General features: G+C 70.4%; 45 protein-coding genes and 3 pseudogenes. 20 read left to right on the top strand and 28 right to left on the bottom strand.

The window, feature by feature from the left end:
• Positions 1 to 145: helix-turn-helix domain-containing protein (locus tag ABT006_RS31630; RefSeq protein WP_350712184.1), on the bottom strand; the 145-nt coding region annotated here is incomplete at its 3' end.
• A gap of 101 nt (positions 146 to 246) precedes the next feature.
• Between ABT006_RS31630 and ABT006_RS31635 the strand changes: the two genes are divergently transcribed.
• The 4 genes from ABT006_RS31635 (at position 247) to ABT006_RS31650 (ending at position 3,936) form a co-directional block, all read left to right on the top strand.
• Positions 247 to 1,704 carry an argininosuccinate lyase gene (locus ABT006_RS31635; RefSeq protein ID WP_350712141.1) on the top strand — a complete coding sequence of 486 codons (1,458 nt, stop codon included), beginning with the start codon at positions 247 to 249 and terminating at the stop codon, positions 1,702 to 1,704.
• Positions 1,705 to 1,741: 37 nt separating this feature from the next.
• Positions 1,742 to 2,671 (top strand): ROK family protein, encoded by a 930-nt coding sequence (locus tag ABT006_RS31640; RefSeq protein WP_350712142.1) that lies wholly within the window; start codon positions 1,742 to 1,744, stop codon positions 2,669 to 2,671.
• Positions 2,672 to 2,755: 84 nt separating this feature from the next.
• Positions 2,756 to 3,421 carry an SMI1/KNR4 family protein gene (locus ABT006_RS31645; RefSeq protein WP_350712143.1) on the top strand — a complete coding sequence of 222 codons (666 nt, stop codon included), beginning with the start codon at positions 2,756 to 2,758 and terminating at the stop codon, positions 3,419 to 3,421.
• Positions 3,422 to 3,516: 95 nt separating this feature from the next.
• Positions 3,517 to 3,936: an MmcQ/YjbR family DNA-binding protein gene (locus ABT006_RS31650; protein ID WP_350712144.1), complete on the top strand. Its 420-nt coding sequence runs from the start codon at positions 3,517 to 3,519 to the stop codon at positions 3,934 to 3,936.
• A gap of 113 nt (positions 3,937 to 4,049) precedes the next feature.
• Here ABT006_RS31650 and ABT006_RS31655 read toward each other — a convergent pair whose 3' ends face one another.
• Positions 4,050 to 4,373 carry a hypothetical protein gene (locus ABT006_RS31655; RefSeq protein ID WP_350712145.1) on the bottom strand — a complete coding sequence of 108 codons (324 nt, stop codon included), beginning with the start codon at positions 4,371 to 4,373 and terminating at the stop codon, positions 4,050 to 4,052.
• 324 nt (positions 4,374 to 4,697) lie between these two features.
• Positions 4,698 to 5,342, bottom strand: a complete 645-nt coding sequence (locus ABT006_RS31660) for a TetR/AcrR family transcriptional regulator (RefSeq protein ID WP_350712146.1) — start codon at positions 5,340 to 5,342, stop codon at positions 4,698 to 4,700.
• A gap of 127 nt (positions 5,343 to 5,469) precedes the next feature.
• Here ABT006_RS31660 and ABT006_RS31665 point away from each other — a divergent pair, with 127 nt between their 5' ends.
• Entirely contained in the window at positions 5,470 to 6,414 is a 945-nt protein-coding gene (locus tag ABT006_RS31665; protein WP_350712147.1) for an alpha/beta hydrolase, read from the top strand.
• A 90-nt stretch (positions 6,415 to 6,504) separates the two neighbouring features.
• Here the strand turns inward: ABT006_RS31665 and ABT006_RS31670 are convergent, their stop codons facing one another.
• Complete coding sequence (locus tag ABT006_RS31670; RefSeq protein ID WP_350712148.1) at positions 6,505 to 8,004, bottom strand: aminotransferase class I/II-fold pyridoxal phosphate-dependent enzyme; 1,500 nt, start codon at positions 8,002 to 8,004, stop codon at positions 6,505 to 6,507.
• Between the two features lie 311 nt (positions 8,005 to 8,315).
• Here ABT006_RS31670 and ABT006_RS31675 point away from each other — a divergent pair, with 311 nt between their 5' ends.
• The 6 genes from ABT006_RS31675 to ABT006_RS31700 are packed head-to-tail and all read left to right on the top strand — an operon-like array spanning position 8,316 to position 16,747.
• Complete coding sequence (locus tag ABT006_RS31675; RefSeq protein ID WP_350712149.1) at positions 8,316 to 9,992, top strand: ABC transporter family substrate-binding protein; 1,677 nt, start codon at positions 8,316 to 8,318, stop codon at positions 9,990 to 9,992.
• Positions 9,993 to 10,020: 28 nt separating this feature from the next.
• Entirely contained in the window at positions 10,021 to 11,505 is a 1,485-nt protein-coding gene (locus ABT006_RS31680) for an ABC transporter substrate-binding protein (protein ID WP_350712150.1), read from the top strand.
• A 50-nt stretch (positions 11,506 to 11,555) separates the two neighbouring features.
• Positions 11,556 to 12,542, top strand: coding sequence for an ABC transporter permease (locus ABT006_RS31685; RefSeq protein WP_350712151.1), 987 nt, complete (start codon positions 11,556 to 11,558; stop codon positions 12,540 to 12,542).
• Entirely contained in the window at positions 12,529 to 14,313 is a 1,785-nt protein-coding gene (locus ABT006_RS31690) for a dipeptide/oligopeptide/nickel ABC transporter permease/ATP-binding protein (RefSeq protein ID WP_350712152.1), read from the top strand. The genes ABT006_RS31685 and ABT006_RS31690 overlap by 14 nt, the downstream gene beginning before the upstream one ends.
• A complete protein-coding gene (locus ABT006_RS31695; protein WP_350712153.1) occupies positions 14,310 to 15,209 on the top strand; it encodes an ATP-binding cassette domain-containing protein in 900 nt (299 codons plus the stop codon). The genes ABT006_RS31690 and ABT006_RS31695 overlap by 4 nt, the downstream gene beginning before the upstream one ends.
• Before the next feature lie 56 nt (positions 15,210 to 15,265).
• Positions 15,266 to 16,747 carry an ABC transporter substrate-binding protein gene (locus ABT006_RS31700; protein WP_350712154.1) on the top strand — a complete coding sequence of 494 codons (1,482 nt, stop codon included), beginning with the start codon at positions 15,266 to 15,268 and terminating at the stop codon, positions 16,745 to 16,747.
• Positions 16,748 to 16,904: 157 nt separating this feature from the next.
• Here ABT006_RS31700 and ABT006_RS31705 read toward each other — a convergent pair whose 3' ends face one another.
• Positions 16,905 to 18,695, bottom strand: a complete 1,791-nt coding sequence (locus ABT006_RS31705) for a vWA domain-containing protein (protein ID WP_350712155.1) — start codon at positions 18,693 to 18,695, stop codon at positions 16,905 to 16,907.
• Positions 18,696 to 18,778: 83 nt separating this feature from the next.
• A complete protein-coding gene (locus ABT006_RS31710; protein WP_350712156.1) occupies positions 18,779 to 20,032 on the bottom strand; it encodes a serine/threonine-protein kinase in 1,254 nt (417 codons plus the stop codon).
• Between the two features lie 536 nt (positions 20,033 to 20,568).
• Here ABT006_RS31710 and ABT006_RS31715 point away from each other — a divergent pair.
• A complete protein-coding gene (locus tag ABT006_RS31715) occupies positions 20,569 to 20,763 on the top strand; it encodes an HflX-like GTP-binding protein (protein ID WP_350712157.1) in 195 nt (64 codons plus the stop codon).
• Positions 20,764 to 20,850: 87 nt separating this feature from the next.
• Here the strand turns inward: ABT006_RS31715 and ABT006_RS31720 are convergent, their stop codons facing one another.
• The 11 genes from ABT006_RS31720 to ABT006_RS31770 all read right to left on the bottom strand — a co-directional run bounded on the left by ABT006_RS31720 (position 20,851) and on the right by ABT006_RS31770 (position 32,266).
• Entirely contained in the window at positions 20,851 to 22,065 is a 1,215-nt protein-coding gene (locus tag ABT006_RS31720) for a cyanophycinase (RefSeq protein ID WP_350712158.1), read from the bottom strand.
• A gap of 156 nt (positions 22,066 to 22,221) precedes the next feature.
• Positions 22,222 to 23,571 carry a serine hydrolase domain-containing protein gene (locus ABT006_RS31725; RefSeq protein ID WP_350712159.1) on the bottom strand — a complete coding sequence of 450 codons (1,350 nt, stop codon included), beginning with the start codon at positions 23,569 to 23,571 and terminating at the stop codon, positions 22,222 to 22,224.
• 225 nt (positions 23,572 to 23,796) lie between these two features.
• Entirely contained in the window at positions 23,797 to 24,759 is a 963-nt protein-coding gene (locus ABT006_RS31730; protein ID WP_350712160.1) for a zinc metalloprotease, read from the bottom strand.
• Positions 24,760 to 25,219: 460 nt separating this feature from the next.
• Entirely contained in the window at positions 25,220 to 25,732 is a 513-nt protein-coding gene (gene yidD, locus ABT006_RS31735) for a membrane protein insertion efficiency factor YidD (RefSeq protein WP_350712161.1), read from the bottom strand.
• Positions 25,733 to 25,857: 125 nt separating this feature from the next.
• Positions 25,858 to 27,069 carry a D-alanyl-D-alanine carboxypeptidase family protein gene (locus tag ABT006_RS31740; RefSeq protein WP_502891044.1) on the bottom strand — a complete coding sequence of 404 codons (1,212 nt, stop codon included), beginning with the start codon at positions 27,067 to 27,069 and terminating at the stop codon, positions 25,858 to 25,860.
• Positions 27,070 to 27,330: 261 nt separating this feature from the next.
• On the bottom strand, positions 27,331 to 27,753 hold the full coding sequence (locus ABT006_RS31745) for a DUF6223 family protein (protein WP_350712162.1): 423 nt from the start codon (positions 27,751 to 27,753) through the stop codon (positions 27,331 to 27,333).
• Between the two features lie 227 nt (positions 27,754 to 27,980).
• Entirely contained in the window at positions 27,981 to 28,643 is a 663-nt protein-coding gene (locus tag ABT006_RS31750) for a response regulator (RefSeq protein ID WP_350712163.1), read from the bottom strand.
• The gene (locus ABT006_RS31755; RefSeq protein WP_350712164.1) at positions 28,640 to 29,812 is read right to left on the bottom strand and encodes a sensor histidine kinase; all 1,173 of its coding nucleotides are present in this window, start codon (positions 29,810 to 29,812) and stop codon (positions 28,640 to 28,642) included. Before ABT006_RS31755 ends, ABT006_RS31750 begins: the two co-directional genes overlap by 4 nt.
• A 398-nt stretch (positions 29,813 to 30,210) precedes the next feature.
• On the bottom strand, positions 30,211 to 30,627 hold the full coding sequence (locus tag ABT006_RS31760) for an ASCH domain-containing protein (RefSeq protein WP_350712165.1): 417 nt from the start codon (positions 30,625 to 30,627) through the stop codon (positions 30,211 to 30,213).
• 96 nt (positions 30,628 to 30,723) lie between these two features.
• Positions 30,724 to 31,443 (bottom strand): SDR family oxidoreductase, encoded by a 720-nt coding sequence (locus ABT006_RS31765; RefSeq protein ID WP_350712166.1) that lies wholly within the window; start codon positions 31,441 to 31,443, stop codon positions 30,724 to 30,726.
• 10 nt (positions 31,444 to 31,453) lie between these two features.
• A complete protein-coding gene (locus tag ABT006_RS31770; RefSeq protein ID WP_350712167.1) occupies positions 31,454 to 32,266 on the bottom strand; it encodes an AraC family transcriptional regulator in 813 nt (270 codons plus the stop codon).
• A gap of 283 nt (positions 32,267 to 32,549) precedes the next feature.
• Between ABT006_RS31770 and ABT006_RS31775 the strand changes: the two genes are divergently transcribed.
• A complete protein-coding gene (locus tag ABT006_RS31775) occupies positions 32,550 to 33,104 on the top strand; it encodes a hypothetical protein (protein WP_350712168.1) in 555 nt (184 codons plus the stop codon).
• A gap of 94 nt (positions 33,105 to 33,198) precedes the next feature.
• Here ABT006_RS31775 and ABT006_RS31780 read toward each other — a convergent pair whose 3' ends face one another.
• The gene (locus ABT006_RS31780) at positions 33,199 to 33,741 is read right to left on the bottom strand and encodes an RNA ligase 1 family protein (RefSeq protein WP_350712169.1); all 543 of its coding nucleotides are present in this window, start codon (positions 33,739 to 33,741) and stop codon (positions 33,199 to 33,201) included.
• 274 nt (positions 33,742 to 34,015) lie between these two features.
• Between ABT006_RS31780 and ABT006_RS31785 the strand changes: the two genes are divergently transcribed.
• Together ABT006_RS31785 and ABT006_RS31790 are read left to right on the top strand one after the other, a co-directional pair.
• Entirely contained in the window at positions 34,016 to 34,417 is a 402-nt protein-coding gene (locus ABT006_RS31785; RefSeq protein ID WP_350712170.1) for a hypothetical protein, read from the top strand.
• A 468-nt stretch (positions 34,418 to 34,885) separates the two neighbouring features.
• A complete protein-coding gene (locus ABT006_RS31790; protein ID WP_350712171.1) occupies positions 34,886 to 37,318 on the top strand; it encodes a M14 family metallopeptidase in 2,433 nt (810 codons plus the stop codon).
• 120 nt (positions 37,319 to 37,438) lie between these two features.
• Here the strand turns inward: ABT006_RS31790 and ABT006_RS31795 are convergent, their stop codons facing one another.
• The 3 genes from ABT006_RS31795 to ABT006_RS31805 form a co-directional block, all read right to left on the bottom strand.
• Positions 37,439 to 39,490: a sialate O-acetylesterase gene (locus ABT006_RS31795; RefSeq protein WP_350712172.1), complete on the bottom strand. Its 2,052-nt coding sequence runs from the start codon at positions 39,488 to 39,490 to the stop codon at positions 37,439 to 37,441.
• Between the two features lie 350 nt (positions 39,491 to 39,840).
• Positions 39,841 to 41,028 (bottom strand): DNA polymerase IV, encoded by a 1,188-nt coding sequence (gene dinB / locus ABT006_RS31800; protein WP_350712173.1) that lies wholly within the window; start codon positions 41,026 to 41,028, stop codon positions 39,841 to 39,843.
• On the bottom strand, positions 40,932 to 42,011 hold the full coding sequence (locus ABT006_RS31805; protein WP_350712174.1) for an EamA family transporter: 1,080 nt from the start codon (positions 42,009 to 42,011) through the stop codon (positions 40,932 to 40,934). The genes dinB and ABT006_RS31805 overlap by 97 nt, the downstream gene beginning before the upstream one ends.
• Positions 42,012 to 42,080: 69 nt before the next feature.
• Here ABT006_RS31805 and ABT006_RS31810 point away from each other — a divergent pair, with 69 nt between their 5' ends.
• Positions 42,081 to 42,962, top strand: coding sequence for a LysR family transcriptional regulator (locus tag ABT006_RS31810; protein WP_350712175.1), 882 nt, complete (start codon positions 42,081 to 42,083; stop codon positions 42,960 to 42,962).
• A gap of 117 nt (positions 42,963 to 43,079) precedes the next feature.
• Here ABT006_RS31810 and ABT006_RS31815 read toward each other — a convergent pair whose 3' ends face one another.
• From ABT006_RS31815 to ABT006_RS31825, 3 genes are all read right to left on the bottom strand, one after another.
• Positions 43,080 to 43,403 (bottom strand): hypothetical protein, encoded by a 324-nt coding sequence (locus tag ABT006_RS31815; RefSeq protein ID WP_350712176.1) that lies wholly within the window; start codon positions 43,401 to 43,403, stop codon positions 43,080 to 43,082.
• 68 nt (positions 43,404 to 43,471) lie between these two features.
• A complete protein-coding gene (locus ABT006_RS31820) occupies positions 43,472 to 43,996 on the bottom strand; it encodes a GNAT family N-acetyltransferase (protein ID WP_350712177.1) in 525 nt (174 codons plus the stop codon).
• A gap of 57 nt (positions 43,997 to 44,053) precedes the next feature.
• Positions 44,054 to 44,452 (bottom strand): ribosomal maturation YjgA family protein, encoded by a 399-nt coding sequence (locus ABT006_RS31825; RefSeq protein WP_350712178.1) that lies wholly within the window; start codon positions 44,450 to 44,452, stop codon positions 44,054 to 44,056.
• Between the two features lie 381 nt (positions 44,453 to 44,833).
• On the opposite strand from ABT006_RS31825, the gene ABT006_RS31830 reads away from it, so the two are divergent.
• Positions 44,834 to 45,229 (top strand): hypothetical protein, encoded by a 396-nt coding sequence (locus tag ABT006_RS31830; protein ID WP_350712179.1) that lies wholly within the window; start codon positions 44,834 to 44,836, stop codon positions 45,227 to 45,229.
• Between the two features lie 578 nt (positions 45,230 to 45,807).
• Here ABT006_RS31830 and ABT006_RS31835 read toward each other — a convergent pair.
• Together ABT006_RS31835 and ABT006_RS31840 are read right to left on the bottom strand one after the other, a co-directional pair.
• On the bottom strand, positions 45,808 to 47,127 hold the full coding sequence (locus tag ABT006_RS31835; protein WP_350712180.1) for a M14 family metallopeptidase: 1,320 nt from the start codon (positions 47,125 to 47,127) through the stop codon (positions 45,808 to 45,810).
• Between the two features lie 286 nt (positions 47,128 to 47,413).
• Entirely contained in the window at positions 47,414 to 49,294 is a 1,881-nt protein-coding gene (locus ABT006_RS31840) for a S8 family peptidase (RefSeq protein ID WP_350712181.1), read from the bottom strand.
• A 676-nt stretch (positions 49,295 to 49,970) separates the two neighbouring features.
• Here ABT006_RS31840 and ABT006_RS31845 point away from each other — a divergent pair.
• Positions 49,971 to 51,467, top strand: a complete 1,497-nt coding sequence (locus ABT006_RS31845; protein WP_350712182.1) for a M4 family metallopeptidase — start codon at positions 49,971 to 49,973, stop codon at positions 51,465 to 51,467.
• A 275-nt stretch (positions 51,468 to 51,742) separates the two neighbouring features.
• Positions 51,743 to 52,942 (top strand): annotated as a pseudogene (locus ABT006_RS31850) (S8 family peptidase); the annotation flags it as partial.
• A gap of 368 nt (positions 52,943 to 53,310) precedes the next feature.
• Here the strand turns inward: ABT006_RS31850 and ABT006_RS31855 are convergent.
• The gene (locus ABT006_RS31855) at positions 53,311 to 53,853 is read right to left on the bottom strand and encodes a dihydrofolate reductase family protein (RefSeq protein WP_350712183.1); all 543 of its coding nucleotides are present in this window, start codon (positions 53,851 to 53,853) and stop codon (positions 53,311 to 53,313) included.
• A gap of 66 nt (positions 53,854 to 53,919) precedes the next feature.
• On the opposite strand from ABT006_RS31855, the pseudogene ABT006_RS35195 reads away from it, so the two are divergent.
• A pseudogene (locus ABT006_RS35195) lies at positions 53,920 to 54,052 on the top strand (IS630 family transposase); the annotation flags it as partial.
• 617 nt (positions 54,053 to 54,669) lie between these two features.
• On the opposite strand, the pseudogene ABT006_RS31860 reads toward ABT006_RS35195, so the two are convergent.
• A pseudogene (locus tag ABT006_RS31860) lies at positions 54,670 to 55,263 on the bottom strand (NF041680 family putative transposase); the annotation flags it as partial.

Raw genomic sequence — 55,263 nt, forward strand, 5'->3', positions numbered from 1 at the left:
GTTGGGTGGCGTATGCGCGGGTCCGCATCTCGAGGGCTTTGTTGTAGACCAAGCGTACGCACCCGAAGGTGCGGTTGAGTTGTTCGGCCTGCTCATCGGTGGGATAGAAGCGGTACTTGTACGCCCGCTTCACCACCCCGCCCACATTTCACAGGCTATCAGTCCATTGTGTTACACGATTGTTGAGGGGAGGCAGCGGCGTTTCCTCCCGGCCCTGAACGGCCGGGTTTCCACGCCGCAACTCTGATGAACACACCCGCGCTGACCACCTACCAGCGGCACCACCTCCGGCCGACCTACGACCACCACGTCGGGTACCTGTTCCCGGCCATGGTGCGGGCCAGCCAGGCGCACGTGGTGATGCTGACCGAGCAGGGGCTCATCCCCGCCGAGCGGGGCGCCCGGCTGCTGCGCGGGCTGGCCGAACTGCGCGCCGACACCGCCGGTGCGCCGGAGTTCGACGGCACGTTCGAGGACACCTACTACCTGATGGAGAAGCGGCTGGCGCAGGCGTGCGGCATCTCCACGTCCGAGCTGGACGTGCAGATGGCCCGCAGCCGCAACGACCTCGACGCCGGGGTGTTCCGGATGCTGCTGCGCGACCAGTTGCTCGGGGTCCTCGACCGGGTCCTGGCCGCCGGCGCGACCGCCCTGGACTCGGCGCACCGGTACGCCGACGTGGTCATCACCGGCTACACCCACCGCCGGCCGGCCCAGCCCACCACCATCGGGCACGCCCTCGCCGGCTACGCCGAGGCCCTCGCCGGCGAGGCCGTCGCGTACGCCGACGTGATCGAGACCCTCAACACCTCGCCGCTGGGCTCCTGCGCGTTCGCCGGCACCGACCTGGACATCGCCCCGGCCCGCGTGGCCGAGCTGCTCGGCTTCGGCGGCCTGGTCACCAACTCCTACGAGGCGGTGGCCGGCGCGGACCACCTCGTCCGGGTCGGCACCCTCAACGCCCAGGCCCTCGCGACCGGCGCCCGGCTGGCCCGCACCCTGATGGACTGGCTGAGCTGGCGCTGGGTGACCACCCCCGGCGACTTCACCCAGGGCAGCAGCATCATGCCGCAGAAGCGCAACCCGGTGGTGCTGGAACACCTCGTCTCGATGGCCGGCGCCACCGCCGCCGACGCCGCCTCCGTGCTCAACAACGTCGGCGCAGCCTGGTGGGAGGACTCCAACAACGCCACCACCGACGTGCAGGTCCGGCTCTGGGAGAGCAACGACCGCACCGACCGGTTCTTCGCCCTGCTCGGCGGCTTCCTCGCCGAGATCGAGCCGCTCGAGCCGCCGTCGCGGGAGGAGATCGTCGCCTCCGGCGCCACCACCACCGCCGCGGCGGACGCGCTGACCCGACACGGGGTGCCGTTCCGGGCCGCCCATTCCGTGGTCGGCCGGCTGGTGCGCGGCGGCGCTCCGGACACCTGGACCGCGCAGACCGTCCGCGCGGCGGCCGAGGGGATCGCCGACGGGCTGGCCGACGCCGCCGTCGCCGACCTGATCGCTGCCGCCGTACGCCCCGAGCTGGTGCTCGACCGCGCCCAGGTCGACGGCCCCGGCGCGGACGCCGTCCGGGCCCAGGTGGCGGTGCTGCGTGGCACCTTCGACGCCGTCGTCGGCCGGCTGGCCGCCGTCCGGGACCGCCTGGCCGCCGCCGACAAGGCGCTGGACGCGGTCGCCGCCGAGCGGGCGGGCCGATGAGCGCCGGCGCGGGGGTCGTGACCACGGGGACGGGACGGTGAGCGTGCGGTTGGCCGGTCGGGCCGCCGAGGCCGCCGAGGCGGCCGGCGACGCCGGCGTGCTGCTCGGCATCGACTTCGGCGGCACCAAGATGGCGGTCGGGGTGGCCGACGGGCAGGGGCGGCTGCTGGCCCGCGAGCGGGTCCCGACGTACGCCGAACGGGGCGCCCCGCAGGCCCTCGACCGGGCGCTGGAGCTGGCCGCGAAGCTGGTGGGGGAGGTCGGCTCGCCGGTCGTCGCGGCCGGCATCGCCTCGCCCGGCGTGGTGCGGCCGGACGGGATCGACCTGGCCCCGAACGTGCCCGGCTGGGACCGGCTGCGGCTCGCCGACGCGGTCCGGGACCGGCTGGCGGTGCCGGCGGTGGCGGTCGACAACGACCTGAACGCCGCCGCCCTGGCCGAGCTGCGGATCGGCGCGCTGCGCGACGCCGACCCCGGCCTGGTGGTCGGCCTCGGCACGGGCGTCGCGGCGGCGGCCACGGTCCGCGGGGCGGTGCTGGCCGGTCACCACGGGGCGGCCGGTGAGATCGGCTACGCCGTGGCCGGCGGCCCGTGGCCGGGCACCATGCTGGAGCTGGACTTCTCCGGCCGGGCGCTGGACGGGCTCGCGGACTCGCTCGGGCTGCCGGGCGGCGCGCCCGCGCTGGCCGCCGCCGCCGAGCGTCCCGGCCCGGCCCGGGACGCGCTGACCGCCCGGGTGGACGAGCTGGCCCGACACCTGGTCACCTGCTGCCTGCTGCTCGACCCGCAGCGGGTGGTGCTGGTCGGCGGGGTGGCCGGCAACGAACTGATCCGGGGTCTGCTGGGGGAGCGGCTCGCCGCCGTCCTGCCGTACCCGCCGGAGGTGGTGCTGTCCCGGTTCGCCGACGACGCCGCGCTGCTCGGCGCGGTGATCCTCGCCCGCGAGGCGGTCCCGACGCCCCGGTGACACCCGGCGCTGACCGGCGGCCGGCTCCCGCACCGGGGGCCGGCCGCCCCGTCGTTGTCGGTGCCCGCCGATAGGGTCCCGGCCGTGACGCACACCGACTGGTCAGACGTATGCGGGCGGCTCGCCCGGCTGGCCGCCCACCCCGGCGGTGACAAGGTCTTCGGTGCCCACGCGCACCGGTGGACGCTGGAGCCGCCGCTGCGCGCCGAGGAGATGGCCGAGCTGGTCGGGCAGCTGCGGGTCGAGCTGCCCGAGGAGTACCGCTCGTTCCTGCTCGCCGCCGGCCGGGGCGGCGCCGGTCCGACCTACGGGCTGTTCCCGCTGCGCAGGGTGGACGGCCGCTGGGCGTGGGAGGGCGACGGAGCCGACCTCACCGATCGGGACACGCTGCACCAGCCGTTCCCGCACACCGAGCCCTTCAACCCGGCCGACGGGCTGCCCGAGCCTCCCGACGAGGAGGACTACGACACCGTCGAGGCATTCAACGAGGCCGAGGACGCCTACTGGGAACGGCACGACACGTTGGTCTACGCCCCCGAGCACTCGATCGGGCTGCTCTACCTGTGCCATCTCGGCTGCGCGATGCGCGAGGCGCTGGTGGTCAGCGGCCCGGCACGCGGCCAGATGTGGGCCGACGACACCGCTGACGGCTCCGGCTTCCGGCCGCTGCGCGACGCCGACGGCACGCCGCTGGGCTTCGCCCGCTGGTACCGGCGCTGGCTCGACGAGGCCGACGCCGCCGTCGCCTGACCGGCCGCGCGGCCGCCGTCCGCTGCTGGCAGCGCAGCGAACCGACGGCCGGCGAGGGCGGCAGAAGTGTCGGTGGGCGCGGTTACGGTGCGGGCATGACCGCCCCCGGAGACGTGCCGTCGGAGTTCCTCGACCGGCTGCGGCCGATCTGTCGCGAGCTGCCGGAGAGCTACGAGGAGCCGGCCTGGGTGGGGGTGCGCTGGCGGATCCGCAAGCGCACCTTCGCCCACGTGCTCACCGTCGACCCCGACCACCAGATGGCGTACGCCCGGGCCGTTGCGACCGACGAGCCAACCTGCGTGCTGACGTTCCGCTCGCCCCTCGACGAGGTCCACGCGCTGGTGGCCGGCGGTCACCCGTTCTTCAAGCCGGACTGGGGCGCCGACGTGCTGGGCATGGTGCTCGACGACGGCGTCGACTGGGCCGAGGTCGGCGAGTTGCTCACCGAGAGCTACTGCCTGCTCGCCCCGAAGAAGCTGGCCGCCCGGATCACCGGGCCGGCCGGGCCGGCCTGAGTCCCGGCAGCACGCCGGCCACGACGAACGCCGCACCCGGCAGGCGGGTGCGGCGGCGAAGACGGTCGGCACCGACCGGGCGCGTACGTCCGGCTCGGCCCGAGGTTGGCGCCCTACGCGGCTGACGCGGCCGGCCGGGGGCGGCGCGCCGACCCGGCTGCGGCCGGCCGGTCGGTACGGTCCGGTTGCCTCGGGACGCCGGGCGACGACGGCTGCGTGGCGGAGTCGGCCCGGGCCACGCGCAGCGCGTGCTGGGCGTTGTTCCAGGCCGGGCAGGGCCACGCCTGGCCCGCGCAGAGCAGGTTGCGGCAGCCGCCGTTCCCGTCCGGTTCGTGGGCGTCGGCCACGTCCAGGGCGAGCTTCCACAGCAGTGGATCGGTCACCTCGTCAGGACGGTCGGCCTGGCGGTCGGACCGGTCGATGCTGGTGTCGGACACGAGTGATCCCCCCTCGGGCGCAGGTGCGACTTCCACCTTCTCCATTTTTCGTGCCGGTGAAACCTCTACCCCGGCACAGCCTGGCAGGTGTCGGGCGGGCGCCCGGGGAGGCTCGCGCGGTCAGTTCAGGTCGAGTCGCACGGTGACAATCTTCCCGGCCGGCATCGGCAGCCGCACCTGCCGTCACCGTCGTGGTCGGCGGGTTGCCGAGCCTGTCGAGGACGTCTGCGCTGGTCAACACTACACCGTGCCCATCCGCCGCCAGCCCGGTGGTCGGGGCCGGTGGCGGGGGTGACGCTGGTCGGGCGATCCACCGCCGACGGGCTAACGCCGACGGGCATGCTGCGCGGCGTGCAGGTAGGCGACCAGGAGGTCGACGATCTCGTCGGTCAGCTGTCGGGTGTCGATGTCGCCTGGTTGTTGGCTGACGTACCGGTGGACCAGGGACTCGATGACCGCTACCACGATGCGGGCGTTGCGTGCTGGTTCGGGGAGGTCGAGGGAGGGGTCCCGGCGCAGGAGTTGCTCGACGGTGTCGGCGGCGTCGCGTTCGGCCTGGTGGAATCGGGCCAGCAGCTCGGGCGGGCGCGGGGACTCCTCGAACAGCACCTTGTGCAGGCGTGGGTCGCGTGTGTGCAGGTCGGCGTACGCGGCGACGGTCGCCGGCAGCCAGTGCATCAGCGTCGGAGGGGTGGCGGTGACGGCGAGGGCCGCTCGCACGGTCGCGGCGCTCTCGTCGATGTGTGCGAGTGCGAGGGTGAGCAGGATCGAGTCCTTGTTCGGAAAGTACTGGTACACCGAGCCGACGGAGAGCCTTGCGGCCTCGGCGATGCGGTCGGTGGTGCCCGCGGCGTGCCCGTAGTCGGCGAAAACGCGAGCCGCGGCGTCGAGGATGCGCTGGCGGGTCTGCCGGGAGCGTTGCTGCTGGGGCGTTTTCCTGGGCTGATGCGGTGACGGCCGAGAAGGCAACCGAACTCCCGAATGCGAGTACCAGAAAGCGAGGAATTCCTCATACCATAGCCGGGAGCTGCGGAGACTCGCCTACTGCGAGGCGGTGGGCGTGGCGAAGCCGAATGAGGTCAGCAGGGAGGGACCGATGGTGGTCGCGCCGGACACCTATCAACACGTCATGCACTGGCGCGCCTACCAGCGGTTCTATCCCGCACAGTTGCGCGTCACCGCAGCCAATGCCCCGACGGAGCAGTGGTGGAGGTGGCGCGGCACGGACGTGCACCTGGACCGGCTGGCAGCGCCCGACGCGCCGGCCAAGCTCATCCTGCTGCACGGCGCGGGCGGTTACGGACGCATGCTCGCGCCCTACGCGCGCCTGCTGACCCGCACCACACCGATGGAGGTGGTGGCGCCGGACCTGATCGGCTACGGGCTGAGCAGGATCGGCAAGCGACCGGTCGGCTACCAGGAGTGGATCGACTGCGTGGCCGACCTCGTCGTGGCCGAGAAGGCGCGCGACGGACGACCGGTGTTCCTGCTCGGGGCGAGTATGGGTGGGATGTTGGCCTACTCGGTCGCCGCCCTCGGGAACGTCGCCGGCCTGATCGTGACCTGCCTGCTCGACCCGCGCGACGTCGCGGTCCGGATGCGGATGACCCGCCTGCCGATCATGGGAAGGACAGCGCTGCCGATGTTGCACCACCTGCGCTGGCTGGGCCGGCTTCACATCCCCATGCGCTGGGTGGCGAACATGGGCGCGATGAGCAACGATTCCGCGTTGACGGCGCTGGTCGCAGCAGATCCCGCCGGCGGCGGCAATCGCGTCTCGCTGACGTTCCTCCGCACCTTCCTGTCCTCAGCGCCACCGGTGGAGCCAGAGCAGTTCACCGCCTGCCCCGTGCTGATGGCCCACCCGGCAGCCGACCGCTGGACCCCACCGGAACTGAGCCTGCCCTTCTTCGGACGTATCACTGCGCGCACGCAACTTGTGCTGTTGGGCGAAGCCGGGCACCTGCCGATCGAGGAACCGGGCCTCTCCCAGATGCGGCAGGCCGTCGACGGCTTCGTCAGCCAGCTTCTGCCGAGGTGACACCGCTGATCCTGGCCACGATCGGGGTGCGTGGCAGGACTGCGGCGGGCACCCTGGCGCTGCCTGCGTTCGCGCAGCGCAGCGGGTATCTCATCGCCGTGTTCGAGCGGCCACCCAGGGAGTTGAGGCCTGGTCTCGACTCGGGTCGGGTCTGGCGGGAACGGGGGAGTCTTCGTTTGCCTTGGTGGGCATCCGGCAGGCTTGGGCTATCGTTTGGGCCATTTCGTCGATGCCGTGGACCAGTGCGGTGCCGTTGATGTGCACATGATGCTGTGCGGCCGGGTGGGCATGGAAGAAGCTGCCGGGATGAACGACGATGCCGTGCCGACTGAGTCGGGTGCAGACCGAATGCTCGTCGGGAACTGGCAGCCAGATGTGGGGTCCTTCGGTCGGTTCGAGGTCGAATCCGCGTCTGGTGAGGGCCTGGCTGAATTCGGAGTGCCTTCGCTTGCACTCCGCGATGAATTCGTTCGTGTGGCGTATCGCGTCCGCGTCCGTCAATTGGAACGCCAGCGCGAGTTGCAGGACGCGGCTGACCCAGCGTGACGAGTAGGTGAGTCGCAGCCACATCATGTCGATGTACTCCGGCGAGCCGCCTACGACGGCGACGCGCAGGTCGGCGCCGAAGAAGAAGTTGTAGGCCTGCATGTGCACGACACGGCTCGGAAGGCGGGTCGCCAGAGACCGCTGTGCTGACCGCATGAGGGCGGTCTGCGAAAGTTCGAAGATGGGAAATGCTTCGTTCTGGAGCAGGGATGCCGCCCCGTCGATCCACTCTTCGCTGACTGTCAGTCCGGACGGCGCGTTTCCGCTGGGCTGGTAGATCATCGCGGTTGGTTTGCTGATCAGCGCAACCCGTAGTTGATCAAGATCTGGGCCGCCCGGTCGGTAGTCGATGGGGATCGTGGTGGCACCGATGGAATCCAGGATGTCGAGCACCCGTGCCTGGGTGGGTGACTCGATGATGACCCGATCGCCTGGGCGGACCACGGCGGCAAGCGCCAGTTCGATGGCGTCGATGATCCCGTGGGTGGCGAGAAAATGGGTGGTCTCGAACGGCCAGAATGGCTGGACCGCCTCCGCCAACTCGGGGGCGACCGGGTCGGCGAAGGTGTTGTGCAACGCCCGGTTGCTCAGCGCGTAGGCGAGCGCGGGTGCCAGGTCCGGAGGGGGCAGATCATCCCGTCGCAGATTTCCCAGATCGATGGGCATCGTCGACGAGGTGCGCACCATGCTGTCGAATCGCCTGGCCCGTGGCGGCTGCGGCGGCCCGAGGACGAAAGTGCCGCCGCGGCGCCGGGTCTCGATGACGTACCGGGAACTGAGCGTCTTCCAGGCCTGCGCTACCGATGACCGGCTCATCCCCAGTTTGGCCGCCAGATCCCGCACGGTGGGCAGTTGCGATTGGGCCGGCAGGTCGCCGGACGCGATCAGGTCGAGGATCGCCCGGGCCAACGCATTGGTCGTGCGCAATGTGAGCCGCGACTGGATGAGTCGCATGCATTCCTGGCTGTCCAGCGGCGCTGGTGGTGTCACGGTTGGTGTCCTCCGAATAGCGAAACGCGCCCGAGGGTCAACGCCGTCGACCATCAAGCGCCGCGGTCGGCGGGGTAGGCGTGCCGGGTGGTGACTGTAGCCGCCAGGTGTGAGGCACGGGGGGCGCCGGCCCGCGGGTGCGGGGCCGGCCCTCGAGGAGGCGGTCGAGGAGGCGGTCAGGATATGTCCATAGACATTGTAATGTTGACCAGAACATAAGCCGAACTTAGCTTCTACGGCGTTGACCTCGAACTTTGAGGGTCCTGGCCGCGGAGTCCAGCCACCCTGGCAACCGCCCCCCGGAGTCGAACACCAGCCACACGACGTCGCGTACCCCCATCACTTGAACCAGAGGACGTGTGCCCGTGAAAGCCTCTCGACGCCTCGTGGTCGCTGTCGCGCTCGCCGCGCTGGTCGGGCCCGCAGGTTGCACGAAGATCGACGATGACAAGTCCCAGACGCCGACCGCCGCGAGCGAGGTTACGGCCGGCGGGACGTTGACCTTGGCCGCCACCAGCGCTCCGGTGGACTGGAACCCCCTGTCCGCCGCCGGCGACACCACCGGCCAGCGCCAGCAGCAGTGGCCCTTCTATCCGCATCCGTTCCTGACCAACCCCGACACCAGCGTGGTGCTCAACAAGGCGCTCCTGGAGTCCGCCGAGGTGGTTGGCACCAGCCCGATGAAGGTCGAGTACAAGATCCAGCAGAAGGCCGTCTGGTCGGACGGGACCCCGATCACCGGCAAGGACTTCGCGTACACCCAGGCGGTGCAGGACCCGAAGAAGTGCGCCGGGTGCAAGGCCGCGTTCACCGAGGGCTACTCGCTGATCACCTCTGTCGAGACCAGCAGCGACGGCAAGACGGTGACGATGACCTACGCGAAACCGTTCGCGATGTGGCAGGCCCTGTTCAACTACATCCTGCCGGCGCACGTGGCCGAGACCTACGGGGACCTGGCGACCTCCTTCAACGAAGGCTTCGGCAAGAACGTGCCGAAGTTCTCGGGCGGGCCGTACCTGATCAAGGACTACCAGGACGGCGTCTCGATGACCATGGTCAAGAACCCCAAGTGGTACGGGGATCCGGCGAACCTGGACACCATCACGACGCGCTACATCTCGGGCCAGGGCGCGCAGATCACGGCGCTGCAGAACGGTGAGATCGATCTGGTCTACCAGAACCCGACTCTCGACACCGTCAACCAGGTGAAGGCCATGAACGGCATGACCGTTCAGGTCGGTTCGACGCTCACCTACTTCCACCTCGGCATGAAGACCACCGGCGACGTGATGAGCGACGCGGCCCTGCGCAAGGCGATCGCCACCGCGCTCGACCTCGACGACATGCGTAAGCGCACGGTCGGCCAGTACGCGCCGGACCTGGTGACCATGAAGAGCAGCACGTACGTCCCCGGGCAGAAGGTGGGTGGCATCGACGCCTACCGCGAGAACATCGACGAGCTCAACATCGGCAAGGGCGACAGCAAGGCCGCGCTCGACATCCTGCAGAAGGCGGGATATCGCGTGACCGACGGCAGGCTGATCCTCCCCGACGGGAAGCCCCTGCGCGATCTGAAGATGTTGACCCTGTCCACCGACGTGCTCCGCATGGAGCTCGCGCAGATCACCCAGTCCCAACTCAAGCAACTGGGCATCACCGTGGCCATCGACGCGGCCGACGGCTCGCGCTACTCGCCGGCGCTGCGTACGGGCAGCTTCGACCTCATGGCCACCGGAACGGCGCTCGACCTGGGTGCGCTGTCCCTGCAGCAGTGGTACGGCACCGGCGCGGCCCGCTCGTTCGGCTATTCATCCGCCGAGGCGGACCGGATCCTGGCGGCGGCCGCCACCGAACTCGATCCGCGCAAGCAGGTCGAGCTGATGAACGAACTCGACCGGACCCTGATGTCCGACGGTGTGGTGCTGCCGCTGTTCGCCAGCCCGCAGATGGCCGTCCACCCGAACAAGTTCGCCAACATCTTCATCAACCCCAGCAAGTACGGAACCACCATGAATGTCGAGCAGTGGGGTCTGCGCAAGTAGTCGCGCAATCATTCGAGAAAGGATTTAGATGACGATCGACTTTGTGGTGGCCACCCCGCATGACGCGGTGGAATTCAACGACGTCTACCGCAACACCACCGCGAGTGCCGGATACATCGCCTGCAACAACATCTACAACCGGGTGGTTCTCAACGAGTGGTTCGAGATCAACCCGTTCCCGGACCTGGCCACGCACTGGGAGCAGTTGGACGGGTCGCGCCGGTGGCGCTTCCATCTCAACCAGGCGGCACGCTGGCAGGACGGCACCCCGCTGACCGCGCACGACGTCGTCTACACCCACCTGCACGCGATGAAGATGGGATACACCGGCGGCCGGTTCCTGAAGGACGTGGAGACGATCGTCGCGGTTGACGACCACACCGTCGACTACCACCTGCACACCCCCAACGCCGGATTCCTCGTCCTGCTGGGGAACTTCATCTTCACCCACATCCTGCCCCGGCACCTGTACGAGGGAACGGACTGGGCGACGAACCCGCACAACCTGAAGCCGGTCGGCTCCGGCCCGTTCCGGCTGGCGGAATGGATACCGGGCGAGCACGTCGTGATGGAGGCGGTGAAGAACCACTGGGGGCCGCAGCCGGAGATCGACCGACTGATCCTGAAGATCGTCCCGGACCGGGACGAGTGCGTCCGGATGGTGGCCCGCGGTGAGGCTCACTTCTTCCCCCAGGACACCCTGACCAAGGACCGGCTGCACCTGCTCGACGGCGCCACGGCGGACATCGAGCTGCTGCGTGATCCGGGGCCGGGAATGGCGCTGCTGGACTTCAACCACGGCCGGCAGCTCTGGCAGGACCAGCGCGTCCGGGAGGCGGTCGCCCTCGCCGTCGACCGGAAGGAGATCGCCGAACTCGGTGACCCGGGAGTTTCGCAGGCGTGGGACCACTACCTGCTGGGTTCGGTGGAGTGGGCGTTCAACCCGGATGCCAAGGCGCCGGGCCATGACGTGGAACGGGCGCGCGCGTTGCTCGACGAGGCCGGCGTGACGGCCGACGCCTCCGGCGTACGGGCCCGGCTCTCGATGTTCTACATGGACAGCTTCCACGGGCACAAACCACTGGCGGAGATGATCACCCGTCAGCTGGGCGCGATCGGCTTCGACGTCACCTTCGAGGGACTCTCGTCCGTGGACTGGGCGCGCCGGGTCACCGGCGCCCACGACTTCGACCTGATCATCGTCGGCGGATCGATGGCGCCCGACCCGGAGATCACCGCCCCGAAGTACACCAGCGGCGGCCAGGGCAACATGGCCCAGCACCACAACCCTGACGTCGATGCCGCCTACCTCGCCGCACGCACTGCGGGCAGCCTGGCCGAACGCGGCGCGCACTACCGGCGCCTGCAGGAAGTCTGGGCCAGGGACACCGAGTGGGTGCCGCTGTTCTGGTACGGCACGTACTTCGCCCGCAGCAGCAAGTTCTACGGCTGGTCCGACCAACTCGGCTACTCCGTGCCCTGGTGGCACTGGGGCCGCATCCGCGCGGTCTGAACCCGCGGTAACCACAGACAGATCTTCCCGAGGAGAGGAGGCGCGGAGACATGATTCGGTTGATCCTTCGACGGCTGGCAAGCGCCATCCTGGTCTTGCTGCTCGCTTCCATCGTGATCTTCACAGTGATCTCGGTCTCGGGAGATCCGCTGGCCGAGCTCCGGGACCGGCAACCGCCGGTCCCGGAGTCGGTGATCGCCGCCGAGGAAGCGCGGTTGGGCCTGAACCGACCGCTACCGCTGCGCTATCTCACCTGGCTCGGCGGGGTGCTCACCGGCGACTTCGGTCCGTCGACGATCGCCACCCGCGACATCGGGGCCGAGCTGGGCACCCGGGTCGGGGTCACCCTGCGCCTGGTCCTGCTGGCCATCGTGCTGGCGCTCGTGCTTTCCCTGATCGCCGGCACGGTATCCGCGCTTCACCAGCGTCGCTGGCCGGACCTGCTGATGACCCCGGCCGCGTTCGTGCTTCTCGCGCTGCCGTCGTTCTGGCTGGCAGTGTTGTTGAAGCAGTGGGGGATCGGGCTGAACGACCTGACCGGCTACCAGATCTTCTACACGGTGGGGGAGGCGTCGGTGCCCCGACCAGAGGGCCTACTGCCCCTGGCCGGGGACATCGCCGGGCACCTGGTCCTGCCGACGATCGTGCTGGCCCTGGTGCACTTCGCGACCTGGAGCCGCTACCAACGCGCGGCGGTGGCCGAAGGACTGGCCGGGGACCACGTCCGGTTCGCCGTACTCAAGGGGCTGTCCCGCCGGCGCATCGTCAGGTCGTACGTGGTCCGCCCCGCGCTCATCCCGATCGTGACCATCGTCGCGCTGGACCTTCCGGTCGTCTTCTCCGGTGCGGTGATCACCGAGACGGTCTTCCAGTGGCGCGGCATGGGCGGGTTCCTGCTCGAGTCGATCGCGCTGCGCGACACGAACGCCGTACTCGCGTGGTTGCTCATCGCCGCGACCGCCGTGGTCGTCTTCAACCTTCTCGCCGACATCCTGTACGGCCTCGTGGATCCGCGGGTGCGTTATGCCAAGTCCTGAGCTGACCAAAGATCTGGCGATCGAACCCGGCGCGACGGGGCGTGAACCCGGGACGTCGAGGCTGGCCGTCACCGCCCGCCGGTTTCTCCGGCACAGGGTGGGCATGGTCGCCCTGGGCGTACTCGTCGTCGTCATCCTCGCGGCCGTCATCGTCCCGCCGCTCTGGCCGTACAACTACACCGACATCACGTCCGAACTGTCGCAGGCACCGTCACCGCAACACCCGATGGGTACGGACACCCTGGGCCGTGACCTGTTCGCGCTGGTGCTCCGCGGCATGCAGCAGTCGCTCCTGATCGCCTTCTCGGTCACCATCGTCGCCTGCATCATCGGCGTGGTCCTGGGCGTGACGGCCGGGTACTTCGGCAGCCTCGTCGACGCCACCGTGATGCGCGCCGTCGATCTCGTGCTCACGCTGCCCACCCTCGCCCTCGCCGCGTTCCTGGGCTCGCTGGTCGCCGGCCGGGGAGTCTCCTGGCTCGGCCTCGCGCTGGTTCTCGGGGCGCTCATGTGGACCTCGGTCGCCCGCCTGGTCCGCGGCGTGGTGCTGAGTCTGCGCGAGCAGGCCTTCGTGGATGCGGCGCGGGTGATGGGGGCGAGCCCGGCCCGGATCATGTTCCGGCACCTGGTGCCCAACGTCTCGGACCACATCGTGGTAGCCGGCACGCTGATGTTCGGCGTGGCGATTCTCGCCGAGAGCAGCCTGTCCTTCCTCGGGTTCGGGGTGCAGCCACCGGACACCTCGCTGGGCCTACTGGTGGCGAACGCGCAATCGGCGGTGCTGACCCGGCCGTGGCTGTTCTACTTCCCGGGCTTCCTGATCATCACCATCGTGCTGGCGGTCAACTACGTCGGAGAGGGGCTGCGGGACGCCTTCAACCCGAAGTCCTCACCGACCAACCCACTGGCGAAACCGCGCTCAACCGCCAGCCGTCGCCGCCGCAGGGAGCCGCCCGTGCGGGAGGTGGCAGGGGCGGGGGAGGCACTGCTGAAGGTGACCGACCTCTCCGTGCGGTTCGGTGCGCAGGTGGCGGTGGACTCGATCAGCCTGGAGATCCGGCCGGGCGAGGTGGTCGCCCTCGTCGGCGAGTCGGGGTCAGGAAAGTCACTGACCGGACTGTCGCTGGTGGGGCTGCTTCCCAGCAACGCGACGGGCACCGGGTCGGTCGTCTTCGACGGCGCCGAACTCACCGGCCTGAGCTTCGAGCAGTGGCGGACGTACCGGGGGCGGAGGATCGCGATGATCCTGCAAGATCCGTCCACCACCCTCAACCCGGTGCTCACCATCGGCGCCCAGTTCGAGGACTCGATGAAGCTGGCCGGCGCCGTCAGCCGCGACGAAGCCCGGCGGCGGGCGGTCGAACTCATGGAGAGCGTGGCCATCAAGGACGCGGAGGCCCGCCTCGACCAGCATCCCCATCAGCTCTCTGGCGGTATGCGCCAGCGGATCGCCATCGCCCTGGCGATGGTGCACGACCCGGATCTCATCATCGCCGACGAACCCACCACCGCCCTGGACGTCACGGTGCAGGCCCAGGTGATGGCCACCCTCGCGGTGGCTCGGGAGCGTACCGGCGCGGCCATGCTCTTCATCACCCACGACCTGGCCCTCGTCGCCGGTATCGCCGATCGCGTCGCCGTCATGTACCAGGGCGAGATCGTCGAAGAACGGGATGTCTTCGACATATTCGACGACCCCCGATCGGACTACACGCGGAAGTTGCTGTCGTTGGCCCCACGGCTCACAGGCAAGGCGGTGGAGGGGAAATGAGTGCGCAGACGCGCCCCGGCGATACCGCCGAGCTGCTGCGGGTCATGGAGCTGGTGAAGCACTTCGGCGCGCCGCGCGCTGCCCGCCGGCGCGGACAGTCCATCGTCCACGCCCTCTGCTCGGTTTCGTTCTCGGTCGGCCCGGCGGAGACCGTCGGCATCGTCGGCGAGTCGGGTTCGGGTAAGACCACGCTGCTACGAACCATCCTCGGACTACAGCGGCCGACCGCGGGCCGGGTGCTGTTCCTCGGCGAGGATGTCTCCCAGCTCAAGGGCGCGAGCGCCCGCGCGTTGCAGCGGGAGCTGTCGGTCGTCTTCCAGGACCCGTACACGTCGTTGGATCCGCGGATGACGGTGGCGGACATTCTCGCCGAGCCGGCGCAGATCCACGGCCTGCCGACGACCAGCCGGAATGCGCTGGCCCTCCTCGATCAGGTGCGGCTGCCGGCGACCAGCCTGCGGAAGTTTCCGCACGAGTTCTCCGGTGGTCAGCGTCAACGCATCGCGATCGCCCGCGCGTTGGCCCTGAATCCGAAGCTGATCGTGCTGGACGAGCCCGTGTCCGCACTCGACGTTTCGGTCCAGGCGGCGATCCTGGATCTGCTCAAGGAGTTGCAGCGGGAGCGGGAGGTCTCCTACCTCTTCGTGGCGCACGACCTCGCCGTCGTCGCGGAGATTTCCCAGCGGGTCGGCGTGATGTATGGCGGGCAGATGGTCGAGCTGGGCGCGACCGAGCAGGTGATCGGCGAGCCGAGGCACCCGTACACCCGGGAACTCCTCGCGGCCGTGCCGGTGCCCGACCCGCGGATCGAACGAGCCAAGCCCCGAATGCTGCAGCGCCGGTGGCCGACGGAATCCGACGGACTGCCGCCCTGCCCGCATGGCGACCTTCGCTAGCGACCGCCGAATGGCCAGCTACTTGTCGAACTGCACAGAAACGGAGAGACGTGCCTATGTCTGTCGATTTCGTGGTGGCGACGCCGCATGATGCGGTGGAGTTCAACGATGTGTACCGGAACGTGACGGGTAGCGCTGGCTATCTGGCCTGCAACAACATCTACAACCGGGTCGTGCTGAACGAATGGTACGAGACCAACCCGTTTCCCGACCTGGCCACGCACTGGGAGCAGTTGGACGGGTCGCGCCGGTGGCGCTTCCACCTCAACCAGGCGGCCCGCTGGCAGGACGGCACGCCGCTGACCGCGCACGACGTCGTCTACACCCATCTGCACGCCAAGGAGATGGGCTATCAGGGCGCGATGTTCCTGACGGATGTGGAGACCATCGTCGCGGTCAACGACCACACCGTCGACTACCACCTGCACACCCCGAACGCCGGGTTCCTCGTCCTGCTCGGCAACTTCATCTTCGCGCACATCCTGCCCCGGCACCTGTACGAGGGAACGGACTGGGCGACGAACCCGCACAACCTGAAGCCGGTCGGCTCCGGCCCGTTCCGCCTCGCGGAATGGGTCCCCGGCGAGCACATCATCATGGAGGCGGTGAAGAACCACTGGGGCCCGCGACCGCAGATCGACCGGCTGATCCTGAAGATCGTGCCGGACCGGGACGAGTGCGTCCGGATGGTCGCCCGCGGCGAGGCCCACATCGTTCCCCAGGACACCCTCACCCGCGACCGGTTGGGCCTGGTGGAAGGGGTGCCGGGAGTCGAGATCCTCAAGCGGGAGGGTCCGGGCATGGCGCTGCTGGACTTCAACCACGGCCGCGAGTTGTGGCAGGACCGGCGGGTGCGTGAGGCGATCGCGTACGCGGTGAACCGGGACGAGATCGCCGACCTGGGCGATCCGGGGGTCTCCCAGGCATGGGACCACTACCTGCTCGGATCCTCGTGGGCCTTCAACCAGGACGCCAAGGCGCCCGGTCATGACCCGGAACGGGCACGCGCCCTGCTCGACGATGCCGGTGTCACCGCGGACCGGTCGGGAGTGCGTGCCCGGCTGTCGATGTTCTACATGGACATGTTCCACGGCCACAAACCACTGGCCGAGCTGGTTGCGCGCCAGTTGGGCGAGGTCGGGTTCGAGGTGACCTTCGCCGGCCTGTCGTCGGTGGACTGGTCCCGCCAGGTACGCAAGCAACACGACTTCGACCTGATCATCGTCGGCGGGTCGATGGCGCCGGATCCGGAGATCACGGCGACCAAGTACTCCTCCGGCGGGCGGAACAACATGGGCCTGCACCGCAATGCCGACGTGGACGGCGCCTACGCCGCCGCGCGGACCGCCGCGACGAGGAACGAGCGCCGCGAGCACTACCGGCACCTGCAGGCGGTGTGGGCCAGGGACACCGAGTGGGTGCCGCTGTTCTGGTACGGCACGTACTACCCGCGTAGCGAGAAGTTCTTCGGCTGGGCCGACCAGATCGGCTTCTCCGTACCCTGGTGGCACTGGGGACGCATCAGGCCGGTCTCCTGACCGATGACGACGTCCGGGTGGGCGTCGAGCAGCTCGGTGACGCGCTTGTCGCAGGTGCGCAGGCGCCGGTGCCGCCGAAGCTGATTGACGACCAGCCGACACGCCGCCCGGCCCTGCGGGCGGGCGGCGTGTCGGCGTCAGGACGCTCTGGAGTAGTTCAGAAGCTGCTGACCAGCTTCACGAATGCCTCGTCGATCTTGGCAGGGTCGGTGGCGTCGAACGCCTTGCCCGACGACGCCTTGGCGATCCGGTCCAGCGTGGCGAAGTCCGACTCCCGGTCGAAGGCGATGCAGAAGACCTTGACCGGGCGCCGCGGATCCAGGGCGACATCGGCGAGCAACCGGGCCAGGTCGTTGTCCCGACCGTACTCGTTCTTGCCGTCGGTCAGCACCACGACCGCGTTGATCCGTTCCGGGTCGTACCGGTCGAGCAGGTGCCCGTGGGCGGCCCGGACCGTCGCGTACAGCGCGGTGCCCCCCTCGACGTGCAGGCCACCGATCCGGCGAGTGATCCGCTGCTGGTCGAAGTCATCGAGCCGGACCTCCTCCCGGTACGGGCCGTCGGGCCGCTTCGACGTCTCCGAGGAGAACGACCAGAGCCCCACCCGGTCCTCCGAGTTGAGCAGCGCGAGTCCCTTGGCCGCCGCCGCCGAGGCGACCTGGAAACGGGTACGGTCGCCGACTGCCGCCTCCATCGATCCGGAGGTGTCCAGCGCGATCAGGATGTTGGCCTTCTTGCGCAGCGTGCTCCAGCCGTCCAACATCGCGTTCACCACGGCCGGGTCCGGCGGCTCGAAGTAGGTCAGCCCGCCGGTGGGCTCGGTGCCGACGCTGGCGAGCAGTTCCGCCGGGGCCCGGCGTTCGTGGTCCCGGAAGCCGAGCCGGGCGAAGCTCCGCTGCTGGGCGTCCTCGGTCAGGAAGGCCAGGAAGTCGGCTGCCGCCACGCGTTGCCGTTCGTCGGCGGAGGGGAGCACCACGAACGGGTGGTCCAGGTTGAAGGTGCCCTCCTTCGGGTGGACGGCGATCAGCGGGACGTTCGGCCGCTGGCCCCGCTCCTGACCGTCGTGCGTCGGGCTCAGTCTCCCCTCGTTGTAGAGGTGGACCAGTTCCTCCTGCATGACGATCGCGCTCATGTCGTCCGTGCTCCCGTCCCCGCCGGCCAGGTCGGCCTCGGCGAGGTCCCGCAGCAGGTCCACCACGTCGTCGCTGTAGTGCGACACGTTGGCCTCGATTCGCCGGACGAACTGGGTCACCTTCGGGTCCACCAGGTCCGACCGGGTCAGGTCGCTGGACCGCTGGGCGGCGGCGTAGTAGGTGGCGATGGTCGCCGCCAGCCCCGACGTGGAGAGGTTCGGGTTGTCCTTGCCGAAGGTGAAGCGGCCCCACTCCGGCTTACCGAAACCGGCCCACCCCTCCCGCCCGGAGAGGCCGAGGATGTCCCCCCAGCCCAGCGCTCCGCGCTGGCGTACCAGTTCGCCCTTCGGCTGTCGCATCGCGATCACGAGGGGACTGTTGGCGATCGACGGATACCGGTCCGGCGTCTGCGGCGCTCGCCCGGCGGCCTGGTCGAACAACCGGAGCTGACCGGTCCACAGGCTCGACGTCGGCAACCAGACCTGCGGCTCGGGCAGGCGGACGCCGCTCCAGCCGGCGCCCAGCGCCTCCGCGGCCTTGCCCGAGTTCAGGGCACTCACGTGCACCTGGGCGCAGCCGCCGCCGTCGAGCGACCGGTCACTGCTGTTGTACCGCTCGGCCAACTCGACCAGCAGCGCCGCCTTTTCCGTCGAGGAGTTGACCTCGAGTTTGGTGGTGCAGTCGGCGCGGGGCCGGTCGGTGCCCGCGTCCCGTTGCCGGACCAGCACGAACGCCCCGGCGATGACCAGCAACCCGATGGTGACGGCGGCGGTGTACGGCAACCACTGCCGTGTCTGCGGCGGGGCTGTGGCCATCGGAAATGTCCTCCTCGACGGGTTGACGGATAGCAGTCAACCTATCGCTCCAGCGCCAACCGGGACGGCTCCGGACCCGGCCGTCAGAGACGGTCGGAGGCGCCGCCGCCGAGAGCCGTCGCGACCAGCAGCCGGACCAGGTAGACCACGACGAAGGTGGCCGTCCCCATCGCTGCGGCCACGCCCACCGTGCTCGACGCGACGTAGCCGGCGGCCGCGCCCCCCGAGCCGAGGACGATCGCAGTCGACACACCCCAGGGCTCGACGGACTCACGGCGCAGCCGCCGCCCCCAGCCCTCGACCGGGCGGGACGACGCGGCGGGTGCATCCGACGTCGATGGCGGAGGTTGGTCCGGCGGCGTCGGTCGGGCCTGCCTCGGCGCCACACGTGTCGGCTCGGCTTGTGGCGTCGCCGACGTGGGCAGCGGCTCGTTCGTCGTCGGCGCGCCGGCGGTGTCGTTACCCATCTGGAGCAGGTTCTCCTGGCGGACCCGACCGCTGACCCGGACGTCCTGCCCGAGCAGCCGGATCAGCACCTGCTCGGCCGCCGGCCGGTCCGCTGGCTCCTTGGCCAGACACTCCCGGATCAGCTCCTCCAGGCCCGGCGGGAGCGGCGGCAGGTCGGGCGGGTCGTTCAGGACCCGGTGCATGACCGCGAAGAGCGAGTCGTTGCCGAACGGCGGCCGGCCACTCGCGGCAAAGGCGATCGTGGCGGCCCAGGCGAAGACGTCGCAGGGCGGGGCGACCGCGTCGTTGCGGAACCGCTCCGGGGCCATGTACGCGGTCGTCCCCATCACCCGGCTGGTCACCGTCTCGGTGACCCCGAGCGCGCGGGCGATGCCAAAGTCGATCACCCGGGGGCCGTCCCGGCCGAGCACCACGTTGTCCGGCTTCAGGTCGCAGTGCACGACGTCGGAGCGGTGGATCGCGGCGAGCGCGGTGGCTGTGCCGACGGCGAGCCGGTGCAGCGCGTTGCCATTGACCGTCCCGTGTTCGCGGACGTGCCGGTGCAGGGTCGGTCCCTCGATGAACTCGCTGACCACGTAGGGCGGTTCGCCGTCCACCTCGGCGAAGAGCACCTGCGCCGTGCAGAACGGCGCGACCCGGCGTGCTGCCGCGATCTCCTTCGTGAACTGCGACCGGGCCCGGGGGTCGCGCAGGTCGATGTTGATCATCTTGACCGCGACGCGGTGCCCCTGGTCGTCCTCGCCGAGGTAGACCACGCCCTGCCCGCCCGCGCCGAGACGACCGACCAGCCGGTAGGGGCCGGCGGTGACCGGGTCGTGCGTCCACAGTGGGGTCAGCCCCGGCACCGGTGCGCCGGCCAGTCCTGTCATCCCGACTCCATCAGTGTCGTGTCCCGACCACCCGGCGGCGGAGGACACCGAGTATCGTGCCATGCCGGCACCGCACAGCCGAGGCTGTCCGACCGGGCAAACGGCGGATCCGGTGCCCGAGGCGGCGGATCTCGCTGGTGCGTTTCGCACGCGCTGGAAGCCCTCGCCCAGGTGCGTGTCCGGATGGGGCGCAAACCGGGCGACGCGGGCATGCTGCTCGACGAAATCGTCTCGATCGGGTCGCGTCGGCGCCCGTCTACGGCGCTGGCTGACCGGCGTACCTCTCGGCTCACCGGCCGGTCTTCGGAGAGGCCGTCAGGAACCTGGCATCATGGCCCCGTGCGGCGAGATCCGACCAGGCCACCGGCCTCCGTGCTGGCGGGCGCCGACGTGGCGCTCGTAGGCCTGTTCTCCGCGAAGGACGATGAGTCCGGCCCAAGCTCGACCTGCTGGCGGCTGCGGTGGAGGCACACGGCGGGCGGGTAGCGAGCCGGCACGTCCAGCGGCGGGGTGTCTCGCACGGCGGTGCGGCCAAGATGACCGAGCCGTTCTCGCGGCGGACGCTGCTCAGCGCCGGCAGAGCGCGCGAAATCGCGCAGGCGTGCCGGGCCGCGAGGGTCGGCGTCGTGGTCTTCGTGAACCCGCTGACGAACCACCAACGTGCTGCCCTCAGCGACATGTTCGGGTGCTTCGTGATCAGCGGCGAGGAGCTTGTCGCCCTCGGCCGGTGAGCGCCCGCACATGCCACGAGTCGCGCGCAGCCTTCAGGGAGAGATCGACCGGTCGGGGTCGTTCCTCGGCCAGTGGAACCCGGTGGCTCAGCCAACCTGGATCGACACCGTCAGGTCGGTGAAGGACGCGGGGCCGGCCCCGCCGGCGGTGTACGCGAGGAACGAGGCGCCCTTGGTCAACCCGACCACGAAACGCGGACCACTTTCCGCAGTCGTGCCGGTCGTCGCGGTGGACCGCCCGGCGTCGGCGAGGTCGAGGGCGGCGTCGCGCAGCGCGTACGAGCCGAACACGTCGGTCGACGGCGGTGCCGCCGCGCGGTCGTGCGGCGAGGCCGGCACGCTCGTCGCGCCCTTCGTGACCTGCCACCGGCCGGGATCGTAGCTGTCGCCGTCGGTGAGGTAACTCCACCGGACACCGCTGATCGACCAGTGCCCGCCGACTGCGCCGACCTGAGCCGAGCGCAGGTCGAGGATCGACACCCCGTTCGTGCCGACGACCCGCGCGGTCTCGCTCGCCGTGCCCGCTCCGGTGACCACCAGCGCGGTGTTCTCACCCACCCCGTACACCCGGTCGTGCCCGGTGTCGGCGGCGAGCCGGAGCGACCGCCCGTTGCGGCCGCGCGCGTCGAAGTGGGTGTCGACGAGGCCGGAGGTGAAGAAATTGAAGCCACCGGCGGGCCAGTAACCGAGGATCTCGTCGGTGTCGTAGTAGCCGGTGCGGGCGCCGTCGCGGATCCCGTAGTAGCTCGACCCGCCGGTGATCATGTCGGGGCCGGCGAAGATCTGCATGCCGGCACTGGTGCCCGCGACCGGCGCGCCGGCCTGGAAGCGTTGCCGGATCGCGGCGAGTACCGCCCCGTCGGAGCCGTCGGCGTGGATCATCGACTCCACGTAGCGGAACTGGTCGCCACCGGCGAAGAAGAAACCGGTCATCGACGCGGCCAGCGCGGCGTTCGCCGCGTCGTCGCCGCTGCCCTTCTTCTTCACGCTCACCGGGATCCAGGTCACCTCCGCCGCCCCGTACCGCTCGAGGACCTTGCCCACCTGGTTGGCGGCCCAGTGCGGCGACGCCGAGGACGCGCTCAGCACGCCGATACGCGCTCCGGAGCCACCGGCCTGCCGGACGAACTCCCCGTAGACGGCGCTGTTGTCGTCGGCGAGAGCACCGCCGATCAGCATGACCGCCCCCGGTCCGCTCGCCGATCCCGCGAGATCGGCGGACGCGGCTCTGCCGGGCAGGGCCGCCGCGGTCACGGTGATGATCAGGGCGGTGAGCAGCGGCAGAAACTTGGGCCGGGTCATGGCAACCGACGCTAGACAGCCGGATGAAAGGCGTCAAGAACGCCGAAGCCTGTTGGGCGACGCCTACCTGCCACCAGGGCGGGTTGCGGCGTGCCGTCAGGCAATGCCGGATCTTCGACGTTGACGGCAAGCCGTGGCCGTTGGTTGTCGGGCCACCTAACGCGGAGTCGCGGTGGCGGAGACGGCGTTGGCGACGGCCACGCGGACCGGGTCCGGGTTCGCCCAGCTCCAGTTCGGGTGGGCGCGGTTTGTCAGGAGGACCAGGACCATCCGGCGGTCCGGGTGGACCACCAGGGAGGTGCCGGTGAAGCCGGTGTGCCCGAAGGTGCGGGGGCCGCTGAGCCTGCCCATGAACCAGGGCTGGTCGAGCACGACGCCGAGGCCGTGCGCGGAGCTGCGGTGGGGTCGTTCCGGGTCGACGGCGGGCAGGCCGGTGTTCACGTTGGTGAGCATCTGCCGGGTGATCTCTTCGGAGAGGATCCGGGTGCCGTTGTGGATGCCGCCGTTGAGCAGCAGCTGCCCGATGACGGCTACCTCGGCGGCGGTGCTGAAGATGCCGGCGTGGCCGGCGATTCCTCCCATGTGGTTGGCGACGTCGTCGTGTACCACGCCGCGGAGCAGCCCCCGGGAGGAGCGCGCGTCTGTGGCGACGAGTCGGCTCGCCTGATCTGAGGCGCTGAGCCAGGTCTTGGGGTTGAATCCGGTGTCCTTCAGGCCGAGTGGCCCGGTCAGCCCGGTCTTGAGGGCTTGGTCGAGCCGCTGTCCGGTGACCTTTTCGACCAGGAACGCGAGGACCATCAGGCCGACGCTGGAGTAGCGGAAGACCGTGCCGGGGCTTGCGTCGCTGACCAGGGGAGTGGCGAGGACCGCCGCCCGGCGGGCCGCGTCGTCGGGCAGGCCGGCGACCTTGGCTCCGACGGGTAGCCCGCTGGTGTGTGCCAGCAGCATGGCGACGGTGACCCTGGTCTTGCCCGTGCCCGTGAAGCCCGGGAGGTATTCGGCCACGGGCGCGTCGAGATCGATCCGTCCCTTGTCGACCTGTTGCAGCGCGAGGATCGCGGTGTAGACCTTGGTGATCGAGGCGAGGTCGAAGATCGAGTCGGGCCGCATCGCGACCTGCTTGGACTCGGGCAGCAGCACCGGGCCCGCGTCGTAGCGCAGCGCCTTGCCGACCCACGCCCGCGCCGTGGTGGTGCCGTTCACCTGGCAGAGCGCGATCGCGCCCGCGTACGCCGGGTGTTCGGGGTTGGCGCTGGTCGGGACGAGGTGGCGGTCGAGCTCGCGGAGCAGCCTGCGGTCGGCGAACGTGACGGGGTTGCCGGTGGTGGCTGGCGCTGCGGCCCTCGGAGCCGCATCCCGTCGCGTTGCCGGTCGCGGCGACGCGGCCGACGGGCTCGGCACGGAGGTGGGGTCGGCGGTGGCCGAACGGACCACCTCGCGACAGCCGGCGAGGGTGGCGGCGGCCACCAGGCCGGCGCCGAGCACGGTACGGCGGCGCAGTGACATGCGCGGCATCATGGCAGGTCAGCCTGACCGAATCCAGCTCGCCCGGCCGGTCCGCCCGTTCGACGGACAGTGTGCCTACCTGATGGGCGGATGGCGACGTCGTCGTGTGGCCTCCGGCTTGGAAGGGACCGCAGCCGCCCGGCGCCGTGACCGCCCGTGCCTTGCCGACACGGAGGGGTTGACGAGCAGCTGACCGCGGCCCGCCAACCCCCGACACGTGCGTGGTTACTTGACGCCGCCGGCCCGGAATGCCACCCAGGCGTCGCTCATCCGGTCCGCCTGGCCCGGGGTGAACATGTTCATGCAGGCGTCCTGCGTGTAGTCCATGAAGTTGTGGATCGGGTCCAGCCCGGGTGCCGTGCAGGTGTCCGCGCCCACCGGGCAGTTGAACTGCGGCGCCGCCTCCCGCGGGGTGTCCGCGACGTAGTCGCCGGCAGCGGAGCACCCGTGCGCGAAGGTGTGCTCCAGCATCAGCCAGTGCCCGACCTCGTGCGTCAGCGTGTCACCCAGGGCGTACTTGCCCGCCGTGCCGCCCGGCATCGACTCGTCGAGCATCACCACGCCGTCGATGTAGTCGCGGCCGTTGTTGTAACCCTTCGGGAAGTACGCCCAGCCGAGGAGTCCGCCGCCGATGTTCGCCGCGTACACGTTCAGGGTGCGGGAGTCGCCGGTGTACAGGGCACGCTTCATGTCCCGCTCGTTCTTGCCCGGCACGACCGTGTACCAGTCGCTGTTCACCGTCCACGTCGTGTCGACGAGCGAGAACCGGAACGGCGTGTCGGAGGCGTTCGCCGCGGTGCGGCCCGCGAACGAATCGTTGAGCACCGTCATCTGCGCCGCGATCAGGGTGTTCCACCTGTTCGTCTCGGCCGCGCTGAGGGGGTGGTCGGAGATCATGTGGAAGACCGTGGGCACGGTGACGCTGCCGTTGGGCAGGCGCGGCGAATCCTTGATCACGCCGTAGGCGTTCGCCTCGTTCTTGGAGTACAGCTCCGGCTCCTGCGCGGTGGCGCCCTCGGCGACCCGTGCCGCGCTGTGCCCCTCGGCCCCCGGCTCACACTCCGCGACACCCGCGGAGGCGGTCACGGACCCTGCCGTGCCCACCGCCGCGGAGGCCCCACCGGCCGCCAGGAACGTCGCCGCGGTAGCGGTCAGGACTGCCAGTTGGAACGTCAGTCTCCTGTGCATCGTTGCACCTTTCACGCATGGGGGATGGGGTCGTGGAGCGGGACGAACGAGGGTCGCCCCGACCAGCTCACAGACATCGTCGTCTCGGTATGAGAACACGCCGCCGGCGGTAACAACAGGCCCCAAGAGAGGGAGCATCGCCGGTCCGTCGGCGTTCGACGGCAGCATTCCGGCATCGAAGAACCAACGAATGGCCCTGTCCGAGCCCCGTGGCGGCTGGTGGCGGCCGGGCTTCGTGGGCTGCTGCCGCCGGCCGCCATCGCCGGTCAGCCGCATACCGGCCCCTCGGACCTGCTCCACCAACCGCGTGACCAGGCCAAGCCGCCGTGGGGTTGGGTGTGGGCGGCGTCGTGTGGGCCGGCGGAGACGGGGAAGCTGGCAGCCGCCGGCCGCCCGGAGCGGCCCGGCTGGCCGGGTGGTGTCTGTGTGCACCACAAACTGCTCACCCGGCGGCCTCGGATCAGGGCAGCGGGTCGGCGGTTCCGACCGGCACCTCCGGCCGGCAACGGCGCAGCCGGGCGGCCGCGAGCCGCCCGCCGACGGCCAGCCCGTAGCGGTCGACGGCGGCGAGTCCGTACGCGCTGCAGGTCGGGGTGTACCGGCACTGCCCCGGCCAGCGGTGCGACAGCCAGCGGCGGTAGCCGCGGATCGCGGCGAGACCGGCCCGGTCCAGGGTTCCCGGCCGATTGCCGGCCGATCGGCCCTCACGGGCGGGTGCCCGGCCACCGGCGACGCCCGCCACGGCGGCGCCCAGGGTGAGCAGGGTGGAGTAGAGCCCGAGGTCGCAGCAGCCCGGGCTGCTGCAAGGGTCGTCGCCACAGGAGTCCAGGGCCCCCTTGCGGCCCTTGCAGCCGGGTCCCTGACGACGGGAGCCGACCTGGCTGTGGCAGTGGCCCATGGCGTGGCAGGCGGCCGAGTTACGGCAGCGGCAGGGCCCCTGGCTCCCGGAGTGGCCGGCGCTGTTGATCGTCATGGGTGGGATCATGCCTGGTCGGGGCAAGACGCCCGGCCGGGGATGCACCCGGAGCCTGTTGGTGGTGGCGGTCATCGGAGATCAACGTTGCCATGGGCCCGTGCGGATGCGCGGGCTTGGACTCCCTACCGTTGGCCGCCTTCACCCCGCGCGTCATTGCGCCGCCGTGGGGCCGCCAGGATCAGGACGGTTAGCACGAGGGCGGCGCCGAGGCCGAGGCCGGCGGGCACGGACAGGGACGACGATTCCCCGGCCCCGCCGTGTTGCTCGCCCTTGACGGGGACCACGGGGCGGTCGTGCTGCTTTTCCTCGGGTGCGACCAGGTGGCCGACGGACGCGCCGGCAGGAAGAGCGAAGCCCCAGTCGAGCAGCGCTGCCGCCTCACCCAGACTCCCCAGCGGCGCGGTCTCCGCCCCGAGCAGGGTCACCGCGAGCCGTCGCCCGTTGCGTTCGGCTACGCCGACGTACGTCTGCCGAGCCAGGTCGGTGAAGCCCGTCTTTCCTCCGAGCGTCCCGGGGTAGTGGCCCAGCAGCGTCTGGTCATGGGTGATCTCGATTGCCGGGTTCTCCGGCCGTGCCGGTATCTGTGCCACCTCGGTGGCGATGTAGCGCCGGAAGTCCTCGCGGGCGAAGACGGTTCGCGCGATCAGCGCGAGGTCGTACGCGCTGGTGTACTGGCCGGGGCCGTCCAAGCCGGAGGGCGTTGCGGCGTGTGTCTGGTTCGCGCGCAGCCGCTGCGCCTCGTCGTTCATCGCGTCGACTCCGCCCTGCCTGCCGGCGGCGCCGCCGCCGACGCGAGCCAGCACGTTGGCCGCGTCGTTCCCCGACTTGAGGAGAAGCCCCAGCCACAAGCTCTCGATCGAGTACCGGCCGCCCTCGACCACCCCCATCAGCGAACTCGCCGGATCGAGATCGCGCAGATCCGCCCGGGTCACCTGAACGACGTCGGCCGGATCGAGGCGGGGCATCAGGGACGCCGCGAGCAGCAGCTTCTGCACGCTGGCTGGCGTTCGGTGCTCGTGGGGGCCGCACCCACCCAGGACCTCACCGCTGTTGAGGTCCGCCACGAGCCACGCGGTGGCGGTCACTGCCGGAGCTTTCGGCGCATCTGCAGGGATGGCCAGTCCGGGCGTCGCCAGCGCCTGCCCCCCGACCGCCCGCTGAGCGGGGTCAACCGGTGGCGGAGACGGCATGGCGGGCGGAGGAACCGACGGCTTCACGGCGGGGCATGGCACGTACGGCGTGGCTACCGCCGGCGTTGGTGTCACGACGAGCGCGCCAGCGGGCAGAACCAGGAGCGCGCTGAGCGTCAAGGCGGTAACCCGAAAGTCAGTCACGTTAACGTACGGTAATCGTCGCAGAGGCGGGTACGGTGCGATTGGAGAAAAGCACGTCGCGGTGACTGCGAGCATGCCCGGGCACTGAAGCCGGTGGCCTCGGTGGCCGATTCCCTGCCGCGGCCACATGGCAAAAGGGCCGGCGGCTCCATGTTTGCACTGCTCAGAGGCGGGTAGCCTGCCGTTTTGTCACCGTAGGCAGCCGCCGGAAGCCGACCGCCGGAACCGGGCGGGGGCACCCGGCGGCGGCTCGGGGCCGGGTCAGCCGGTGCGGCGGGTGCGGGCCAGAGCCAGCCCACCGAGGACGCTGCTGATCAGCCCCACCACCAGGGCCACGTAGGCTCCGCCGCGCCCGTTGCCGGTGCCGATGCCACTGTCGGAGGTCGCCACGACCAGTCCACCGAGGGCGATGCCGATCAGCCCCGCCACCAGGGCCGCGGTGGCTCCGCCGCGCCCGTTGCCGATGCCGATGCGACTGGAGGGGCGGGCCAGAGCGAGCCCGCCGACGATCACGCCGATCAGCCCCAGCACGGCGGCCACGCTGGCCCCGATTCGCCCGGCGCTCATGGTGTAGACACTGGCCGCGGCCGGCTGGGCCGAGACGTGCGCGGCCGCCGGTGCGGCAAGTCCGAACGCCCCGAGCAGGGCGGCTGCGGCGGCGGCAAACATGTGGCGGATGGACATCGAGGATTCCTTCGGTCGCGTGACGGGTACAGGCGGCAGCGTACGTACCAGCGTGGCTCCGGGTCGTCATGCCGGAGTTGCCGATGGGCCTACCACCCGGGTTGTACGCGCTCCGGGCGTCGTACCGCTGCGGTTGTCTCCCCGTACCGGCGCAACCGCACACTCGCCCCGCAGGCAGATCCGACGAGCCGCACCGCCAGGCGCCCGGCGTGCCCGGGAGGTTGTTGTCAGGAGCGGGCGAGCCAGCCGGGGACGGTCAGGCCGGACTCGTACGCGAGGATCACCAACTGGGCCCGGTCCCGGACCTGGGCCTTGGTCATGATCCGGCTGACGTGCGTCTTCGCGGTGGCCGGGCTCAGCACCAGCCGCGCCGCGATCTCGTCGTTGGACAGGCCGGCGGCGACCAGCGCCATCACCTCACGCTCCCGTTCGGTGAGCGCGCTCAGCCGCGGCCCCGGGTCCGGATGCGTGGCCCGGGCGGTGAACTCGGAGATCAGCCGGCGGGTGATCGACGGCGCGATGAGTGCGTCACCGCGCGCCACCACCCGCACTCCGTGGATCAGCTCCGCCGGCTCGGTGTCCTTGACCAGGAAGCCGCTCGCGCCGGCCCGCAGCGCGCCGTAGACGTAGTCGTCCAGGTCGAAGGTGGTCAGGATGACCACGCGGACATCGGAGCTCGCGGCGATCTCCCGGGTGGCGGCCAGGCCGTCCAGCACGGGCATCCGGACGTCCATGAGGACGACGTCCGGCCGCAGCTGCCGGGCGAGCCGCACCGCCTCGGCGCCGTCGGCGGCCTCGCCGACCACCTCGATGCCGTCCTCGCCGTCAAGGATGGACCGGAACCCCGCGCGTACCAGGGTCTGGTCGTCGGCGAGCAGCACCCGGATCACGCCGCGCCCCCCGGTTCCGATCGCCGCGCCGGCGCTCCCGCCGGCACCGGGTCGGGCCGCAGCGGGAGGCGGGCGCGCACCCGGAAGCCGCCGTCCGGCCCGGGGCCCGTGCTCAGCGAACCGCCCAACGTCTGGGCCCGCTCGCCCATGCCGAGGATCCCGTTGCCGGGCGGGCCCGGTGCGCCGGTGCCGTCGTCCTCGACCTCCACCAGCACGCCGTCGTGGTCGGGCCGGACTCGGATCACCGCGGCGGCCGCGCCCGCGTGCCGGGTCACGTTCGTGAGCGCCTCCTGGACGATCCGGTACGCCGCCAGGTCGACCTCCGGTGGTAGCGGCCGGGTTTCGGTCAGCTCGGTGCGGATCTCCAATCCGGACCGGCCGGCCGCCGTGACCAGCTCGTACAGGCGATTCAGACCGGGTGTGGGCGCGGTCGGCGCCTCGCCCTCCTGCCGCAGGATCCCGAGAGTCGTACGCAACTCGCGCAGCGTCTCCTTGCTCGTCTGTTTGATCGCGGTCAGGGCCTGCGCGGACCGGGTGGGGTCCGGCCGGTGCAGCGCGGCGCTGGCCTGCACGTTGATCAGCGAGAGGTGGTGCCCGAGCACGTCGTGCAGCTCGCGGGCGATGCGCAGCCGCTCCTCGGTGGCCCGGCGCCGGGCCTCCTCCTCCATCCGCTGCTCGGCGGCGAGCGCCCGGGCCTGTCCCTCGGCGAGGTAGGCCCGGCGGTTGCGGGTCACGCCGACGATGACCGCGACGAGCCAGCCGGCGTGCAGCAGCGTCGCCCCGTTCGCGCTGTTCGCTGTCCTGTTGTAGCTGTCCGCGACGGCGAAGGCGAGCACCGAGGCGAGACCGAGCCCGATGGCGACCGCGAGGTGCCCCTCGTCGACGACGGTGTAGAGCGCCACGACGAACACCAGCATGATCGGCCCGGGCCGGTGCAGCAACACTCCGTACGCGCCGACGGCGGCCAGCGCCACCACGCCCACCGCGACCGGATGGCGGCGGCGGACGTACAGCGCGCCGGAAGAGGCCAGCACGGCCAGCAGCGCCGCCCGTTCAGCGGCGGTGTCGATGCCACGCGACTGCACCACCAGGCCGACGAGGGCCACCAGGCCGACCACGAGCACCAGGGCGATGTTCGCCGGACGGCCCTGCCATCGCCACCTCGACATGCGCCGAAGCCTAACCTCCCGGCACCGGCCGGGAGAACATCCGACCGGCGGGCGTGCGGTCAGGTGGCGGGCGGCCCCCGCTCCACACCTGTCTGGACGTCATAGCGGTGGCGGTGATCGGAGCCGGGCGGCGTCGGCCTGCCCGCGCGTGCTGTCGGCCAGGCATCGGGGGCACGGACGGCGGATCGCTCACAGTAGACAGTCGCTGACAGAATCGCCGTGTCCCGCCGTGCGGTGTTCTGGTCTCCGCTCGCCGGCTGGTTCGCGGGCGCGCTCTTCGCTCTCTGGCCGGCGACAGCCGGAGCGCTGCTGGTCGACGGCGTGTACGCCCGGGTGTGCATGGCGGTCGCGGGGGAGCCGCAGCCGGAACCGGCTGATCGAACTGGATGCGGTACAGCTCAGAGCTTCGCAACGAGGCGGAACCGCTCCAGCACGACCGGCGTGTCGTCGTTCACGGTGAAGTCCGGTCTGCCCAGCCAGCCCCGGTAGTCCGTCCCGTGCCAGTAGTCCTCGTGCCCGGCTCGCCAGGCCGCAACCGAGTCGTCCCCTTCGCCTTCGTCGCGAGCGTGGTCGAAATCGACGTCGCCAAGTCGGCTGACACGCACGTCGGTCACTTCGATCACTGCGACCCGGCGGCCGGCGGAGTCGATCACCGCCGCTCGGGTGCCCACCACCGGCAGCGGCTCGCCGTCGATCTCGTAGTCCTGGAGCAGACCGGTGGTGGTGGTCTTCGTCCCGTCGAGTACGGCGGCGACCAGCTTGTCGCGCAGCGGGCCAGGGAAGGCGAACTCGAACGCGGGCAGATCAGCGATCACCCGGACGAGGGTAGTGCGGTGTCCACAGACGTTCACCGGGTTTTCCGGCGGGCACCAAACAACCACCCCTGGCAGGGCTCCGCGTCGGCGTCGAGCTCAGACGAGCAGCCCGCCCGTCGCACGGATGTTCTGACCGGTGATCCACCGGGCGTCGGACCCGGCGAGGAAGGCGACCACGGCCGCGATGTCGTCGGGCTGGCCGAGCCGTTGCAACGCGGTGAGGGCGGCGGTCTGGGCCAGCGCCTCCGAAGGGTTGGCGGCGCGCAGCAGGTCGGTGTCGGTCGCGCCGGGCGAGATCGTGTTGACGGTGATGCCACGGGCGCCGAACTCTCGGGCGGCGACCGCTGTGAACTGTTCGAGCGCGGCTTTGCTGGCGCAGTAGAGGGAGTGGCCGGGCGCCGGCACCACCGTGTTGAGGGTGGAGATGTTGATGATGCGGCCCTGGTCGCGCAGCACCGGCGCCGCTTCGCGCATGGCCAGCACGGGGAACTTGGTGTTGACCGTCAACACTCGGTCGAACTCGTCCTCGGTGATGTCCGCGATCAGCGCTCGGGGGTTGACAGCGGCGTTGTTGACGAGGATGTCCAAGCCGTCGCGAACCGGCTGGAACATCGCCGGGATGGTGGTGAGGTCCTCCTGGTCGGCGCGGACGGCGATCGTGCCGGCGAGTTGGCTGACGAGGTCGTCGGCTGCCGCCTTGTTCTCCTTGTACGTGAACACGACCGTCGCGCCTTCGCGGGCGAGTCGATGCACGATCGCCCGGCCGATTCCCCGCGAACCGCCGGTGACGAGTGCGGTCTTGCCGGTGAGCCTCATGCCGGGGACGCTAGCCGGGGGAGAGCTCGCGGTATTGAAAGAATGCGCACAGCTCGGTCGGGGTCAGGCCGGACATGGCGCGTACCTCACGGTTGAAGTGCGGCTGGTCGGCGTAGCCGCAGTCGACCGCCGTCCGTGGCAGGCCGGCGGACCGGGTGAGCATGCGCAGGGCGCGCTGAAACCGAGCGATCCTGGCGACAGTTCCGGGGGACAGGCCGATCTGTCGCTGGAACCGGAGCTCGAGGGTGCGCCGGCTGACGCCGAGCTCGTCGGCCAACGCGCTGATCCGGAGCCGATCCGCCGATTGCTGGAGTCGCCGCCAGGCACGCATCGTCAGCCCGTCCGGCCCGGTCTCCGCGGCAAGCCGAGCGGTCAGGAAGTCGTCCAGCAACGCGAACCACGCCGGCCGGTCCGGTGCCTCCCCGAGTCGCTCGGCCAACTCCGCCTCGCGGTGGCCGAGGATGTCCGCCAGCCGGAAGGTGCCGCCGGCCACCTCCCGCATCGGCACGCCGAGGAGTGCGGTCACTCCGGCCGGCGTCAGGCCGATCGAGACGCCGTCCCCCCACGCGGTCTGCTCGTAGACGACGGGGTCACTTCGGGGCCCGGTGACCACCCTGCTCGGCCCGGCGAAGTCGACGATCATCGTGGCGAGGTTCATCGGCAGGACCCGGTGCCGTACGGCTGCCCCCGAACCTGAACGGAAGCCCGCGTAACCCACGACATACGGCCGCAGTCGCGGATGCGGGAGGCTGGCGATCGTCTCGCACGGCTCAGGAGGGACCCGCACCGGTATGGAGTGCACGTGGCTCACAGCCGCCATCATCCACGCGTCTGGGGACTGGTTCGAGTCGCAGTGGCGCGTCGCTGACCCGCCCACACATCGATTTGCCGGGCATCCGCTTCGGTTGACAGCGTCTCCTGGGTGCCTGCGCGGCGCACGGCTCGGCCGTGGCGCCACCGTGTCGGTCGTTCGGCGGGTCGGGCATCGGATTCCGGGCGCGCCGGCGATCGTGACCGGCGGTCACACCCCGGCGCCGCCGTCCTCGCGCCTGTTCTCGTGCGGCCCCGCCGGCGCGGACGGCCGGTTGCGCGGTTACCCTGCGGCGGTGGTGGTCGGTGAGGACGGGGAGCGGTTGGCGGCGTCGCTGGCTGACCGGCTCGACGCGGTCTCTTTCACCGACCTGACGACGGACCAGGTCACCGCCCGGCTGATCGATGCGGTGGTCGACTGGGCGGAACAGCGGGGCTGGCGGGTCTACCGGCGGGCGTTCAGCGTGCTGCCGCTGCCGCCGCCGATGTCCGCACAGCAGTCGGTGCTCGACGTGGCCTGTGCCCGCCCGGACGGCCCGCCGGTCGTCGTCGAGGTCGATCACGGTACGCGCCGCCGCACGTGGGAGAAGCTGCTCGCCGAAGCTGACGCGGGGCGGGTCCCGCTGTGGGTGCGCTGGGGTGCCGGCCGGTTCACGGCACCGCCTCCGCCGATCCGGATGGTGACCTGCGAGGTGAGCCGGCGACCGGACCCGACTGGCCGGGGCAGGGTGCACAGCCGCTCGCTGCGAGCGGACAAGCTGCCGCCGGCGCACTCCGCCGTGCGGGTGGGAGCGGTCGCCGCCGTCGAACTGCCGTTGCCGTCGCCGGAGTCACCCGACGTCGAGGACTGAGAGGGGGCAGGGCACCGGGGGCCGCTTTGGCGTGTGTTCCCCACGGCGCCGCTGCCTCGCGGGCAGCAGCGCGTGAAGACGTACAACCGCCGGCTCAGGCGAAGTCGCGGTGCTTCAGCTTTGCCCTCCGGCCGTCCGGATGGTGCCAGACGATGCCCTCGTACTGAGGGTGCGCCAGCAGCCAGTTACGCAGGCCGACCAGGTCGCGCGGCACGTCCAGCCTATCCGCGTCGCCGTGCGGTACGAGTTCGTGACCCCGTACGCCCTCGGGGTTCCCGTTGATCTTCGGGCCGATCAGCTCGTAGGTGCCGGCGCGGCGCCGCTCGGGCGCGGCGGCGAGAGCCTCGGCGTGGTACCGCGCGTACGGCGACTGCGCGATCGGCTCCCACCCCACCGTCTTGCCCGTGACCTCGTCCGTCATCACCGGCCGGTAGCCGGGCGGTCGCGTCCGGCCGGGCCGCACCTCGCGCCGTGCCCACCAGGTGCCGTCCTCGTCGAGCATGACGCAGGTGCCGTCGTACTTGCGCGTCGGCGTTCCCTCGCCGTCGAGGACCCACTGGCAGGCAGGGTCTGCCTCGGGCAGGACGCGCTTGCGGTCGTCCGGGTCGCGGCGGAACAGCGTGGGGATCTTGTTCACGCCCGCATGGTCTCACCAGTGCAAAACGGATATCACCTCGCGTTGCCGGCAGGACTGGCGCGGTGCAGGGCGCGACCGTCAACACCGTGCTCCACCGTCTCCGGCGCCTGCACCAGCGGTCCCGGCTGCCCGCGCCGCCCCGGATCGTGGTGATGATCCACTGTGGGACCATGGCGGCTCATGCGCGATATCGGCGCCGGAGCATTTGGGGGACTGTGTGCGTGGACCAGCGCGACGACTGACCATTTCGATCATCGCCGCCACTGTTGCGGCGGTGGGGCTCGCTTCGCCCGCTCAGGCCGCGACGAATCCGTTCACCGCGGCGCAGGCGTGCAACAACGACTTCGGTGGCTCGTGGGCGTACGCCGGTGACGGCCACCGGTCGATCTACGCGCCGGATGGCACCAAGGTGGGCGACGTCTACCTGATGTACAACAGCGCCACCGCGTACAACTGTGTCGCCACCCTCAAGCGGGTGGCTGTCGGCTCGACGACCGGGGTTTCCGCCGGGATCCGGGTGGAGGGTGGTTCCTGGGTCTACGACTCCGGAAACTTCAAGTACTACGCCGCGATCCAACGCTCTGCCCGTGACAAGTGCGTGATGTACAGCGGCGAGGTCCTGTACGGCACCAGTTGGCAGGGCGCCGGCCGGTACAGCTGGGGCAACTGCGGCTGAGCTGCTCTCAGCCCGGATCCACCGGTGGACCCTGACCGGCCCGGCCGCGTGACCCGTATGCCAGGGGCCGCTCGGCAGGCCAGCGAGAAACCGGTCCCACCGCCGGAGACCACCCGGCGGTGGGACCGCTCGGGTGCCCGGGGATCAGTGGTGCCCCGGGCCGCCGAGGCGAATCCCCGGGGGCTCACCGGAGGTATTGACAGATCACTTTGGGCGCGCTGAGGATTGGCGCAGTCCACCGACCGTCACCGGAGCAGCCTCCCGTCTCTCAGCCTGACGACGTTTCCGCAGCTCGGCGATGCGGCCAGCGTCGGTCCGCCGCAACCGGACAGCACCACCACCTTCCTTCCACCGTGTCGTGGCGCCGCAGGCGTGGCGCGCGACCGACGGGGCGGAGCCGCGTACCCCGGGCGGGCCCCTCGGCCATCTCGTTCGGTCACCCGTGCCGACGAACAGAAGGGTCGACAGATGCGTGATCCCCTAGGTCCCCGGTGGCGACGCCGCCTTCCCCTTCCCGCCGTGTTGGCCGGGGCCGTGGCCGTGGTGCTGCTGGTCAGCCCGGCCTCGGCCACCGCACCGTCCGCCGCCCCCGCCGTCGACCTGGTCCGGGTCGGCGACGAGGAGGCGAACGTCGTCGAGGTGCTGCTCGCCGGCACCGCACAGCTGGACGCCCTCGTCGCCACCGGCGTCGACCTCGACCACCACGTCGCCCACACCGAGAACGGCGTCGTCGCGCACGCGGTCGTCACGGCCGGCGAGGCGGCGGCGCTGACCGAGGCCGGCTTCACGCTCGGCAAGGTGCTGCACCGGCCCGCCGACGCCCGGGAGCGGGTGGCGGAACGCGAGGCGACCATCGCCGGCCACGTGGCCGAGAACCGGCAGTTCGCCGCCGCCGCGGCCGACCCGACCGCCCCGGACGTCTCCGACGTCAAGATCATCCGGGCGGACTGGTACACCTCCGGCACCAGCCAGATCCTCTCCGTCGAGGCGAAGTGGGCGCAGGGTCAGACGGCCGCGACCCCCCTCACCGTCGAGCGGGACAGCGGCCCCGGCACCGAGTTCGGCTCCGGCGGGACGCAGACCATCTCCCGGTTCGTCGACGCCGGCGTCTACCTGTACCACCGGGGCGCCGCCACGGTGACCAGCCGCCCCGACCGTATCCGGATCACCAGCCCGACCGGTGACGTGGCCGTCGCGCAGGTGCGGGAGTGGCTGCCGACCCCGGGCACCGGCCCCGAGGGCCCGGGATACCAGAAGGACTTCGTCACCAGCTACCTGACGCCCACCGAGCTGTACGCGCGGATCCACCAGCTGGCCGCCGAGTTCCCGCAGCTCGCCGAGGTTGTGGAGCTGCCCTACAAGACCAACGGCTACCGGCGGCACGCGCAGGCGGTGCTCGGTACCGCCACCGCCAGCCGCGTCGCGGTGGACTCCCTCGCCTGGGGCCACGAGGGCGGCAACGCCATCTCCGTGGAGCTCGCCGACCCGGGCGCGGCGAACACGCCGCTGTCGGTGACCGTCACCGGCTCCGCGGTACGGGTCACCCTGGGCACCGACGGCGCGGGCGTGGTGACCAGCACCGCCGCCCAGGTCGTCGCGGCGCTCAACGCCGGCGCCGGGGCGCTGCTGCGGGCGTACACCTATCGGGGCAGCCCGGGCACCGGCGTGGTCGCGCCGGCGCCGCGGACCCCGCTCAGCGACGGCCTCAGCGCGCCCGCCAGCGTCTCCCGCGACCCGCACCCGGTGTACGCGATCCGGATCGGCAAGCACCGCGACGGCTCGAAGCTCGGCGTGCTCGCCTACGCCCAGGAGCACGCTCGCGAGTGGGTGCCGCCGCTGGTCACCGTCGAGACGGCCGAACGGCTGCTGCGCAACTACGCCCACGACGGCCAGACCAAGCAGCTGCTGGACAACCTCGACATCTGGATCGCCCCGTCGGTCAACCCCGACGGCGGGCACTACTCGTTCTACGACTTCAACTCCCAACGCAAGAACATGACCAACCACTGCCCGTCGACCGGGGCCGCCGACTTCCTGGCCCGCAACTCGTGGGGCGTGGACAACAACCGCAACTACACCGAGTACAGCCTCTTCGACGGCTACTCCGGCGCGTCGTCGAGCTGCACCAGCGGCACCTACGCCGGCCCGAGCGAGCTGTCCGAGCCGGAGAACCGCAACGTCGACTGGCTGGCCGCCCGCCCGAACATCAGGTTCTCGATGAACCTGCACTCGTCGGGCAACTACTTCATGTGGTCGCCGGGGGCGTACGCGCTGCCCGACCGGGTCTCCGCGCCGCGGCCGACCCTGGCCGAGGAGTCGGCGTTCTGGGGCGCGTCGTCGCGGATCCTGGCCGCCATCAAGCGGCACCGCAACATGGCGGTCACCCCGGCGCGCACCGGCCCGATCTCCGACGTGCTCTACTCGGCGGCCGGCAACTCCGGGGACATGCTCTGGTACAAGTACGGCATCTACGCCTGGAACTTCGAGGTCGGCACCTCGTTCCAGCCGGAGTGGGACGAGGCGCACGACGAGACCATGGAGTTCGCCAACGGCCTCGTCGAGCTGATGCGGGTGGCCCGTGACTTCGCCAAGGACAACAGCCGGCCGCGCAGCACGCTGGCGGTCGCGCCGAGTTCGACGCCGGGCATGGTGACCGTGACGTTCTCCACGAGCGAGCCGGCGGCCGTCTTCTACACCCTCGACGGGGCCGCCCCGACGTACGCGTCGACCCTCTACGGCTCTGCCGGCGTCCGCGAGGGCGGGGAGACGCTGACCGTCCCGGCGGGCACCACGGTCCACTGGTTCTCGGTGGACTCGGCGGGCAACGTCGAGAACAACTACCACCCGGACGGCAACGGCAGGAACTACCGCCAGGGCACCGCCGTGCTGCCGGCCGGCTGACGGCCCTCCGACCGGTACCGATGCTCCCGCCGCGCCCTTGCCGTGGAGCCGGAACGGCGCGGACCGCCTCGGTGGTCCGCGCCGTTTCCGTACTGCCGGCTGTCGGCTGCCGGCTGCCGGTCAGGCGATCGGCAGGTTGTGGAAGGTGAGCAGGCCGCTGCCCGTCGCGTTGACGATCCACGGGCCGGCGCGCAGGTGGCTCAGGTAACTCACCCCGGTCGCCCCGTCGGCCGGCGCGGAGAGCGTCAGCACCAGCCGACCGCCCGCCCGGTATTCGACGTCGGTGACCGTCGCCGTGCTGCCGTTGATCCGGAAGTCGGCGGCGACACCGGGGTCGACGACCAGCGGGTCGTCGCTGCGCAGCTGCACCGTCACCTCCGTTCGTGCCGGGTTGGAGAACGTCGCGCTACGCGGGTTGGGTGGTGCCACACCTTCGCTGGGGCCGTGGTAGAGGTCGCGGGCCACCACGGCGAACGTGTGGTCGCCCATCTCCCGGTAGCCCTGTTCCCAGGCGTAGTGGCACCCGTCGTGGCCGGACAGGCCGTTCGTGGACAGCAGGGTGACGCCGAGCGTGTCACCCATCTGCCGCTGCGCCTCCCGCAGCGCTCCCGTGGTGCTGTTGCCGCAGGGGGACGTGCGGACCTGGTAGACGAAGTACCGGGCGCCGTCGCCGGCGCGGGTGCCGATCTCGCTGCGCCAGTCGGTGAGCAGCGCGGTGAACCCGGAGACGTGGACGGCGGCGTTGTCGTTGTCGGACTCGCCCTGATACCAGAGCAGACCGCGCACGTCGGCCTGGACTCCGGCGGCGACCAGTCGTTGCCGCAGCCGTCCGTAGTTGGTGCTGATGGCGTCGGGGTCGGCGTCGTCGCGTTGGAAGAACGAGATGGGTCGGCCGCCGTGGCCACCGTTGACGAGGGCGACCGGGACACCGTAGGTGTCGACGATCCGGCGGGCCATACGAATGCCCCACTGGCCGACGGAACCGGGCTGGTTGGTGACCTCGCTGGCGGCGTAGTTCCAGCTGCGTTCCGCCGCGGACAGCACCGGATCCGCGGTGGGTGAGCCGTAGCTGCGGATGAACGGCGACTCCTCGCCGGCGGACGAACCCCGGTACACGGCGGAGACGGCGTTGGACTGGCCCTGGATGACGTAGACGTCCCCGGCCAGGACGCCCTCCCACAGGCCGGCCCGGCGGGTGACGCCGGCACCGAGCGCGCGTAGCTCGAACCGGTACTCGCGTAGCGCGGCGTCGATGCGGGGGCTGAAGGAGAAGTCGCGCCGGTCGGTGACCGCCGTGGTGTAGGTCCACTCGTCCTCGCCGCTTGTCACCGTCAGCTGTACCGCCTTGACCCGCGGATCGGTGACCGTCCCGGACACGGGCACCGTTGCCGCGTTCGAGGCGTCCCGTGGATACAGCTGGCGGTCCTGCGGGTGCCGGTCGAGGGCGAGCACGGCTGGCCGGGCGTACACGGTGAGCCGGCGCTGCGTGAAGGTGCCCGCGTTCCCCGCGAAGGTCCAGTCCGGGTGCCCGCTGGGCGCGGGGCCGATGCCGAGCGAGAGCGGCGCCCCGGAGGAGGTGAAGGTGTTGACCGCGAGCACCGTGCGGGGCGTCACGGACGACGGGCGGGTGGCGCCGACCTGGTGCACCTGGAAGGACCCGTACCCGCCGGACGGGTTGACGGTGTCGTCGGCGTCGTAGACGCTCGGCGAGGCACCGGCGATCTGGCGGGACCCTCCGCTGCTGTAGGTGTGGGGCCACATCTCCACGTGACCGGCCAGGTCGGTGCCGGTGGTGACGCCCGGGACGTTCGAGGCGACCTCCAGGTCGCTGACCCGCTGTCGGATGATCTCCCCGGCGCGGGTCGGCAGGCCGAGCCGGCCGGCGTCGGTGGTGAACGGCGCCATCGCCGTCCACACCCACTGCGGGCCCGCCGGAGTAGCCAGTTCCAGGCAGTATCCGACCCGGTCGAAGCCGGCGGCCACCTCGGCGGTGCGGTCGAAGGCGTACGGCGGCGTCTGGTTCAACCAGCTGGCCCGTTCGGGCAGGTCCAGCGCGAGGACGGGAGTGAAGTCGGCCATGCCGTCGACGTTGGCGGCGCACGAGGTGCCGTCGACCGGCCTGGAGCTGACAGGATCGGGTGCGGCGCCGGCGGCAGGCGGCTGCCCGAGCACCACTGCGACGGTGGACAGGAGGAGGCCTACTGCGGCGATGGCGGCACGGCGCGTGTCGCGTCTACGCCAGGAACGGGGTGGACGGGGCATGACTCGGACCTCCAGCAGGTCGGGTAGGTCGGGTCCGCCGGATCGGCGTGGGTCATGCCTAGCGATCAATATTCATCGACCGCAATGCGCATGCGATGAGCGGTGGGATCGCCGCGGCGGAAGCGCATGTCACGGCGATGAACGGGTGACCGGTTGCCGGGTGTCGCCGCCTCGCCTCGGCCAGATGCGAGACGACGACGGCGGTCACCGGCGACATCGGGGACCACCGTCACGACGACTGCTTGCTCCGCCGCCATCGATCAGTCCGGCAGCAGCGGCATCTCCAGGCCCGGCTCGCGGCCCAGCAGCGCCGCCCGGGTGAGCGCCGCCGACCCGAACCGGTCGCGCACCGCGTCCACCGCCGCGTCCAGGTCCGCCCCCGGGTCGCGGTCGAACGGCAGCGGCGGCTGCACGGGGGAGTCGTCCAGGTTGCCCACCGACACGCCGATCAGCGTCACGCCGCGCCGCTCGATCTCCGGCAGCGCCACCCGCAGCAGCGCCCGCGCCGCGCCGAGCAGCGGCGTCGTGTCGGCGGTCGCCTTGGCCACCGTGTGCGAGCGGGTCGCGCGGGTGTAGTCGCCGAACCGCAGTCGCAGCGTCACCGTCCGCCCCGCCCGCGCCGCCGCCCGCATCCGCCGGGTCACCCGGTCGACCAGGCCGGCGAGAATCGCCTCCAACTCGGCGGGGGAGTGTGGGACGGGACCCAGGGCGTGCTGCGCGCCCATCGACCCACGCCGGCGGCCGACCTGCACCGGCCGGGGGTCGCGGTTGTGCGCCAGGGCGTGCAGGTGCCGGCCGGCCCCCGCGCCGAGCAGCGAGACCAGCGTCGCCTCGCCGAGCCGGGCGACCTGCCCGACGGTGCGGATGCCCCGCTCGCGCAGCTTTCCCGCGGTCACCGGGCCGACACCCCACAGGCGCTCCACCGGCAGTGGGTGCAGGAAGGCCAGTTCCTCGTCCGGCGGCACGACCAGCAGGCCGTCGGGCTTCGCGACGCCGCTGGCCACCTTGGCGAGGAATTTCGTCCGGGCCACGCCGACGGTGATCGGCAGGCCGACCCGCGCGCGCACCTCCCGACGCAGCCGGGCGGCGATGTCGGCGGGCGGCCCGACCAGCCTCCGCAGGCCGCCGACGTCGAGGAACGCCTCGTCGATGGAGAGGCCCTCGACGACCGGGGTGGTCTGCCGGAAGATCTCGAACACGGCGCGGCTGGCCGCCGTGTAGGCCGCCATCCTCGGCGGCACGACGACGGCCTCCGGGCAGAGCCGGCGGGCCTGCCGGCCGCCCATCGCGCTGCGTACGCCCCGGGCCTTCGCCTCGTAGCTGCACGCCAGGACCACGCCGCCGCCGACGATCACCGGCCGGCCCCGCAGGCGCGGGTCGTCGCGCTGCTCGACCGACGCGTAGAACGCGTCCAGGTCGGCGTGCAGGATGCGGGCCTCGCGCGACACGAACACATGTTCGCACGGAACGGGTCGACATCGGCGCTGACCTGCCCGGACAGCGCCGGGCGGCCACCGCCACGACGGCGAGGCCGAGCGGCATGCGCGGTCTGGACGGCCAGGGCGTTGGCCGTCACGATGATGGCGATGCCGAGCCACTCGTGTGGTTCCAGGACCTGGCCGAGGAGGACGAGGCCGGCGAGCGCGGCCAGTACCGGGTGGATGCTCATGAACACGCCGAAGAAGCGGGCCGGCACGGTACGCAGCGCGACCAGGTCGGCGGCGTAGGGCACCACCGAGCTGAGGATGCCCGCACCGACGGCGTAGAGGATCGCGGTGCCGGCCAGTCGTCCCTGCGCGAGCAGGATGGCCGCGACCGGCAGGTAGAGCAGCGCGGACACCAGGGTCGCCGCTGCCGGTGCCTGCAACCCCGGCAGGCGGGCCCCGACGAGCCGGTTGAGCAGGATGTACGCCGCCCAGCACGCCGCCGCGAGCAGGCCGAGCCCCACTCCGAGGTGGTCGCTGGCCGGGCCCGGTAGGACCAGGACGTACACGCCGACGCAGGCGCCCGCCGCGCAGAGCAGGTCGAGCCGGGTTCGGGAACCGGCCAGGGCGACGGCGAGCGGGCCGAGGAACTCCAGGGTGACGGCCAGGCCGAGCCCGATCCGGTCGATCGCGGTGTAGAGGCTGAGGTTCATCGTGGCGAAGACCAGCCCGAGCAGCAGGGTCGGCCACCATTGGGCCCAGGTGAAGCGACGCAGGTTCGGGCGTACGGTCGGCAGTAGCACCGACGCCGCGACGAACTGCCGCACGGCGGCGACCCCGGCGGGCCCGAGGGTGGCGAACGCGTGCGCTCCCACGGCCGCCCCGACCTGGCTGCTCGCCGCGCTTGCGGTCATCGTGACGATCCCGCGCAGCAGCGGCCCACGGCCGTCGCCGGTCGGTTGGCGGGGGGCCTGAGCAGCAACTTCACCTGCCGTCTTCACGGTCATGACGGCAGTGTCGACCCGCGCCGACCGATACCAGAAATGCACCAGCCGCCGGAGTTATACGCTCGGCGTATGGATGTGCAGCTGCGTCAGCTCCGCACGCTCGTCGCGGTGGTCGACGCCGGAACCTTCACCGACGCGGCGGCCGTCCTGGGGGTCTCCCAAGCGGCGGTCTCGCGTTCCGTCAGCGCCCTGGAGGCGGCGCTCGGCGCTCGCCTGCTCCAGCGAACGACCCGGCACGTCTCGCTCACCGGCACCGGCACCCGCGTCGTCGCCGCCGCGCGCCGGGTGCTCGACGAGGTCGCCCACCTGCGACGGATCGTCGAGGAATCCCGCACCGAGCTGCGCGTCGGCTACGCCTGGGCGGCGCTGGGCAAACACACCAGACGACTGCAGAAGACCTGGGCCGCCGCCCACCCCCAGGTGCCGCTGGTGTTCGTCCAGTCCAACACCCCGACCGCCGGGCTCAGCGAGGGCACCGCCGACGTCGCCGTGATCCGCCGGCACCTGGCCGATCCCCGCTTCGACACCGCACTGCTCGGCGTGGAGACCCGCTACGCCGCCGTGGCCACCGACAACCCGCTGGCCCGGCGACGATCGGTACGCACCGCCGACCTGGCCAGATACCCCGTCGCCATCGACAGCCGAACCGGCACCACCACACCCGCCCTGTTCCAGCCGGGCGCCGAACCCGCGACCATCCGCACCACCCACGGCGTCGACGAGTGGCTCACCCTCATCGCCGCCGGCCAGGCGGTCGGCATCACCTCCGAGGCCACCGCCAACCAGAACCCCCGGCCCGGGGTGGCGTACCGCGCCGTCCGCGACGCCCAGCCGATACCGGTCTGGTTGGCCTGGTGGAAGGACGACCCACCCGCCCACCTCACCGAACTCGTCAACCTGGCCTGCGAAACCTACCGGGCGGTTCCACCCCGGCAGGACCGCCCCGCGTAGTGGAGGGCGCCGCCCACGACGAACGTCCCGAGCCCGCGCCCGCCAATCCCACCACCGGCGAAGACTCGACCACCACGCCAGCCGACAGGGCGAGTGACGTGGAGGCGTGCGGAGCTGTCAGGCGACGCGCGGGGCAGCGACGATCGGGAGCAGGCCGCGGGAGGCGGGCCGATCGATCTCGCCGGTCTGCTCCACGGCCGAGGCGGCACGGGGGCGGGCCGGTGCGGCGCCCTGCGCGGGCCCGTCCGGGGCGGGGGCGGTGATGTCGGTGAGCAGCGACAGCAGCCTCGGCAGGTCGGCGGCGGCCAGCCGGAAGGACCCCCGGCACACCGTGCCCGACCACAGGGACAGCACCACGGCGCCCCGCTCGGGATGCCAGCTCACCCGCATCGTCCGGTCGCTGCCGCGCAGGTCGGTGAACAGGTCACCGAAGCTCGGCATCGGTAACACCTCTCCCATCCGCCAATCATGCCCGACGATCGACAGGAGGCAAAGGCCGTCGGGGCCGCCTACAAGTCGTCGAAGGGGCGGGCGTAGGTGAACTCGCCCCGGATCGACGGCCGCCAGGCGCTCATCGGACGCGCCATGAAGTATTGCGGCCCCCACGGCTGCGGCGGGGTGACGCCGAGGTCGACGGCCGGGCCGAACCCGAAGCGGGGGTAGTAGTCGGGGTGGCCGAGGAGCACCACCAGCGGCTCGTCGAGCGCGTCGGCCGCGCCGAGCACCGCGTGCATCAGCGCGGAGCCGACCCCGCGCCGCTGCCAGGCCGGCAGCACGCCGAGCGGCCCCAGCCCCAGCGCGACCGGCTCGCCGGCCACCCGGCCCCGGGTGCACACCACGTGCCCCACGACCTGCCCGTCGTCGTCGGCCGCGACGAGGGAGAAGGCGGGCAGCCACCCGGCGTCCGCCCGCAGCGCGTCCACCAGCCCGGCCTCCACCGGTACGGCGTCCGGCTTGTCGGGATCGGCGAAGGCGGCCAGGTGCACCGCCCGGACGGCGTCGATGTCGGCGGGGGTCTCGCGTCTGATCAGCACCGTGCCACGATAGGCCGGGCGGGCCTCCCGGCGCCCCCGATTATCGGCGCCGACCGTTCAGTCCGCGCGCCGCCAGCGGGTGTGGCGCACGACCTGCGCCAGCGCCACCAGCGGCAGCACCCCGACGGGGTACCAGGCGAGATCGACCGGGTCGAACTGGACGCCGAGCACGAGCCGGGCCACCAGGCTGCGCGCCGACAGCGCCGCCGGGATGCCGGTCAGCTGCGACACCTCGACCGCCCAGCAGAAGGCGATCGCCACCGCGCCCGCCGGCAGCGGCGCCGTGCCCGGCCGGACGAACAGCACCCCGGCCCAGACCATGGACCCGTACAGGGCGGTGCCGGAGTGCTGTTCGAGGCCGCCGCCGGCGGTCGCGCGGATGACGAGGGCGACCGCGAGGAACACGGCCGCCGCCGCGAGCATCAGGATCCGGCACCGCCGAGGAGTGATCGACATTCCGGCGATGCTAGGCCGTGTCTCACCGGAGACATCGTGGCCACCCGCAGGGGCGACGAGGCGGCTCGACCTGGCCCTCGGCAGAAGGAATCGCCGGGCGGAGTCGAGCCGAGCTGGCCGATCACGCCCCTGGGCCGTTCGCGGGGTGGCTGGGCGCACGCGACCGGAGCGTTGCCGCAGCCTGGCAGTGTGGGGGGCACAAAGGGGGCACAAGACACTGTCAGACGTCGTCAGCCAGCCGTCAACGATGGCAGCCCGAGACGCCCGTGAGCAGGTGTCGCCGACCGTCCCCGCTGGTGGCGGGACAGCGGCTCTACGTTCCACTTCAACGTCTGATTCCGGCCGGTCGTTTCTGACCACAAGGTGCATTAGCCTGGCCCGGTGCCAAGCGGCGACGAGGACGACGAGCTGCTGCTCGGCGCACTGGAGTGTTACGAGCGCGCGGTGCGCCGGGTGGCGCAGGACTTCGCCCGGCGGGGTGCCGTCATCGAGCCGATGGGCGTGTACCTGGACGCCGTCGACGCCTTACACGTGCGCTTCGGCAGGCGGGGGCAGGCGCAGGAGGGCATCCTGGGCAGCCTGCCTCCAACCCGCGACCTGGAGTTGGCGGTCGTCGAGATGGCCGACCTGCTGCAGGAAAAGGAGTTCGATGAGGGCGACACCACCTGGCCGGGATGTCTGCCCGGCCACTCTCATCCTCCTACTGCGGCCCTCGTCTGCGGCGTTGCCTGCTGGCAGTGTCGGCGCAGCCACGCATCCGTCTTCCCGATCGGATAGCCAATCGGCACTACGGCAACCGATCAGTCACGACGCCCGCGGTTGTGGATGATCGGGTGGCCGATGCGGTGCCGGACAGCCATGGGTGACCATCTGAGTGACGATCGAGGAGCACGAGGCCGGACGCCGACGGACTACAGGGGACGGGAAAGTGGCACTCAAGAGCGTCCAACGGTGGCGCTCATCCGCGTTCACACCGAAGAGGTCACTGGCGATCCCGGTATCGCCCCACCAGCGGGATATTCGTATGACTCCGAAACCCCGAAACCAGCTCCATCCAAATAGGTCAGCCTCATGATCAAGACAACTTGATCATGAGGCTGATGCCCTTATGCATAGATTTCCAGGTCTCCCCGACAAGCAGCCGCCGTAGGGGAGGGGTTCGGTTCACTGACCTGGGTGAACATCACCGAGGTGCCACCGCCGTGGACAACGTCGATCGGGGACGTAGTCGGCTGAGGACGCGCTGTTCCCGTGGGCGAGGTCCCGCGGCATTGCCATATTCAGCCTCCGGGTGACGGCCGCTGGCGTTGGCTGACGAGCCCGTCCCGGTCTCGACGTGTCCGTCCAGTTGGTGGTCATGGCGTGCCGGCGGGGCAGTACTGCGCCTCCTTGCCGATCGCCCGGTACACGCAGTCCGCGTACTCCGAGAGGATCAGCATGGCCTCCCTGTTACGGGTGGTCTGCGGGGCGATCTGCTCGTCGGGCGGGTAGAAGTCACCACCGGTGCAGCACCAGATGGGGTAGAGCTCGAAGGTGTAGGAGAAGATGCCCTGGTCGTAGAACATCCAGTCGTTGAGAATGCCGTCGGCGATGTACAGGTCGCTGGCCTGTTTGGCGGTGTAGCCGTTGGTCGCGGCCATCTGGTTGCCGATGGTCTTGAACACGTTGTTCTGGTCCACCGACATGTCGGTGCCGGTGTCCGCCTTCTTGTACCCGTACGGCCACAGGATCAGTTCCGAGTACGAGTGGAGATCGACGTTGACCTTGATCTGCTGTACCCCGCCGACGCGGCGGCTCAGCACGAAGTCCCGCAGGTGCTGGGTTTCCGGCGCCGAGAACGGCGCCGCCCCACGGTAGGTCTCGGACGAGGTGGTGCTGCTGGAGCCGTTGCAGCAGCCCCACTGGTAGCCCCAGTTGCGGTTGAGGTCGGTGCCGATGTTCTTCCTCGACGACCCATTGGGCTGTCGGTTCTTGCGCCACATCTGGTACGTGCCGGACGCGACATCGTATTCGGCACCGTCCGGGTTGATCATCGGGATGATCCAGAACTCGCGGCTGTTCACAAGGCCGGTGATCCGCGAGTCGCTGCCGTACGAGTCGGTGAACAGATTCGCCAGGTAGAGCGCCTGCTCCACGGTGAGGTGCTCCCGGGCGTGCTGGTTCGCGTTGAACAGCACCTCCGGCTCGTTCTCGTCCGTGCCGACGTTGTCGGAGATCTTCAGGCCGTAGATCGCCCGGCCCTCGTACGAGTTGCCGATGGTGAACTTCGAGGCGATCGCCGGGTGGTCCGCCACGATCTTGTTGATCTCAGCGTTGGTCTCGGCGTAGTTGTGGTACAGCGAGTCGCCCGACGGGAAGTCGAACGCGTTGACCCCGTCCGGCGCGACCCGCGCCGGGGCGGTCAGCCGGGTCGCCGTGAAGCCGAGCTTGGTGATCTGCTTGACCTCGGCCAGGGTCGCGGTGATGTAGACCCTGCCGTGCTCGATCGAGTCGATCGCGGCACCGGTCCGGGCCACCGCGTCGGCGTCGTTGAAGGTCCGGGGGCCGGACACGACGTACTGCGCCGAGTCGGAGCTGGACGGCTCCAGCAGCGGCGCGCTCGACGCCGGGCCGGCTAGGACGGCGGCCGCACCGACGGCGAGCACGGTGATGAGGGTTGCGACATACCGTCGCATGAGAGCCTCCTTGAGGGGGGAAGGTGTGGGCACAGCTCACGTGGAGTTGAGCGGTGCGGGTGCCGGGCCGAACGCGTAACTGGTGGGCGACATGTGACGGCGTCCACGCTTTGCCGGCCGCGGGGAAGGTCTCCGGTCGCGGTGGTCGGGAACCGTGGATCCGTTGCGTTGGCTGCCTGTGGTTTGGGTCGTGTTGCGGGTGGCGCGGTGCTGGTGGGCGGGGTGCTTTGGCAGCATCGCCTCGCCCACCAGCGCTGTGCGGCTTACCGGTGGTTATTCACCTCGGTCAGGTGCCGAGGTTGAGGGTCCAGCTGTCGATGTAGCCGGTGGTGCCTTGAGCCGCGGCGTCACGCGCGGTCAGCTTCCAGGTGCCGTTCGCGGTCTGGCCCGCCAGATTGACGGTGTAGACCTTGTCGATGTTGACGCCGGATACACCTGAGCGGTTGTGCAGGACGTATGAGGTGCGGTTCGGCGAGACCAGGGTGACGATCAGGTCACTGATGTAACCGTGCTTGATATGCACCTCGACCGTGCTCGACCCCACCGTCCCGGCGCAGCCGGAGACGGTGACCAGGCTCTCCTGGGCCTTCCTGCCGCCGTCGATGATCGCCACGTCGGTCCCGTTGGTTTGCGAGCAGCCGGGTGCCGCGTTCACGGTCAGGGTAAAAGTCGCGTTCTGTGTGTGGTAGGAGCCGGTACCCATGAGGGTGACCGGGTAGGTGCCCGGCGCGGTCGACGCCGAGGTCGTGATGGTCATCGTCGAGCTGCCGCCCGAGGTGACCGTCGCTGGGCTGAAGCTGGCCGTTGCCCCGGCGGGAAGGCCACCGGCTACCGCGAGGGTCACCGGGCCGGCGCTGCCGACCGTCGTGGTGGTGCTGACGGTTGCCGTGAGCGAGCCCCCGATGCCGGTGTTGCCGGAACCCGGGTTGACCGCCATGGAGAAGTCCTGCGAAGGCGGCTGAACGCTGCCGACGTAGAGCAGCCGGTTCGGTGACCCGGGGCCGGGGTCGGGGATCGCGTTGTAGGTGGCGGTGTTGACGACGAGCTTGTCGCGTACCTGTTGTGGGGTGAAACCCGGGTTCGCGGCCAGCACCAGCGCGGCCGCACCAGCCACGTGCGGCGCCGCCATCGACGTCCCGTTGACGGTATTGGTCGCGGTGTTCGAGCCGATCCACGCCGACGTGATCCCGCTGCCCGGCGCGAAAATGTCCACGCAGTACCCGTAGTTGGAGTACGACGCGCGCGTATCGGTGTTCGTAATCGCACCAACCGTGATCGCCGCCGGGACGTTGGCCGGGGAGAATGAGCAGGCGTCGGCGCTGCTGTTGGCGGCGGCGACGGCGAAGACCACGCCGTCGTTGATCGCACGCGCGACCGCGTCGTTCAGCCCCGCGTCGTACGGGCCGGCGAGGCTCATGTTCGCCACGGCGCGGGCACCGGCGGCGTGGTCGGCGGTGACCCAGTCGACGCCGGCGATGACGCCCGCGTAGGTGCCCGACCCGTTGCAGCCGATGACCCGCACCCCGACGAGCGTGACCCCCTTGGCGACGCCGTAAGAGGTGCCGCCGACGGTGCCGGCGACATGTGTGCCGTGACCGTGGCAGTCACTCGCGTCGTTGTCGTTGTCCTGGGTGTCGATGCCGGAGATGGCGCGGCCGCCGAAGTCGGTGTGGCTGAAGTTGATGCCGGTGTCGAGGATGTACGCCTTCACCCCCGACCCGTTGTTGGCGTAGGTGTAGGAGTTGTCGAGCGGCAGGGACCGTTGGTCGATGCGGTCCAGGCCCCACGACGCGGTGGGCGACTGGGTGCCCGCCACCGACACGGTGCGGTCCTGCTCCACGTACGCCACGGCCGGGTTCGCCGCGAGCCGGGCGGCAGCGGTCGCCGACATGTGCGCGGAGAAGCCACGCACCGCGTTGTGGTAGGTCCGCTTGACGGACCCGCCGTACCGGGCGGCGAGGCCCCCGGCGGTGGCGGCAACCGAGTTCGCGCCGACCGAGTCGTTCAGCATGACGATGTACGAACCGGCGACCGCCGCCGGGTCATTGGCGTACAGGATCTCGCCAACCGGCCCGGCCTGGGCGGCTTGAGCAGTGGCGGTGGTCGCGGTCACCACGGCGAGGGCCGCGGTGACCGCCAGTCTGGGCAGTAGACGCGTGAACGTCATTCTCACTCCTCGGGTGGGCGTGCCACACCGCCATGGATCAGGCAGCGGTGTGGCACGGCAAAGGGGGTTGACCAGCCGATCAGGCCCACCCTGCCCGGGGCGGAGACGTTCGGGAGGGGGGCGAGGATTCGCATCGGTCTCCTCTCCGCAAATCAGCAGGGTCGGCCGTACGGCCGATTCGCGGGCGGATCTCGTCCGGTGCTCGAAGGGTCGACCAGGCCATTCACCAGGTCAAGAGCATCGATGCCATCGCGGGACCTTCCCGCGGCACGTTCGGGCTGGTCAGCCTCATGAATACGGTGAATACGGCTCAGCCCGCCGGACCGATGTGCCGTTGATACCAACCGCCGTCACGCTGGCGTTCCTCACCTGTGGACGCGCTTCACCGCGAGAGGCCATCGAAGATCCTCTGCCAGAACAGGGCGCCAGCGTCACCTGCCTGAATAGGGCGGCTGAATACCGTTGAATACCACCCGTCGCCGAAAGCAGTCGAAAAATTCGGGCAGGTCGATAACGTCTCCCCCAATCGGCCATCACGGCGTGGAACCAACCGGCCGTTCACCGCGGGCGCAGTCCCACCACATCCAGGTGCCCAAGGGCGAAGCCTTCGGCCACGCCTACACCGAGATGCTCACCACCCGGAGGAACGCACATCCCTGTACCGGAAAGGAAGAAAATGCAATCAGGCAAACGTGCGCTGGCAGTCGGTGCCGTGCTCACCATCTGCGGTGTCGTCACCGCGTTCACCGCCCCCGCCCACGCCAAACCCGCCCCGGCGCACACTCCGGCGGCAGCACTGGCCAGCAAGGCGGCCTTCCTGCACGCCAGCGCGCACGACAAGTTCGTTCAGCGTTCGGTGACCGAGGCCGCTGGCCTGCGGTTCCTGGCGTACGACCGGACCTATAAGGGCCTCAAGGTCGTGGGCGGCGACTTCGTGCTCGTTGCCGATCGCAACGATCAGCTCATCGATGACTCGGTCGCGCAGGAGGCGAGCATCGGCGAGCTCTCGATCACGCCGAAGCTGAGCAAGCGGGCCGCCGAAGCGGTCGCCAAGAGCCAGCTGACGTCGGTGAGCAAAATCGAAGGCACGCAGCTGGTCGTCGACGTCATCGACGACACCGCCCGCCTTGCGTGGGAGTCCACGGTGACCGGGATCGGCGCCGAGGGCTACAGCAGCCTTACCGTCCAGGTGGACGCGCTGACCGGCGCGGTCCTGCACCGTCAGGAGCATGTCCACTACGGCACCGGCAACTCCGGCTGGAACGGCACCGTCCCGCTGAACACCACGGTTTCCGGCGGCACTTACAGCATGAACACGCCCGGTATCAGGAACATGCCGTGCCAGCAGTCCTACACCGACATCACCTGGACCGGGCCCGACGACGTGTGGGGCAACGGGATCGGCACCGACCTCGAGACCGGCTGCGTCGACGCCCTCTACGGCGCCCAGGGCATGATGCGGATGCTGTCACAGTGGCTCGGCCGCTCCGGCATGGACGGCACCGGCGGCGCCGTCCCGATCCGCGTCGGATTCCAGGGGCGCAACGCGTTCTACCAGCACGGTGTCCAGATCCAGATCGGATACAACACCGCCGGCCAGTGGATCGGCGACATCGACGTCGTCGCCCACGAGCTCGGCCACGGCGTCGACTACACCACCGGCGGCGACATCTCGACCATCGGCACGTCGGAGTTCGTCGCCGACGCCTTCGGCGCGGCCGCCGAGGCCTACCTGCTCGGCGCCACCGACTACCTCGTCGGTGACGTCGACCTGCGGGGCAACGGACTCCCGATCCGCAACATGTACAACCCGTCGCTGGTCAACAACGACCCCAACTGCTACGACGGCAAATTCTATGAGGAGCACAAGCACGCCGGTGTGGGCAACCACTGGTTCTACCTGCTCGCCGAGGGCTCCAACCCGACCAATGGCCAGCCGGTCAGCCCGACCTGCAACGGCAGCACCCTCCCCACCGGCGTCGGCATCCAGAACGCCATCAAGATTCTCTACACCGCGATGCTGATGAAGAACTCGAAGAGCTCGTACCTGACCTACCGCACCGGGACCCTCAAGGCCGCCAAGGCCCTCGACCCGACCTGCGCTTTGTACAACGCGACCAAGGCTGCGTGGAACGCGGTCGCCGTCCCGGCCCAGCGCGACCCCAACTGCTGAACACGCAATGGTGGGGTCGGCTCCGGTGTGGAGCCGCCCCACCAGCATCACCTGCCTGAATATGCCGCCTGAATACCGTTGAATACCGCTGGCGGTCACAAACACTTCAAAACCCGCCGGGATCGATAGTTCTCTTCCTAATGACCATCGCGGTGCGCCCTGCCGCGACGCCACCACCGTCCACGCGGACGCTAGAGAAGAGGAACCCCATGAGGACAGCCCGAGCCGGTCGGCGATCTGCTTGTAGGACATCCCCTTGGTCACCAGGCGCACCTATCGGTACGCGAAGCCGCTGGCTCGGCCTCACAGCCACCTTCGCGACGGTTGCCGCAGCGATTGCCTTCGGCACGCCCGCCCACTCAGCTCCCGCCGAAGGCACCATCCTGTCCGCCGGTAACGGCACCGCCGTGCGCGGCTCGTACATCGTCGTGCTGCGCGATTCAGCGGTCGCCCCCAGCGCGGTTCCCAGCCGGGCCAGGGGCCTGGCGAGCCGATACGGCGGAACCGTCGGGCACATCTACAGCGCGGCCCTGCGCGGCTTCGAGGTCAAGCTGCCCGAACGGGCGGCACGCCAGCTCGCCGCCCACCCCGACGTCGACTACGTCGAGCAGAACCAGACGGTGTCGCTCACGGACACGCAGACGCCCGTCCCCTCCTGGGGCCTCGACCGCATCGACCAGCGGGCACGCCCGCTGGACAACGCCTACACGTTCCCCACCAGCGCCGGCGCGGGAGTGAAGGCATACATCATCGACACCGGCATCAACCTCACCCACGTCGACTTCGGTGGCCGCGCGATCTCCGGCATCGACACCATCGACAACGACAACAACGCCACCGACTGCCACGGCCACGGCACCCACGTCGCCGGGACCGTCGGCGGCACCGCCCACGGCGTCGCCAAAGCGGTCACCCTGGTAGCGGTACGTGTCATGAGCTGCACCGGCGGCGGCACCACGGCAGGCATCATCGCCGGCATCGACTGGGTGACCAGTGACCACACCACGGACGCGGCCGTGGCGAACATCTCGCTGGGCGGCTCAACCAGCAAGCCGATGGATGCCGCGGTGACCAACTCCATCGCCGACGGGGTCACCTACGCGGTCGCCGCTGGCAACCTCTACGGCTCCGACGCCTGCGGCGGCTCCCCAGCCCGCACGCCCAACGCAATCACGGTCGGCTCCACCACCGACACCGATGCCCGGTCGGGCTTCTCGAACATCGGCAAGTGCCTGGACATCTTCGCGCCCGGCAGCAACATCACCTCAGCGGGGATCGGCTCGGACACCACGACCAGCGTCAAGAGCGGCACCTCGATGGCGTCTCCGCACGTCGCCGGTGCCGCAGCACTGGTCAAGGCGCTCAACCCGAGCTTCACCCCGCAGCAGGTACGCGACTACCTCGTCAACACCGCCACCCAGAACGTCGTGACCAACCCCGGCACGAACTCACCGAACCGGCTACTCTTCATCGGCTAGTGAATCGCGCGCCGACCATGACGGCTCTGGGAGTGCCGTATGCAGCCTTCCAGAGCGTCTGGGTCGCGTTTCCAGGCCTCCGAAGCCTCGGCAAAGCTGGGACAGCGGTGACCCGGTGCCATGAACCTTCGGCTCGGCACCCGGCAGCGACGGAGTCGCTCCTCGCAGATCGGCGAGGTCCAACATCAGCGCTTCGAAGTTGGGGCTGTCCGGGAACGGCTTGACCCGCCCGAACTCGTACCATCCCCACAACCGGTAGGCGCAGCATGTCGGGCGGCCTGACCAACACCGTCAACGTTTCTGGTCAGGGCACTAGACGTCAGGGTGTCCGCTGCGTGCTGGTGTCAACTGCTGGAGGGCTGCGCCTACTTTCGCACGCGGAACCGGAGCATTGTGACGGCGCCCGACTGGGTGTTGCTGAAAGGTTCCAGGTCGATCCTGTCGAGGCTTGGGGGCGAGAAGCGGACGCCGTCGCCGAGCAGCACCGGTAGGACATACACCAGGATCTCGTCGACGAGCCCGCGCTGCAGGCACTGGGCGGCCACGTCAGCGCCGAGAATCTCCAGGTTCTTGCCGCCCGCGGCGCTGCGTGCCGTGGCAACGGCTTCCTCGATGTCACAGGTGAGGAACGTGACGGTAGGGTCCGGCTCGCCGGGAGGCTCGTGGGTGAGGACGAACTGTCCTCCCCCGTCGTAGGGGGTGTCCTGGTCGGCCATACGCTTGGCGACCTCGTACGTGCCCCGGCCGATGAGCATGGCACCCGTGGCCGCCATAACCTCTGGGAACGTATCCGCAGTCAGGTACTCGAAGATCCAGTCCATCGCGTGGCCAGGACCGGCGATGAACCCGTCCAGCGACATCGCCCTGTTCACGACCACTTTGCCGGTGCCGATGCTCACATCGCTCATGCGTCTTCTCCGAGGATTTTGGGGGCCCGGGGCCGAATCATAGTCCGGTGGGGAGGGCGACGGTGGGAGTTGCACGCGTATCTGCGGTGGCTCAACGCGAACAACCGGCATCCGGATGTGCTGGTCGCGCAGCGTCGGGAACGTGCCGGGGTACGGAGTGAACGACACGTGGGGTCGTCCCCAGTCCCGGACTGCGTGACCAACCCGGTGATCGATTGTGGTCACCGCACCGGTGAGCAGCCCTGGCAGCTTGAGACGCCGTGTGATCAGGTGTCGAACGCTGTTCCCGCTGGTGAGCCGATCACGGCTCGCAGTTCCGCTCCAACGTCTGACTACCGGATGGCCCCAGGGACCGGTGGGATCGACTTTCCGAGCCAGGAGCGCGAAGCGGCGAGAGCACTCGACGCTCTCGTCCAAGTGCAGGCCGGTGACCGGCGATTCACCCAAGGGCGGTGTGTCCATGCGGACCACGAAACGTGTGCGACCCAACTGTCCCACAGTCCCACGAGGTTTTCGTCCCGCATGCGCAGCATGATCCCAGCAAATCCACGCGCCCTTCCTTCTTCTCCCTGGGCTTGATCGGACTGTCCGTCAAGGAGGGGTGGGTGACTGTTGGGTGACGACGGGCGCGAGTGGCGGTGGACATCCACGGACGTTCGTGGACCGCTTCCACAGTTCGGCCTTGTCGCGCCGATGGGTGTTGTTGCGGTTGCGGTCGCGGGGCTGGGGCGCCGATGGCGATGAACAGGCGGGTGCTGGCGTCGATGTCGATCTGGTTCACCGGCCGCCGCCGCGGCGCCGGGACTAACTTGATCTTTAACCTGTTTGGCTTGGGCGTGGTTTGCGGGTCGTCTTCGGTTTCGTTTTCGCCTTGCCTGTCGAGGTGCTGGTCGCGCCGGAAGCGGTGTGGACGTCGTGGCGTGGGGTGGGGTGGCTGTTGCGGCGGCCGATTGGCCGCCCTGGTCCTGGCCGGGATGATTTCGGTGCGCTGGCCGGGCAGGTGGCTTTGGCGCGGAGGTGCCGAAATCCTCGGCGGACGCGGGCGGGTGACAGACGCTGTGGTGGTGCCGGTTTTTCCCAGGGCCGGCGCAGATCGACGGCCAGGGCGCGGGCCAGACGCAGCTGCGTGTAGGCGGCCAGGATCAGCCAGGTCCATCGGTCGGCGGCCTGCGGGGTGCGGATCTTCGGGCAGGTCCAGCCGAGGGTCTGCTTGAACAGGCGGAACGTGTGCTCGATGTCGAAGCGGCGCAGGAACGTCTGCCAGAGCCGATCGACATCGTCGGCGGTGGCGTCGACGCCGGACCACCACAGCCACACCGGCTTCGGGGTCGCGCCGCTGGGCAGGTGCTCGACCTCCAGGCGGATGACCGTTCCCTCGATGACCGGTAACACCTTGGCCGCGTCGACCCA

The sequence above is a fragment of the Micromonospora sp. NPDC002717 genome (assembly GCF_040295705.1).
GTDB lineage: Bacteria > Actinomycetota > Actinomycetes > Mycobacteriales > Micromonosporaceae > Micromonospora.

What these genes read in the sequence shown, in the direction of transcription:
- ABT006_RS31650 (WP_350712144.1), top strand. Translation starts at nt 3,517, where the DNA reads ATGACCGCCCCCGGAGACGTGCCGTCGGAGTTCCTCGACCGGCTGCGG.
- ABT006_RS31710 (WP_350712156.1), bottom strand. Translation starts at nt 20,032, where the DNA reads ATGACAGGACTGGCCGGCGCACCGGTGCCGGGGCTGACCCCACTGTGG.
- ABT006_RS31770 (WP_350712167.1), bottom strand. Translation starts at nt 32,266, where the DNA reads ATGATGGCGGCTGTGAGCCACGTGCACTCCATACCGGTGCGGGTCCCT.
- ABT006_RS31680 (WP_350712150.1), top strand. Translation starts at nt 10,021, where the DNA reads ATGACGATCGACTTTGTGGTGGCCACCCCGCATGACGCGGTGGAATTC.
- ABT006_RS31855 (WP_350712183.1), bottom strand. Translation starts at nt 53,853, where the DNA reads ATGAGCGATGTGAGCATCGGCACCGGCAAAGTGGTCGTGAACAGGGCG.
- ABT006_RS31700 (WP_350712154.1), top strand. Translation starts at nt 15,266, where the DNA reads ATGTCTGTCGATTTCGTGGTGGCGACGCCGCATGATGCGGTGGAGTTC.
- ABT006_RS31665 (WP_350712147.1), top strand. Translation starts at nt 5,470, where the DNA reads ATGGTGGTCGCGCCGGACACCTATCAACACGTCATGCACTGGCGCGCC.
- ABT006_RS31705 (WP_350712155.1), bottom strand. Translation starts at nt 18,695, where the DNA reads ATGGCCACAGCCCCGCCGCAGACACGGCAGTGGTTGCCGTACACCGCC.
- ABT006_RS31690 (WP_350712152.1), top strand. Translation starts at nt 12,529, where the DNA reads ATGCCAAGTCCTGAGCTGACCAAAGATCTGGCGATCGAACCCGGCGCG.
- ABT006_RS31825 (WP_350712178.1), bottom strand. Translation starts at nt 44,452, where the DNA reads ATGTCGATCACTCCTCGGCGGTGCCGGATCCTGATGCTCGCGGCGGCG.
- ABT006_RS31685 (WP_350712151.1), top strand. Translation starts at nt 11,556, where the DNA reads ATGATTCGGTTGATCCTTCGACGGCTGGCAAGCGCCATCCTGGTCTTG.
- ABT006_RS31845 (WP_350712182.1), top strand. Translation starts at nt 49,971, where the DNA reads ATGCAATCAGGCAAACGTGCGCTGGCAGTCGGTGCCGTGCTCACCATC.
- ABT006_RS31695 (WP_350712153.1), top strand. Translation starts at nt 14,310, where the DNA reads ATGAGTGCGCAGACGCGCCCCGGCGATACCGCCGAGCTGCTGCGGGTC.
- ABT006_RS31635 (WP_350712141.1), top strand. Translation starts at nt 247, where the DNA reads ATGAACACACCCGCGCTGACCACCTACCAGCGGCACCACCTCCGGCCG.
- ABT006_RS31765 (WP_350712166.1), bottom strand. Translation starts at nt 31,443, where the DNA reads ATGAGGCTCACCGGCAAGACCGCACTCGTCACCGGCGGTTCGCGGGGA.
- ABT006_RS31720 (WP_350712158.1), bottom strand. Translation starts at nt 22,065, where the DNA reads ATGACCCGGCCCAAGTTTCTGCCGCTGCTCACCGCCCTGATCATCACC.
- ABT006_RS31670 (WP_350712148.1), bottom strand. Translation starts at nt 8,004, where the DNA reads ATGGTCGACGGCGTTGACCCTCGGGCGCGTTTCGCTATTCGGAGGACA.
- ABT006_RS31725 (WP_350712159.1), bottom strand. Translation starts at nt 23,571, where the DNA reads ATGTCACTGCGCCGCCGTACCGTGCTCGGCGCCGGCCTGGTGGCCGCC.
- ABT006_RS31810 (WP_350712175.1), top strand. Translation starts at nt 42,081, where the DNA reads ATGGATGTGCAGCTGCGTCAGCTCCGCACGCTCGTCGCGGTGGTCGAC.
- ABT006_RS31730 (WP_350712160.1), bottom strand. Translation starts at nt 24,759, where the DNA reads ATGCACAGGAGACTGACGTTCCAACTGGCAGTCCTGACCGCTACCGCG.
- ABT006_RS31790 (WP_350712171.1), top strand. Translation starts at nt 34,886, where the DNA reads ATGCGTGATCCCCTAGGTCCCCGGTGGCGACGCCGCCTTCCCCTTCCC.
- ABT006_RS31815 (WP_350712176.1), bottom strand. Translation starts at nt 43,403, where the DNA reads ATGCCGAGCTTCGGTGACCTGTTCACCGACCTGCGCGGCAGCGACCGG.
- ABT006_RS31835 (WP_350712180.1), bottom strand. Translation starts at nt 47,127, where the DNA reads ATGCGACGGTATGTCGCAACCCTCATCACCGTGCTCGCCGTCGGTGCG.
- ABT006_RS31715 (WP_350712157.1), top strand. Translation starts at nt 20,569, where the DNA reads ATGACCGAGCCGTTCTCGCGGCGGACGCTGCTCAGCGCCGGCAGAGCG.
- ABT006_RS31745 (WP_350712162.1), bottom strand. Translation starts at nt 27,753, where the DNA reads ATGTCCATCCGCCACATGTTTGCCGCCGCCGCAGCCGCCCTGCTCGGG.
- ABT006_RS31840 (WP_350712181.1), bottom strand. Translation starts at nt 49,294, where the DNA reads ATGACGTTCACGCGTCTACTGCCCAGACTGGCGGTCACCGCGGCCCTC.
- yidD (WP_350712161.1), bottom strand. Translation starts at nt 25,732, where the DNA reads ATGACGATCAACAGCGCCGGCCACTCCGGGAGCCAGGGGCCCTGCCGC.
- ABT006_RS31805 (WP_350712174.1), bottom strand. Translation starts at nt 42,011, where the DNA reads ATGACCGTGAAGACGGCAGGTGAAGTTGCTGCTCAGGCCCCCCGCCAA.
- ABT006_RS31755 (WP_350712164.1), bottom strand. Translation starts at nt 29,812, where the DNA reads ATGTCGAGGTGGCGATGGCAGGGCCGTCCGGCGAACATCGCCCTGGTG.